General features: G+C 66.5%; 34 protein-coding genes. 13 read left to right on the top strand and 21 right to left on the bottom strand.

Annotated elements, in window-relative coordinates; translation table 11 throughout:
* Positions 1 to 476 precede the first annotated feature (476 nt).
* Positions 477 to 860, bottom strand: coding sequence for a tautomerase family protein (locus tag M3I54_RS34760; RefSeq protein ID WP_254343991.1), 384 nt, complete (start codon positions 858 to 860; stop codon positions 477 to 479).
* Between the two features lie 101 nt (positions 861 to 961).
* Here M3I54_RS34760 and M3I54_RS34755 point away from each other — a divergent pair, with 101 nt between their 5' ends.
* On the top strand, positions 962 to 1,813 hold the full coding sequence (locus M3I54_RS34755; RefSeq protein WP_254343989.1) for a LysR substrate-binding domain-containing protein: 852 nt from the start codon (positions 962 to 964) through the stop codon (positions 1,811 to 1,813).
* 7 nt (positions 1,814 to 1,820) lie between these two features.
* Here the strand turns inward: M3I54_RS34755 and M3I54_RS34750 are convergent, their stop codons facing one another.
* Positions 1,821 to 2,291 (bottom strand): hypothetical protein, encoded by a 471-nt coding sequence (locus M3I54_RS34750; protein WP_254343987.1) that lies wholly within the window; start codon positions 2,289 to 2,291, stop codon positions 1,821 to 1,823.
* 115 nt (positions 2,292 to 2,406) lie between these two features.
* On the opposite strand from M3I54_RS34750, the gene M3I54_RS34745 reads away from it, so the two are divergent.
* Complete coding sequence (locus tag M3I54_RS34745; RefSeq protein WP_254343986.1) at positions 2,407 to 2,835, top strand: MbcA/ParS/Xre antitoxin family protein; 429 nt, start codon at positions 2,407 to 2,409, stop codon at positions 2,833 to 2,835.
* Complete coding sequence (locus M3I54_RS34740) at positions 2,832 to 3,533, top strand: RES family NAD+ phosphorylase (RefSeq protein WP_254343984.1); 702 nt, start codon at positions 2,832 to 2,834, stop codon at positions 3,531 to 3,533. Before M3I54_RS34745 ends, M3I54_RS34740 begins: the two co-directional genes overlap by 4 nt.
* A 37-nt stretch (positions 3,534 to 3,570) precedes the next feature.
* Here M3I54_RS34740 and M3I54_RS34735 read toward each other — a convergent pair whose 3' ends face one another.
* From M3I54_RS34735 to M3I54_RS34720, 4 genes are all read right to left on the bottom strand, one after another.
* Positions 3,571 to 4,311 carry a metallophosphoesterase gene (locus tag M3I54_RS34735; RefSeq protein ID WP_254343982.1) on the bottom strand — a complete coding sequence of 247 codons (741 nt, stop codon included), beginning with the start codon at positions 4,309 to 4,311 and terminating at the stop codon, positions 3,571 to 3,573.
* Between the two features lie 172 nt (positions 4,312 to 4,483).
* A complete protein-coding gene (locus tag M3I54_RS34730) occupies positions 4,484 to 5,887 on the bottom strand; it encodes a cytochrome c (RefSeq protein WP_254343980.1) in 1,404 nt (467 codons plus the stop codon).
* A gap of 13 nt (positions 5,888 to 5,900) precedes the next feature.
* A complete protein-coding gene (locus M3I54_RS34725; protein WP_254343978.1) occupies positions 5,901 to 7,502 on the bottom strand; it encodes a GMC family oxidoreductase in 1,602 nt (533 codons plus the stop codon).
* 70 nt (positions 7,503 to 7,572) lie between these two features.
* The gene (locus M3I54_RS34720; protein WP_254343997.1) at positions 7,573 to 8,148 is read right to left on the bottom strand and encodes a sorbitol dehydrogenase family protein; all 576 of its coding nucleotides are present in this window, start codon (positions 8,146 to 8,148) and stop codon (positions 7,573 to 7,575) included.
* Positions 8,149 to 8,510: 362 nt separating this feature from the next.
* On the opposite strand from M3I54_RS34720, the gene M3I54_RS34715 reads away from it, so the two are divergent.
* The 8 genes from M3I54_RS34715 (at position 8,511) to treY (ending at position 28,008) form a co-directional block, all read left to right on the top strand.
* A complete protein-coding gene (locus tag M3I54_RS34715) occupies positions 8,511 to 9,167 on the top strand; it encodes a DUF1345 domain-containing protein (protein WP_254343976.1) in 657 nt (218 codons plus the stop codon).
* Positions 9,168 to 9,502: 335 nt separating this feature from the next.
* Complete coding sequence (locus M3I54_RS34710; protein ID WP_254343975.1) at positions 9,503 to 13,006, top strand: maltotransferase domain-containing protein; 3,504 nt, start codon at positions 9,503 to 9,505, stop codon at positions 13,004 to 13,006.
* A complete protein-coding gene (gene treS / locus M3I54_RS34705; RefSeq protein ID WP_375542264.1) occupies positions 13,003 to 16,452 on the top strand; it encodes a maltose alpha-D-glucosyltransferase in 3,450 nt (1,149 codons plus the stop codon). The genes M3I54_RS34710 and treS overlap by 4 nt, the downstream gene beginning before the upstream one ends.
* Complete coding sequence (glgB, locus tag M3I54_RS34700) at positions 16,445 to 18,661, top strand: 1,4-alpha-glucan branching protein GlgB (protein ID WP_254343973.1); 2,217 nt, start codon at positions 16,445 to 16,447, stop codon at positions 18,659 to 18,661. Before treS ends, glgB begins: the two co-directional genes overlap by 8 nt.
* A gap of 68 nt (positions 18,662 to 18,729) precedes the next feature.
* Positions 18,730 to 20,949 (top strand): glycogen debranching protein GlgX, encoded by a 2,220-nt coding sequence (gene glgX, locus M3I54_RS34695; RefSeq protein ID WP_254343971.1) that lies wholly within the window; start codon positions 18,730 to 18,732, stop codon positions 20,947 to 20,949.
* A 38-nt stretch (positions 20,950 to 20,987) separates the two neighbouring features.
* Entirely contained in the window at positions 20,988 to 22,889 is a 1,902-nt protein-coding gene (gene treZ, locus M3I54_RS34690; RefSeq protein ID WP_254343969.1) for a malto-oligosyltrehalose trehalohydrolase, read from the top strand.
* Positions 22,886 to 25,129: a 4-alpha-glucanotransferase gene (malQ, locus tag M3I54_RS34685; RefSeq protein ID WP_254343967.1), complete on the top strand. Its 2,244-nt coding sequence runs from the start codon at positions 22,886 to 22,888 to the stop codon at positions 25,127 to 25,129. Before treZ ends, malQ begins: the two co-directional genes overlap by 4 nt.
* A complete protein-coding gene (gene treY / locus M3I54_RS34680; RefSeq protein ID WP_254343966.1) occupies positions 25,126 to 28,008 on the top strand; it encodes a malto-oligosyltrehalose synthase in 2,883 nt (960 codons plus the stop codon). Before malQ ends, treY begins: the two co-directional genes overlap by 4 nt.
* Before the next feature lie 18 nt (positions 28,009 to 28,026).
* Here treY and M3I54_RS34675 read toward each other — a convergent pair whose 3' ends face one another.
* Together M3I54_RS34675 and M3I54_RS34670 are read right to left on the bottom strand one after the other, a co-directional pair.
* A complete protein-coding gene (locus M3I54_RS34675; protein ID WP_254343964.1) occupies positions 28,027 to 29,433 on the bottom strand; it encodes a hemolysin family protein in 1,407 nt (468 codons plus the stop codon).
* A 127-nt stretch (positions 29,434 to 29,560) separates the two neighbouring features.
* Positions 29,561 to 30,325 carry a sensor histidine kinase KdpD gene (locus tag M3I54_RS34670; protein ID WP_254343962.1) on the bottom strand — a complete coding sequence of 255 codons (765 nt, stop codon included), beginning with the start codon at positions 30,323 to 30,325 and terminating at the stop codon, positions 29,561 to 29,563.
* 154 nt (positions 30,326 to 30,479) lie between these two features.
* On the opposite strand from M3I54_RS34670, the gene M3I54_RS34665 reads away from it, so the two are divergent.
* On the top strand, positions 30,480 to 30,821 hold the full coding sequence (locus M3I54_RS34665) for an FKBP-type peptidyl-prolyl cis-trans isomerase (protein ID WP_028202932.1): 342 nt from the start codon (positions 30,480 to 30,482) through the stop codon (positions 30,819 to 30,821).
* 54 nt (positions 30,822 to 30,875) lie between these two features.
* Positions 30,876 to 31,679: an AraC family transcriptional regulator gene (locus M3I54_RS34660; protein WP_254343959.1), complete on the top strand. Its 804-nt coding sequence runs from the start codon at positions 30,876 to 30,878 to the stop codon at positions 31,677 to 31,679.
* A 15-nt stretch (positions 31,680 to 31,694) separates the two neighbouring features.
* Here the strand turns inward: M3I54_RS34660 and M3I54_RS34655 are convergent, their stop codons facing one another.
* The 13 genes from M3I54_RS34655 to M3I54_RS34595 form a co-directional block, all read right to left on the bottom strand.
* Positions 31,695 to 32,570 carry an MOSC domain-containing protein gene (locus tag M3I54_RS34655; protein ID WP_254343957.1) on the bottom strand — a complete coding sequence of 292 codons (876 nt, stop codon included), beginning with the start codon at positions 32,568 to 32,570 and terminating at the stop codon, positions 31,695 to 31,697.
* A gap of 79 nt (positions 32,571 to 32,649) precedes the next feature.
* Positions 32,650 to 33,846: an O-succinylhomoserine sulfhydrylase gene (locus tag M3I54_RS34650; protein ID WP_254343993.1), complete on the bottom strand. Its 1,197-nt coding sequence runs from the start codon at positions 33,844 to 33,846 to the stop codon at positions 32,650 to 32,652.
* 149 nt (positions 33,847 to 33,995) lie between these two features.
* On the bottom strand, positions 33,996 to 35,540 hold the full coding sequence (gene purF, locus M3I54_RS34645; RefSeq protein ID WP_254343956.1) for an amidophosphoribosyltransferase: 1,545 nt from the start codon (positions 35,538 to 35,540) through the stop codon (positions 33,996 to 33,998).
* Between the two features lie 125 nt (positions 35,541 to 35,665).
* Positions 35,666 to 36,160: a CvpA family protein gene (locus tag M3I54_RS34640; RefSeq protein WP_254343954.1), complete on the bottom strand. Its 495-nt coding sequence runs from the start codon at positions 36,158 to 36,160 to the stop codon at positions 35,666 to 35,668.
* Between the two features lie 7 nt (positions 36,161 to 36,167).
* Positions 36,168 to 37,091: an SPOR domain-containing protein gene (locus tag M3I54_RS34635; RefSeq protein WP_254343952.1), complete on the bottom strand. Its 924-nt coding sequence runs from the start codon at positions 37,089 to 37,091 to the stop codon at positions 36,168 to 36,170.
* 62 nt (positions 37,092 to 37,153) lie between these two features.
* Complete coding sequence (gene folC, locus M3I54_RS34630) at positions 37,154 to 38,464, bottom strand: bifunctional tetrahydrofolate synthase/dihydrofolate synthase (RefSeq protein ID WP_254343950.1); 1,311 nt, start codon at positions 38,462 to 38,464, stop codon at positions 37,154 to 37,156.
* Between the two features lie 190 nt (positions 38,465 to 38,654).
* On the bottom strand, positions 38,655 to 39,527 hold the full coding sequence (accD, locus tag M3I54_RS34625; protein WP_254343948.1) for an acetyl-CoA carboxylase, carboxyltransferase subunit beta: 873 nt from the start codon (positions 39,525 to 39,527) through the stop codon (positions 38,655 to 38,657).
* A 156-nt stretch (positions 39,528 to 39,683) separates the two neighbouring features.
* Entirely contained in the window at positions 39,684 to 40,493 is an 810-nt protein-coding gene (gene trpA, locus M3I54_RS34620) for a tryptophan synthase subunit alpha (protein ID WP_254343946.1), read from the bottom strand.
* A gap of 53 nt (positions 40,494 to 40,546) precedes the next feature.
* Positions 40,547 to 41,449 carry a site-specific DNA-methyltransferase gene (locus tag M3I54_RS34615; RefSeq protein ID WP_254343944.1) on the bottom strand — a complete coding sequence of 301 codons (903 nt, stop codon included), beginning with the start codon at positions 41,447 to 41,449 and terminating at the stop codon, positions 40,547 to 40,549.
* A gap of 21 nt (positions 41,450 to 41,470) precedes the next feature.
* A complete protein-coding gene (trpB, locus tag M3I54_RS34610; RefSeq protein ID WP_254343942.1) occupies positions 41,471 to 42,664 on the bottom strand; it encodes a tryptophan synthase subunit beta in 1,194 nt (397 codons plus the stop codon).
* Between the two features lie 76 nt (positions 42,665 to 42,740).
* On the bottom strand, positions 42,741 to 43,421 hold the full coding sequence (locus M3I54_RS34605; protein WP_254343940.1) for a phosphoribosylanthranilate isomerase: 681 nt from the start codon (positions 43,419 to 43,421) through the stop codon (positions 42,741 to 42,743).
* A 97-nt stretch (positions 43,422 to 43,518) separates the two neighbouring features.
* Complete coding sequence (gene truA / locus M3I54_RS34600; RefSeq protein ID WP_254343938.1) at positions 43,519 to 44,334, bottom strand: tRNA pseudouridine(38-40) synthase TruA; 816 nt, start codon at positions 44,332 to 44,334, stop codon at positions 43,519 to 43,521.
* A 16-nt stretch (positions 44,335 to 44,350) separates the two neighbouring features.
* Positions 44,351 to 46,181: FimV/HubP family polar landmark protein (locus M3I54_RS34595; protein WP_254343936.1), on the bottom strand; the 1,831-nt coding region annotated here is incomplete at its 5' end.

Raw genomic sequence — 46,181 nt, 5'->3', positions numbered from 1 at the left:
CCAAGCCGCCCGCAGACCATCATGCCTGGACGTGCCTGCCCAATCGCGTATCCCGATTGTTTCTTGCCCTCGCTTCGCTTCCCGCACTCGACACGCACAACCGGCGCCGCACCGATTCAATCCCCATAGCCACCGACAGCGGAGCGGCTTAGCTCAACGAATTTTTAGCGGAGCGGAAACGGCTTGTTCGCCGTGTCCCTAGTCAATTCATTGCGCCGCTTCCGCTCCGCTAAAAATCCTCTGGATTATGCGAGCCGGGATGGTGAGGCGATTGGAGTGGTCGATCCATTACTGGTGAGCCGGGCGCTGTAGGCGACCTTGCTGATTCATGGATCTGCGCACTTCCCCCAGATCAATGCCTCAGGGTGGCGTTCGAGATAATCGGCCAGGGCGTTCAGGCTGGCCAGCGTACGCCGCAACTCGGCCAACGCCTGATGAGCGTCGCTCTGCATCGGAGGCGGCGTCAAGCTCCGCGCTCAAGTCGCGTACTGCGCCACCCCATTCCCAAACGACCAGTTCTCCCGCGCGACGTCCACGAGATTCACAAACACATCCTCGCGCCTCACCCCCGGATCTCGCGCGAGGTTTTCGGCAATCTGCGCGAACAGCGCCTTCTTCTGATCCTGCCCGCGCGTGTTGCTCACGGCGATCTGAATCATGACCAGATCGTCGCTGCGCTCGATCCCGAGGTAATGCCGGCCGAACACGAAGTTATCGGCATCGTACTCGGTGATGAGCATGAAGATGTCGTCTTCCGGCGCCTTGAACACGTCCATCAGCGCTTGATGAATGCCCTGCGTGAGCGCCTTGCGATACGTGGCGGGCTTGCCTGCGCGAACAGCGATACGAGTGAATGGCATGTCGATCTCCTTCTTCGGTGGGGTTTGACATGACATCAGCTTAGGCGCGATATATCATAACTAACAGGCATAGATAAATATTTCATCCATTTTCATCTGAAATGAAACCACTGGATCTCGACGCCGTGCGCGCCTTCGTGCTCGTCGCCGAACTGCGCAGCTTCACGCGCGCCGCCGACGCCCTCGACACCACGCAATCGGCCGTGAGCCTCAAGCTCAAGCGCCTCGAAGCGCATCTGGGCAAGCAATTGCTCGAACGCACGCCGCGCGTCGTGCGGCTTTCGGCGGACGGCCTCACGTTCCTCGCCGCAGCGCGCGACCTCCTCGGCGCACATGAACGCGCGCTCGGGGCGCTTTCAGGCGACGAGCGGCGGCTCGCGCTCGGCCTGAGCGAGCATGTTGCGGACGCAAACCTGGCCCGTCAGCTCGCCCAGCTTCGCGTTCACGATCCGGGGCTCGTGATCGAGCTGCATCTGGGGCTCTCGGCGCATCTGCTCGCGCAGTTCGACGAGCGGCGGCTCGATGCCGTCATCGTGCGTCAGGAGGCAGAGGAGGCGCCACGCGGCGATGCTCGCCGGCTCTTCGCGGAGCCGCTCGTCTGGCTCGCCGCGCCGCAATGGCAGTGGCAGCCCGGCACGGCGCTGCCGCTCGCGCTGCTCGCCGCGCCATGCGCGGTGCGGGCAGCGGCGGTTCGCGCGCTCGACGCCGCAGGCGTGGCGTGGACCGAAGTGTTCGTGGGCGGCGGTGTCGCCGCGGTGGGTGCGGCGCTAGCCGCAGGTCTCGCGGTCTCGCCGCTGGCGCGCCGGGTCGCGCCGCGCGAACTTATCGACGTCGGCGCGCGGCTCGGTTTGCCCGCGCTGCCGGTTTCGCAGGTCCTGCTTCACTCGCGGGTACGCGAGCCTCGAACCGCGGCAACACTGCAATTGCTCGCGTCGGGGCTCGGCACAGGCTAGATGGCGCTCAACTCAGGATAGGCGGCAGCGCGTGAGGCGCGGGAATCGCGCGCTCGATGTGCGGCGGCGGCGCGTCCACCACGAGCTTGTGGCGTGGCGCGGGCCGCACTGCGGCGGGCTTCGGCGCGGGACGCTTTTGCGTGACGGCTTTGGGCACGGGAGCCGAATGATGTGCGCGTGCCGCCGCGTGGACCTCGCCGGGCGTGTGCCGTCGCGCCGCGGCGTGGCCCTTTGCGTGCGACGGCTTGCCGGCCTTCGCAACATGGCGCGGGGCGCTCGCATGAGTGGAACCCGTCGCGTGCGTATGGCGTGCGGTCGTGTGCGACGCCGTACCGCCGTACCCGCCACGCGCGTTGGACGCCTGCCCGCCGTGCGATTGTTGCGCGGCAGCCGCTCCCTGCCCCGTCTTCCCCTGGCCGAATGCCCACACCGGCGCGGTAAAAATCATTGCCGTGACCATCAATACGCGTGCCCGCACCCCGTCTCCCCCAAATGCCGTCAAATGTCCGGCGAGGATTATACCGAGTCAAAACTTGCAATAATCCATATATGGACTAATATCTACTAAAAGTTCAATTCAGGACTCGACCACCATGCCATCTGCCACTGCTGCCGTCACTCCGTCGCGACGTCCCCGCGCCGAGCCATCGCTCACTGAAATGTCGGCGGCGGGGCTCAGGGCGTTCTTCAACATTGCGCGCGACTGGGACCTGAGCGCCGAAGAGCAGATTATTCTGCTCGGCTCGCCGGGCCGATCCACGTTCTTCAAGTGGAAGCAGTCCCCGCAAACCGCCCGGCTCGGCCGCGACACACTTGAACGCCTTTCGCTGCTGCTCGGCATCTACAAGGCGCTGCAGATTCTCCTGCCCCAACCCACCTCCGCCGACACCTGGATCAAGCGCCCCAACAGCGCGCCGCCCTTTGGCGGACGGCGCGCGCTCGACCGCATGCTGGCCGGCAACGTCAGCGACCTCGTGGCGGTGCGCCAGTATCTCGACGCCATGCGAGGCGGCTGGGCGTGACGCAAACGAACTGGCAAGACCGCTGGCGCAGCGCGCAGCTCACCTGGTCACCCGCGTTCAGGGTGATTCCCACCCGGTTTCCCGCCGTGAACCTGTTCGACCGCGTGGCTTCCGCGGACGACTTCGAGGCGCTCTACGCGCTCGAAGCGCTCACCAACGACCGCCTGCGCACCGAAACCGGCGACCTCGACCTCGTGCCGCGCGAGGAGCGCCGCTTCGGCCCCGGCTACGGGCCGATCATGGCGGCCTTCACGCACCTGAATCCGCAGGGCAGCCGTTTTTCCGACGGCACCTACGGCGTGTTCTACTGCGCGCGCTCGCGCGCCACCGCCGTGGCGGAAACGCGCTATCACTCGGGGCTTTTTCTCGCCGCCACGAACGAGCCGCCCATCCGCCAGCAAATGCGGCTCTATACGGTGATCGCGCATGGCGAGGTGATCGATCTGCGCGACGACCCCGCGCTCGACCCGGGCGTGCTCTCGCCCGACGACTACACGCCCGGCCAGGCGCTAGGCCGCGCCGCCCGCGAAGCGCGTGCGCCAGGCATTGCGTATCCGTCGGTGCGCGACGAGGACGGCGAATGTCTCGCCGCCCTCAGCACGACGCTACTGCGCGCGTGCCATCACGCGGCGTATCTGGAATACAACTGGAATGGGCACACCGTCGACATGGTGTTCGAGTTGAACCGCATCGTATAGCCCGAGCGGCCAGCGAGAGACCGGCAGGCGCCAGGCCTCAGGGCAGCACGATCGCGGCCGCGCCATGCGCGAGCGCTTCGACCTGCGAGACCGACCAGATGCGCGACGTGAGCGCCTCGACCATGGTGAGGCGTCCTTCGGTGATGAACGCTCCGGTGTCGATGAACACCTGCGAGCCAATCTGCCGCACTTCACGCACCGGCGTGTGCCCGCAGAACGTGAGCGAGAGTGCACGGCGCGCCGGGTCGCCCGTGCCGAGCACGAGATCGCGGCCCCAAAGCATGCGTTCGCGCACGTCGGAATTGAACTGGCCGCTGTCGAGTGCGGCGTCGTCGCCGAAAAATTCCGCGTGGATGATGTTGAAGCGCTTTTCGCCCTCGCCCACCACGCGCGCCAGCGGCAATTGGCGCAGCCGTTGCGCGTATTGCACGAGTTCGGCGTCGGGCACGCTCTGCGCCCAGCCGCCGCCGATGCCATACCAGCGATTGCGCGGCATCCGCCCTTCGGCCACGGCGCACAGCGCGTCTTCGTGATTGCCGAGCACGGCGTAGAACCATGGTTTGTCGAGCAGCGCGAGCGCTTGTTCGCACTGCTCGCGTTCGCCCCGGTCAACGAGATCGCCCACCGAAAACAGCCGGTCACGCGCGGTGTCGAACTCGACTTCGCGCAAAAGATAGCGCAACGCCTCCACACAACCATGCAAATCGCCTACTACGAAGTCGCGACCTGCAAGATTGGCGGCATGGTGCTGCACGAGAGCGTCGGGTGTATGCGTCATCACTTCATCATAGCGCTGTGTGAGTGGGCCATATGAGCGCCAAATATCGTACCGAATGCGATTGCGACAGGCGCGTCACCAAGCAGGCTACATGCAAGCGGCGTGCCTGCGCCCACAGCATACGCGTTTGCGGTTGCCAGCGCCGCCGTGAGCGCGGCGCAAAGTCCCGGCGTTACTGGGGCTGGGCACGCAGCGCCGCCACCTCGCCGGCCGTGAGGGTGGCCTGCGGATCGCCGAACTGCGTCGTCAAGTAGTTGGAAATGGCCGCCACCTGTTCGTTGCTCAATTCATCGCCGAATGCCGGCATCAGCACGTCACTGTCCTTCGTTTGACGCCTCACACCGTGCAGGATCACCATCGCGAGGTTGTTCGGGCTCGGCGCGCCCGCGACGCTGTTATGAATGAGCGACGGATACGCGCCCGGCGCGCTTGCCCCCACGCCCTCACCGGTCCAGTGGTGACAGCTCGCGCAGTTCGCCACGAAAAGCTGCAGGCCGTTCACGGTCGAGATCGTCGTGCCGCGCAGCGCGGTGATGTCGTCCACAGCGGGCTTGCCCCAGGCATCGCGCGGCCGCGTCACGCCGCCCGAAACCGGCGGCAGCGCACGCAGGTACGCGACGATCGAGCGCAGGTCCTCATGCGTCAGGTATTGCGTCGAGTGCTGGACCACGTCGGCCATCGGGCCTGCTGCGCTGGCGTGGCCCGCGGCAATGCCGGTGGAAAGGTAGGCGATCAGCGCGTCGTCGCTCCAGTTGCCAATGCCGCTCGTGCGGTCGGGCGTGATGTTGTAGGCCTGCCAGCCCGCTTGCGTCGCGCCTGAGAAGCGCCCGGTCGTCTTGAGGCCCTGCATGAAGTTGCGCGGCGTGTGGCATTCCTCGCAATGCGCGAGGCCTTCGACGAGATAGGCGCCGCGGTTGTGTTCGGCGCTTTGCTTCGGGTCCGGCACGAAGCGGCCTTCGTTGAAGTTGAAGAGATTCCACAAGATCATCAGCCAGCGCTGGTTGAACGGAAAGTGCAACGCGTTCGCGGGCGGCGTGTAATGCACCGGCGCAACCGTATTCAGATACGCGCGGATCGCGAGCATGTCCTGCTCGGTCATGCGCGTGAATTCGACGTAAGGAAATGCGGGATACAGCCGCTCGCCGCCTCGGCCGATGCCTTCGTGCAGCGCGCGCACGAAGTCGGTATCGGTCCATTGGCCGATGCCGGTATCGGGGTCCGGCGTGATGTTCGGCGTGTAGATTTTTCCAAACGGTGTGCTGATGGGCAGGCCGCCCGCAAATGGTCTGCCTGGGTCGGCGGTATGGCACGCGGCGCAGTCGCCTACGCGCGTGAGATAGGCACCGCGCTTGATGAGGTCCGGCTTGTCCGCATCCGCATTGGGCGTCGACGTGTCGTCGCCGCGCGCCGTAGACATCGGCAGTTCGTCGACGGGACGCGTTTGCGATTCGTGCGAGGCGTGCCACGCGATACCGAGCGCGAAGGCGCAGAAAAGCGCGGCCGCGATGGCGGCGCGCGCGCGTCTCTCTCGCTCGTGATTTGCGGTGGCCGCGGGGGAGGACTTCGCTGTTTTCATCGTCTGGCTCTTATCAAAGCTCGTGGCGCAGCTTGTCGGCCAGCTTCAGCGACAGCGCGGCGATCGTCAGCGTACAGTTCACCGAGGCGGCCGAGGGCATCACCGCGCTGCTGGCGACGAACAAATTTGCATGATCGTGCGTGCGGCAATCGGCATCGACGACCGAATCGGCGGCGTTCGCGCCCATGATCGTCGTGCCCATGATGTGATTGTTCGGCGCGAAGGTGTCGTCGAACTCGATGTCCGTGCCGCCAAAAAGCTGCGCGATCTGCGCATAGAGTTCATGCGTGTTCGCCGCGCTCTTCTTCACGTAGTCGTTGATCGAGTAATAGATCTCGGGCTGGGGAATGCCGAGTCCGTCCTTGTGCTCGCCCGAGGGCAGCACGCGGTTCTGCGGCTCGGGCAAGTGCTCGTGAAAGCTGTTGATGTTGAGCGTACGCGACGTGCGCTCGCGGATCTCCCGGTCCAGCTCCGCGCCGGTCAAGCCGTTCTTGATGAGTGCTGCCGCGACGGCCATGGTGGGCACCGCGTTCGAGAGATGCAGTTTCTTCGACGCATACCCGGAGCGGAACGCGCCGTCGCGGAAGTTTACGACCGAGGTCATTTCCATGGGCCCGCGCCCCGGCCATAGCGGTTCGTTGGCCATGAACGTGACGCCCGTGCCCGGATGATCCATGAGGTTGCGACCCACCTGGTCGGAGCTGTTGCCAATGCCGTGGGCAAACGCATCGCTCTTCGACATCAGCATGAGCTTGGGCGTCTCGATGCCGTTCGCGGCGAGCACGAAGAGCTTGCCGGTCACGCGCGTGCTTCTGCCGCTCGGGTCCTTGTAGTGGACCGCGGTAATGAGTCCCTTGTTGTCGGCCTCGATGCGATAGACCACGGCCTGGGGCACGAGCTTCGCGCCCGCGCGCTCGGCCTTGTCCGCGTGAACCACGCCGTTGTACATCGCACCGATCGGGCAGATCGGCATGCAGTTGTTGTTGCCGCAGCAGGTGGGACGCGCATCGAACGGGCGGCTATTGCGCGCGACCGGCTCGGGCACCACGTGAAAGCCATTCGCATTCAGCACTTGTGAGAAGCGCTGATCCATCCAGGAAAGCGGCAGCATGCTCATTGGATACGGCTTGGAGCGCGGCGAGCCGAGATCGAACGTAGCGTCCGGTCCAGACACGCCCAGCTCCAATTCCGCGAGCTGATACCACGGCTCCAGCGTCTCGTAGGGAAAGGGCCAGTCGCGTCCCACGCCGTACTGCGTTTTCAAACGAAAGTCCGCAGGCAGCAAACGCCACGCGGCGGCGGCCCAGTGCCACGTGGTTCCGCCCACGAGACGCAAATATTGTGAGTTGTACGGATAATCGCCCTTCTGCACGAGATACTCATTGGGCGGGGCGTATTCGGGATGCGGCGCGTAAGTCACGGACGGATACGGCGTGGCGAAATCGGCCTTGGCGGGCGAGTTGCGGAAGTTCTCCACGATCTGCCAGCGCGCGAGGCGCGGCCCCGCTTCGAGCAGCACCACGGAAGCGCCGGCCTGGGCGAGCTGGTGCGCCACCAGACCGCCCGCCACGCCGGAACCGACGACGACCACGTCGGCGGAATGTCCTGTCGCCATTGTCGACCTCATCCTTTGGCTTTCGTTGTGGGGCCTGGCGCTGCCCGTGATGTGGGTGCTTGTTGTTCCGCTATTCGCCCGCGGGTTTCTGCTTCCAGTAGAACGGCACGTCGCGGCAATACGAGGGAATCGTGAGCACGTCGTTGACGGGGTCGAACATCAACGCCTTTTCGAAGGCCACCACCTGCACCTTCGGCATCTCGCCCACGAGACCGAGATACCACGCGCGCATGACGTCGCCCACCATCGAGGCGAGTTCCGGCTGATCGGTCTTGAGCGCAGCGGTCACGGTATCGGAGGGCACGCCGCCATGACCTTGAATCCAGGTGTTGAGCGTCGCGACGTACGCGTCGAACTGGCTGCTCGCGTGGTCGAGCGCGGCATAAACGCGCTTGCCGAGCGCGGCGTCAAAGCTCGTGCGGCCAGTGAGGCGCTGCGATAGCTCGATGAAGGCTTCATAGCCGCTACCGGATGCGCTCGCCGGTGTAGCCGCAAAAGCGCGGCCCATGCCGAACGGCGCGCGAGAGCGCCCGGCAGCCGCAAAAGCGAGCAGCGCCGCTGCGCACGCTCCCGAAACGAAACGCCTGCGGCCAGGGCGGCCGAAGCGGTCGAATGCGGCGGGAAGATCGTGCGGCGCCTGAGACATCCCGTGTTGTGTCACATCTGTCATGAGCACTCCAGATGAGGTCGATCCCGCCAGGTTCCCCTGGCATGGGGCGAAACACGCTTGCCGCCGGCGCGGGCGGCGCTTGAAACCAGGACTGATACAAGGACGTTTGCTATCGTCGGCCCACGCGGATCTCTGCATATGCACCTTCGTTGCGCTGACTTCGAAAGCGCGTTGCCGAGTTGCGCAAGCAATATAGCCCCTTATGGCCCGATAAGACAAACCGAAAGCTTGCATGCCCGGCATAACAGCGAACAGCGCGTCACCCCGGCGGACCACGCACGGTAGAATCGCCGCAATTGATTGCTAACCCGCGCCACCCGCGCCACCCGCGCCACTTCATGAACCTCATTCCGCTGGTACTGCGCAACCGACCGCACTTAATGATCGCCATCGCCGTGGGCGTCGTGCTCGGCTTGCTCGCGCCCGCCTCGATCCATGCTTCCGCGCGCGTCCTGCTCGGCTGGGACGCCACGGTATGGACCTACCTCGTGCTGATCTGGCTGCACATGGTGTTAGCAAACGAAGAAAGCGTGCGCGCGAACGCCCGCCGTGAAGACGAAAATGCGGGCACCGTGCTGTTTCTCATCTGCATCGCAACGGTGGCGAGCATCGTCGCCATCGTCATCGAACTCGGCACGACGAAGGATCTCGACACAGCCTCGAAAGTGCTGCATTCTCTGCTCACGGGGCTCACGCTTATCGGGGCGTGGTTTCTCATTCCCACCATCTTCACATTGCACTACGCACGCATCTACTACGGCTCCGATCCCAACGAGCCCGCCCTCGCGTTTCCCGACAAAAAGCTCACGCCGAATTACTGGGACTTTCTGTACTTCTCGTTCACCATCGCCTGCGCATCGCAAACCGCCGATATCGGCCTGCGCGGGCGCAGCGCGCGGCGCGGCGTGCTCGCGCAATCGATTTTGTCGTTCTATTTCAACGTTTCTGTGCTAGGGCTGTGCGTGAATATCGCCGCGAGCATGGTCGGTAGCTGAGCACGTTTCCCTTTTTCACCGCTGCAACGGATACCGGCAATCGCCGCCGGTTTCGCCTCTCGATTCGCCCGCCTTTGAGCCCAGCCTTTGCGAACATGCGCCTGTGCGCGCGCCGCGCGCCTGCATCGCACATGGGCATGTGCCTTGCTCCCCTCCCCCGCAAGTCGCCACGCGGCGCAAGTGGTTTGGTTCCGGGCTGCTCTTGCACTACTCTGAACAAGTGCCTGTCCACCACGCGCAGCGCGGCACGCTCCGGCAGCCCCCGGGCGGCGCGATCGCATTTCGGCTAACCCCGTCTTGCATCCCCTTCGCCTGACGTACCTGGAATACGACCGATGGAACCTCCCCACGCCTATGCGCCGCGGATCTACTTCGTCCATTCCGTCCTTGCAGGACCACTCGACGCGTGGCCGGCGCACATCGCCCGCGCGGCGTCGCTTGGCTTCGATCACGTCCTGATCGGCGCGCTGTTCGCCTCGGGCGCGTCGGGCGACGACCGCATCGTCGCCGACCACGCGCGCCTGAACGCGGCCTTCGGCAGCAAGCTTTCCGCCGACGACGCCATGCGCGAACTCGCGCTCGCGGCGCAATCGCGCGGCGTCACGCTGCTCGCCGATCTCGTGCTAGATCGCAGCGCCGCCGACGGCGCGCTCTACGCCGCGCATCCCGAATGGTTCCACCCCTTCGAGCCCGAAGACGCGCGCCTCGACCCACGCCACGGTCATCGCGAAGCCAACGTCGCCTACGCCGATTTCGAGCGCGCGAGCGCCCCGCTCATCGCATGGTGGACGGGGCGCGCCATCGCGCTCGTCGAAGCGGGCATCGGCGGCTTTCGCGTGGACTCGCCGCACCGCACGCCGCCCCATGTGCTGCGCGCGATCTTCGACGCCGTACGCGCGCGCTTTCCACAAACGCGCTGGCTCGCCGCTACGCCCGGCCTGCCGCGCGAGGCGATCGCGCACCTCGAAGGTGCAGGCTTCGACGCGGCCTTCTCCTCGCTGCGCTGGTGGGACTTCTCGTCGAGCTGGATGGTCGAGGAACACGCCGCATTGCGCCGTGTGGGCTCACCGATAACGTTTCCAGAAGCGCCCTATGGCGCGCGCTACGCGCACGACCAGGAAGGCGCCGCCGATGCGCGCGCGCTCGAGCGCGCCTATCGCCGCATGCTGCGCGCGGCAGCCGCGCTGGGCACCGGCTGGCTCATGCCGATGGGTTTCGAATATGGCGTGGACGAAGCGACCTCGCACAGCGGCAACAGCGTGCAGGCGTGGGAAGCCGCGAAGGCGCGCGCGCCATTCGATCTGAGCGCCGATGTCGCGCACGCCAACGCGCTGCAACGCGAAACGTGGACGCTGCAGACCAACGGTGAACTGCGCGCGCTCAATGGTCCTGGTGCGAGCGTCGCAGCGCTCTTGCGCGGCGACCACGCGGATCTGCGCGACGCGGGCGACGCCATTCTTACACTCATCAATCCCGCGCTCGCCGCGCCTGTGCGCGTGGATCTCTCGCGCCTGCTCGACGGTGCGCCTGGCGGTTTCACGCGCTTCGCACCGCTCGACGCCGAAACGCTGCGCGGCGCGCGCTTGCCCGCGCCGCGCGACGCGAGCGCGATCCCCGACACGTTCACGCTGCCCGCGGGCGCATGCTGGATGTTCCGCGCGCTCGCGAGCCCGCTCGTGGTGCTCGCGCCGCCCGAAGATCGCGGCAAGACGGACACGAGTGGACACAAGAGCGTGCTTGAGGCGATCGCCGCTCCCCGCATTGCCATCGAGAGCGCGCAACCCTCGGTCGATCACGGTCGTTTCGCCGCGAAGCGCACCGTGGGCGAACGCTGCGAAGTGCGCGCGGCCATCTTCGCCGAGGGCCACGACCGCATCGACGCCGCCGTGCTCTGGCGCGCCGCCGACGAAACCGCCTGGCACGAATCGCCGATGGCGCCCGTGCCGCCCGCTGGCACCGACCTGTGGGCGGCCCACATTCCGCTCGATCGCGTCGGACGCTACGAGTACGTCGTGATTGCGTGGCGCGACGATTTCGCCTCGCTCGCGGAACATCTGCACAAGAAGCGCGCGGCGAACCAGCCCGTCGATCTGGAGCTGGAGGAAGCGAGCCGTCTGTTCGCGCTCGTGCTCGCCACCGCAGAAACATCAGGCACGGGCGACGACGACCAGAAGCGCACCAACGAAACGCTCGACGCCATCGTCAAACGCTTCATCGGTGCCGACACCGAAACACGCTGCGCGATCATCGCCGCGCCTTCGACGGCTGCGGCCGTGCGCGCCGCGAGCCACCGTCCGTTCCTTTCGCGCGACACGATCGTCAATCGCGTGGATGCGGAGCGCAGCGCGGCGCGCTTCGCGAGCTGGTACGAGATCTTCCCGCGCTCGATGAGCGACGACGAATCGCGCCACGGCACCTTCGACGACGTGATCGCGAAGATGCCGCGCATTCGCGAAATGGGCTTCGACGTGCTGTACTTCCCGCCGATCCACCCCATTGGCCTCGCGAACCGCAAGGGGCGCAACAACACGCTCAATGCGCAGCCCGGCGACGTGGGCAGCCCCTACGCAATCGGCGGAGCCGAAGGCGGCCACACCGCGGTGCATCCGCAACTGGGCACGCTCGAGGACTTCTGCCGCATGCTTGCCGCGGCGCGCGAACAAGGCCTCGAAATCGCGCTCGATTTTGCGATTCAATGCTCGCCTGACCACCCGTGGTTGAAAGCGCATCCCACCTGGTTCGCGTGGCGGCCCGACGGCACGCTGCGCTACGCCGAAAACCCGCCGAAGAAATACCAGGACATCGTGAACCCCGAGTTCTACGCGCACGACTCGAAGCCGGATTTGTGGCTCGCACTGCGAGACGCGATCCTGTTCTGGGTGGACACGGGCGTGCGCATTTTCCGCGTGGACAACCCGCATACGAAGCCGCTGCCGTTCTGGGAATGGATGATCGCCGACGTGCGCGCGCGCCACCCCGACGTGATCTTCCTCTCCGAAGCCTTCACGCGGCCGCGCCTCATGTATCGGCTCGCCAAGCTCGGCTTCTCGCAGTCGTACACGTACTTCACGTGGCGCGAATCGAAGCGCGATTTCACCGACTACCTCACGGAACTCACGCAGACCGAGGTGCGCGACTTCTATCGGCCGAACTTCTTCGTCAACACGCCCGACATCAATCCGCGCCATTTGCAGACCGGCGCGCGCTCGAGCTTCCTGATCCGCGCAGCGCTGGCCGCGACGCTTTCCGGGCTGTGGGGCGTGTATTGCGGCTTCGAACTTTGCGAAGGACGCGCCATGCCCAATTCGGAAGAATATCTGGATTCCGAAAAATATCAGCTGCGCGCATGGGACTGGCATCGTCCCGGCAACATCGTCACGGAGATCAGCACGCTCAACCGCATTCGGCGCGCCAACCCGGCGCTGCACACGCATCTCGGCATCACGTTCCTCGACGCGCACAACGACTCGCTGCTGTGCTTCGAGAAGGCCACGCCTGCGCGCGACAACGTGCTCGTCGTGGCCATCAATCTCGATGCCTTCAACGAGCAGGGCGCCGACTTCGAACTTCCTTGGGCGACGTTCCAGCGCTGGCACCTCGACGACCACGCCCCCCTCAATGTGATCGACGAAATGACGGGCGAGCGCTTCGAGTGGCATGGGCGCTGGCAGCACGTGCGACTCGACCCGCATGCGCGCCCATTTGCGATCTGGCGCATCGAGCCCGCGACGGGCCTGCCGCGCGAAGAACCGCTGCCTGAACACGCCGATGAGCACGATGAGCACATCGAGGGCCATCCCGAACTCGACGCGGACTTCCCGCCCGTAGGAGCGACATGAAACGCGACCCCGCTACGCACGAGCCTGTGGCGACGAACGTGCAGACCGTCACGCGAGACTCGACCGCACACGATCCACACCAGGAGGAACGCGCCACGCAACGGCGCGGCAAGCCGTCGATGCTTTCCGACGACCCGCTCTGGTACAAGGACGCGATCATTTACCAGGTGCACTTGAAATCGTTCTTCGATTCGAACAACGATGGCGTGGGCGATTTCCCTGGCCTGCTCGCGAAGCTCGACTACATTGCCAGCCTTGGGGTCACGGCGGTCTGGCTGCTGCCGTTCTACCCCTCGCCACGCCGCGACGACGGCTACGACATTGCCGACTATCGCAATGTGCACCCCGACTACGGCCAACTTGCCGACGTGCGTCGCTTCATTCAGGAAGCGCACGCGCGCGGCATACGCGTGATCACCGAACTGGTCATCAACCATACCTCGGACCAGCACCCGTGGTTCCAGCGCGCGCGCCGTGCCAAGCCCGGCTCGAATCATCGCAACTACTACGTGTGGTCCGACACCGACCAGAAGTACCAGGGTACGCGCATCATCTTCATCGACACGGAGCCGTCCAACTGGACGCACGACCCCGTGGCGGGCGCGTACTACTGGCACCGCTTCTATTCGCACCAGCCCGACCTGAACTTCGACAATCCCGCCGTGCTGCGCGAAGTGCTGCAGGTCATGCGCTTCTGGCTCGACATGGGCATCGACGGGTTGCGTCTGGACGCCGTGCCTTACCTCGTGGAGCGTGAAGGCACGAACAACGAGAACCTGCCCGAAACGCACGGCATTCTCAAACGGATACGTGCGGCCATCGACGAGCACTATCCGAACCGCATGCTGCTGGCCGAAGCGAACCAGTGGCCGGAAGATGTGCAGGAGTACTTCGGCAACGAAGACGAATGCCACATGGCGTTCCACTTCCCTCTCATGCCGCGCCTCTACATGGCGATTGCGAGCGAGGACCGCTTCCCGATTCTCGACATCATGAAGCAGACGCCTGACTTGCTGCCGAGCTGCCAGTGGGCGATCTTCCTGCGCAATCACGACGAACTCACGCTCGAAATGGTGACCGACTCCGAACGCGATTACCTCTGGAACACCTATGCGAGCGACCGACGCGCACGCCTGAACCTCGGCATTCGCCGGCGTCTAGCGCCGCTCATGGAGCGCGACCGCCGCCGGATCGAACTCATCAATTCGCTGCTGCTCTCCATGCCCGGCACGCCCGTGATCTATTACGGCGATGAACTCGGCATGGGCGACAACATTCACCTGGGCGACCGCGACGGCGTGCGCACGCCGATGCAGTGGTCGTCGGACCGCAACGGCGGCTTCTCGCGCGCCGACCCCGAACAGCTCGTGTTGCCGCCGCTCATGGGCTCGCTCTACGGCTACGATGCCATCAACGTCGAAGCGCAAAGCCGCGACCCGCATTCGCTGCTCAACTGGACGCGCCGCATGCTCGCCACGCGCCGGGCAAAGCAGGCGTTCGGGCGCGGCACGATCCGCTTCCTGCGTCCCGCGAACCGCAAGATCCTCGCGTATCTGCGCGAAATGCCGGGCGAAGCGCCGATCCTGTGTGTGGCGAATCTGTCGCGCGCGCCGCAGGCGGTGGAACTCGATCTTTCCGAATTCGCGGGCACGGCCCCTGTCGAAATGACGGCCGACTCTGTGTTTCCAGCCGTCGGGCAGTTGCCTTATCTGCTGACTTTCCCGCCCTACGGCTTCCTGTGGTTCCTGCTGAGCCCCGGCGATCAGCGGCCTTCCTGGAGCCAGCCGACCTCGGAGCAATTGCCCGAGTTCGTGACTGTAGTGCTCCGCGAAGGTCAGGCGGGCGCGACGCCCGAAAACGTGCGGCTGCTCGAATCGGAAGTGCTGCCTTCGTGGCTCTCGCGTCGCCGCTGGTTCGCCTCCAAGGACAAGCCGCTGCGCGCCGTGCGCCTCGCGGCGCTGACGACGATTTACGGCGCGGGCTTCGCGTTCACGGAGATCGAGGCCGAGCTTGCGGATGGCACGAGCGAGCGCTACGTACTCCCAATCGCCATTACGTGGGGCACCGAAATCACCACGCCGCTGCATATCCAGCTCGCGCTCTCGCGCGTGCGGCGCGGCCGCACGGTGGGCTATCTCACCGACGCGTTCTCGCTGCCATGGTTCGCCTATGGCGTGCTGCGCAAGCTGCGCGAGCACGCCACGGTGCCCACCGTCCAGCAGAGCACGATCCGCTTCGAGCCGACGGAGCGCCTCGACGAACTCGACCTTGGCGACACGCCGGAGGTGCGCTGGCTCGCCGCGGAGCAGAGCAACAGTTCGCTCGTGATCGCGGAAACCCTCGTGCTCAAGATCGTGCGCCGGCTCATGGCTGGCGTGCACCCCGAAGCGGAAATGAGCCGCTACCTCACGAAGCTCGGCTACGCGAACACTGCGCCGCTCTATGGCGAAGTGGTGCGCGTGGATCCCGCGGGCGTGCCGCACACGCTCATCATCGTGCAGGGTTTCATCGACAACCAGGGCAATGCGTGGGACTGGGCGCTAGATTATCTGCGCCGCACGATCGACGAACTCGCGCTCGCCATGGACGACGACACGAGCGTCGACCAGGCGCACGAGGAAGAAGCCGTGCAGGGATACTGCGCGGTGATCGGCGCCATCGGCAAGCGCCTGGGCGAGTTGCACGCGATGCTATCCAGACCCAGCGACGACGACGCATTCGCGCCCGTCGCCGCCACACCCGACGACGTGCGCGCCTGGGTCGACGACACGAAGACCATGGTCAATGAAGCGCTCGACATCGTCGCGCGGCATACGGGTGAAGACGACCAAACGCTCGACGAAGACGCACGCGATCTCGCACGCAGCTTGATCGATCGCCGCAAGGCGCTCGTCGCGAAGATCGACGAACTCGTGCAGGACGACACGAAGGCCGCGCGCATCCGCATACACGGCGATTTCCACCTGGGCCAGGTCCTGCTTTCCCAGGGCGACGCGTATTTGATCGACTTCGAAGGCGAGCCCGCGCGAGCGCTCGAATACCGGCGCGCAAAGACGTCGCCGCTGCGCGACGTGGCGGGCCTGTTGCGCTCGCTCTCGTATGCGGGAGCCGCCGCGCAATCGACGCTGGAAAACGCGCCGCAGCAACTCGTCGATCGCAAGCGTGCGCTCTTCGAACGCTTCCGCGGCTATGCTGGCGAAGCGTTCCTGAGCCAGTATCGCGCAGCCGTGGCCGAAGGACCGCTCACGCTCGTAAGCGCTTCGCAGGAGCAGGCGCTGCTCGACCTGTTCCTGATCGAGAAGGCGGCCTACGAGATCCGCTACGAGGCGGCCAACCGCCCCACCTGGCTCGCGCTGCCGGTACGCGGTCTCGCGGCGCTAGCGGCGCGCGTGCTCGGGCTCACGCAGTCAACTCAATCGCGTTCCGGCGGAGGTGGCCATGGTTGAACGCGCGCCCCAAGCCGGCCTGAATCCCCACGACGCCGACGCACTCGCCGGCGCGTACCACTCCGATCCTTTCTCTGTGCTCGGGCTGCACTGGGTGGACGGCGCCCCCTACGTGCGCGCATGGCTGCCGAACGCTTCGGGCGCGAGCGTGGTGGCGCGCGACCGCGCCCACACGCTCGGCGAACTCTCGCTCGTGCATCCCGCAGGACTCTACGCAGGACCACTCGCGGAAGCGGTGCCCTACCGGCTCGCGGTCGACTGGCATGGCGTGAGCCAGGAAATCGAGGATACCTATTCATTCGGCCCGCAGCTTTCGCATGAAGCGCTCGTGCGTCTCGCAGACGGCGACCCCTACGCGGTGCTCGAATGCCTCGGCGCGCGGCCCTTGACCTGCGATGGCGTGCCCGGCGTGCGCTTTGCTGTCTGGGCGCCAAATGCGAAGCGCGTCTCCGTAGTGGGCGACTTCAACGCGTGGGACGGGCGGCGTCACCCCATGCGGCTGCGCCACGAAGCAGGCGTATGGGAGCTTTTCATTCCGCGTGTAGCGTCCGGCGCGCGCTACAAGTACGAGATACTCGGCGCGCGCGGCGTGGTCCTGCCGCTCAAGGCCGATCCCTGCGCGCTCCAGACGGAACGCCCGCCGGGCACGGCTTCGATCGTCGCACCCGTCGAAGCGATCGACCACTACGCGTGGCGCGATCAGGAGTGGCTGCAAACGCGCGCCGAACGGCAGAACGCGCGCGCGGCGATGTCGGTCTACGAGGTGCATGCGCCTTCGTGGCTGCCCACGCAAGGCGCCGACGCCCCGGCGCCCGACTGGGGTGCACTCGCCGAACGCCTGATCCCCTACGCGCAGGGCATGGGCTTCACGCACATCGAATTGCTGCCCGTGGCGGAACATCCGTTTGGCGGCTCGTGGGGCTATCAGCCGCTATCGCAGTTCGCCCCCACCGCGCGTCTTGGCGCGCCGGTGGACTTCGCGGCGTTCGTCGACCGCGCGCACGAAGCGGGACTTGGCGTGATTCTCGACTGGGTGCCCGCGCACTTCCCGAACGACGCGCACGGTCTCATCGATTTCGACGGCACGGCGCTCTACGAACATGCCGACCCGCGCGAGGGCTATCACCCCGACTGGAACACGATGATCTACAACCTGGGACGCCGCGAGGTGAGCGCGTTCCTGGTCGCGTCGGGCCTTGCGTGGCTCATGCGCTATCACGTGGACGGGCTACGCGTGGACGCGGTCGCCTCGATGCTCTACCGCGACTATTCGCGCGCGCAAGGCGAGTGGGTGCCCAACATCTATGGCGGCCGCGAGAATCTCGAATCGATTGCGTTTCTCAAGCGTCTCAATCACGAAACGCAATACGTTCCGCAACGCCCCGGCGTCATCACCATTGCCGAGGAATCCACAGCTTGGCCAGGCGTCACGGCGCGCCCCGAGGATGGCGGCCTCGGCTTCCAGTTCAAGTGGAACATGGGCTGGATGCACGACACGCTGCACTACATGCACGAAGACTCCGTTTATCGCCGCTATCACCATCACCTGATGACGTTTGCGATGGTCTACGCCTGGTCCGAACGCTTCGTGCTGCCGCTGTCGCACGACGAAGTAGTGCACGGCAAAGGGTCGCTGCTAGGCAAAATGCCAGGCGACCGCTGGCAAAAGTTCGCGAACCTGCGCGCGTATTTCGGCTTCATGTGGGCGCACCCCGGCAAGAAGCTGCTGTTCATGGGCGGCGAGTTCGGGCAGATGGCCGAATTCGATCACGACGGTACGCCGCACTGGAACCTGCTCGACGACCCGCTGCACCGCGGCGTGCAAACGCTCGTGCGCGACCTCAACCGCCTCTACGCGAGCGAGCCCGCGCTCTACACGCTCGACTCGGAACCCGGCGGCTTCGAATGGCTTGTTTCGGACGACAACGAAAACAGCGTGCTCGCATGGCGCCGCGTGGACGGCTCGGGCCGCGAGATCGTGGTGATCTGCAACTTCACGCCGGTGCCGCGCCACGGCTACCGTATCGGCATGCCGCAGCCGGGACAGTGGGAAGAAGCGCTCAACACCGACGCCGAGGTGTACGGCGGCTCGAACACAGGCAACGGAGGCCTCGTTGCCACGGAGAGCGTGGTGAGCCACGGCAAGCCGCAGTCGGCCGCATTCGTCCTGCCGCCACTCGGCACGCTGATCCTGCGCCTGCGCCGATAAGCCGGCGCCGCGGCGGGATTTGATCAGGAAGCCGATGCAAAACGAAAAACAACACATGGAGCATCGTCATGGCAAACGGTCCGCCTGAGCGCCTGCTGCCCGGCTCCCCCTGGCCGCTCGGGGCGACGTGGGACGGCCTCGGCACCAACTTTGCCGTGTTCTCGGCCCATGCATGGCGCATCGAGCTGTGCCTCTTCGACCCCACCGGCCGCAAGGAACGTATTCGCTACACCTTGCCCGAATGCACGGATGAGGTGTGGCACGGCTATCTGCCGGGCGCGCATCCCGGCACCGTCTACGGCCTGCGCGCGCATGGGCCCTATCAGCCGCATCTGGGGCACCGCTTCAATCCGCACAAGCTGCTGGTGGACCCTTACGCGAAGCAGCTCATCGGCCAGTTTCGCTGGTCGGACACGCTCTATGGCTACCGCGCGCATTCGAACCGCGTGGACCTCTCGATCGACCGGCGCGATTCCGCGCCGGCCATGCCCAAGTGCATGGTCGTCAACGACAAATTCGACTGGTCGCGCGATCGGCGGCCCAATACGCCGTGGGGCGACACCGTCATCTACGAGGCGCATCTGCGCGGTCTTTCGATGCAGCGTCACGATTTGCGCACGCACATGCGGGGCACCTTCGCCGGGCTGGCGGCGCCACGTTTCATCGAGCACCTGCACAAGCTCGGCGTGACGGCCATCGAGATCTTGCCGGTGCACGCGTTTCTCTCCGAGCGCTTTCTGGTCGATCGTGGACTGCGCAACTACTGGGGCTACAACGCGGCCGCGTTCTTCGCACCCGAGCCAGGCTACCTCGTGGGCTACGACACCGACGAAATGCGCATTGCCGTGCGGCAGCTTCATGCGGCGGGTCTCGAAGTCTTTCTCGACGTGGTCTACAACCATACCTGCGAAGGCGGCGAAATGGGCCCCACCGTCTCGTGGCGCGGCCTCGACAACGCCAGCTATTACCGCTGCGTGCCTGGCGACGAGCGCCACTTCATCAACGACACGGGCTGCGGCAACACGCTCGACCTTTCGCATCCGCGCGTGCTGCAGATGGTCGCCGACTCGCTGCGCCACTGGGCCACGTCATATGGCATCGACGGCTTTCGCTTCGACCTTGGCGTCACGCTCGGGCGCGAGCCCGCGGGCTTCGACCCGAACGGCGGCTTCTTCGACGTGCTGCGCCAGGACCCCGTGCTTTCCCAATGCAAGCTGATTTCCGAGCCGTGGGACGTGGGCCCCGGCGGCTATCAGCTTGGCAACCACCCGCCCGGCTTTTCCGAATGGAACGATCGCTTTCGCGACAGCGTGCGGCGCTACTGGCGCGGCGCGCCGGGCCAGCGCGCCGACCTCGCGGCACGCCTGACCGGCAGTGCGGACCTGTTCGACAAACGCAAGCGCCGGCCCTGGGCGTCGATCAATTTCGTCACCTCGCACGACGGCTTCACGCTCGCCGACCTCGTTTCGTACGAGCGCAAGCATAACGAAGCCAACGGCGAAGAAAACCGCGACGGCCACAATGAAAACTGGAGCGCGAACTGGGGCGTGGAAGGCACGACCGACGACCCCGCCATCCTCGCCACGCGCGCGCGCGTGGCCCGCTCCATGATGGCCACGCTCTTCATCGCGCTCGGCACACCCATGCTGCTCGCGGGCGACGAGGCCTGCCGCACGCAACGCGGCAACAACAACGCGTACTGCCAGGACAACGATATCTCGTGGTTCGACTGGGCGCTCGCCGATACGCCGCAGGGCAAGGCCATGACCCGTTTCGCCGCGCGTGTGATCGCGCTGCGCCGCGAACATCCGCTGCTGCACGAAACGCGCTTTCTGTTCGGCGAGCGCGAACTGATGCCCGGCGTGCACGACATCGACTGGTTCGACGAACGCGGCGAGCCGCTCTCGCCCGAGGCCTGGCACGACCCGGAAGCGAGCGCGTTCACCATGCGGCGCGCGGGAGCGGGACTCCACGGCCAAATGGAAGTATTGTTGATGATGCTGAACGCCTCGCAGGGCGCGGTGACCTTCGTCGCGCCCGCGCCGCGCATGGCATGGGAGGTGCTGCTCGATACCGCGCGGCCCGACGCGGCGCCCTACGCGCTGCCCGACACGACGTACGAACTGGCTGCGCGCGCGCTCGCCGTGCTCCGCGCCCGTCCGGCGCGCGCCGACACGCACCGGCCACGGGGCACGCGCGGCGACGCGCCAACGCCGGACCCGCGCCGCACGCCGGGTGCGCCCGAATCGGGCGCACCTGCGGGCCCGAACGAAGCCGCCGCTGGATGAGTCAAGGAAGCAATGAGGAAGCAAACCAGGAATCCACCATGTCCCCGCTTTCGCACGATCCGCACACCCGCCAGTACATGCATTGCCTGCCGTTCGGCGCGCAGTTGATCGGCGCGGCGCACGCGCAGCCGCATACGCGCTTTCGCTTTTGGGCGCCGTCGTGTCAAACGGTGCAGGTCGTGTTCGAGAACGTGAGGGACACGCCGCCGCTCGACATGACGCCGAGCGGCAACGGCTGGTTCGAAGCGCAGGCGCCGTGCGGACCGGGCACGCTGTATCGCTACTGCATCGACGGCCAGCAACGCGTACCCGACCCCGCATCGCGGTTCCAGCCGCAGGGCGTGCACGGGCCGAGCGAAGTGCTCGACCCGCGCGCGTACGCCTGGCAGCATGCACACTGGCAAGGACGCCCCTGGGAAGAAACCGTGATCTACGAACTGCACGTGGGCGCGCTGGGCGGATATCAGGGAGTCATGAAACGTCTGCCTGCGCTCGCAGCGCTTGGCGTGACGGCCGTCGAGCTCATGCCGCTCAACGACTATCCGGGCGAGCGCGGGTGGGGCTACGACGTCGTGCTGCCTTACGCGCCGCACGCGGCCTATGGCAGTCCTGACGAACTGAAAGCGCTTGTCGATGCCGCGCATGGGCTGGGGCTGCAGATGTTCATCGACGTCGTGTACAACCACTTTGGCCCCGACGGGAACTGGCTTGGCCACTACGCCAAGCCGTTTTTCCGCGAGGATGTGAAGACGCCGTGGGGCGAAGCGCTCGACTTCGACCGCTTCGAAGTGCGCGACTTCTACTGCGACAACGCGCTCTACTGGCTCACGGAATATCGCTTCGACGGTCTGCGCATCGACGCTGCGCACGCGATCGGCAACACCGACTGGCTGCGCGAGCTGGCCGACCACGTGAAGGCGCGCGTCGAGCCCGGCCGGCATGTGCACCTTGTGCTCGAAAACGAGCACAACGAAGCCAATCTGCTCGAATCGCACTTCAGCGCGCAATGGAACGACGACGCGCATCACTGCTTTCACGTGCTGCTGACCGGCGAATCGGAAGGCTACTATCGCGCCTTCAAGGATTCCCCCATCGGCAAACTCGCGCGCGTGCTCGGCGAAGGCTTCGTGTACCAGGGCGACCCGTCGCCCGTACACGCGGGCAAGCCGCGCGGCGAACCGAGCGCGCACCTGCCGCCCACCGCGTTCGTCATGTTTTTGCAGAACCACGACCAGATCGGCAACCGCGCGCTCGGCGACCGGCTGCGCACGCTGGCCGACGATGACGCCCTGCGCGCGGCCACGGCAATGCTGCTGCTTTCGCCGCAAATTCCGCTGCTCTTCATGGAAGAGGAATACGGCTCGACGCAGCCGTTCCAGTTCTTCACAGCATTCACCGGCCAGCTCGCCGATGCGGTACGCGAAGGCCGCCGCCGCGAATTCAAGGCATTCAGCGCGTTCGACGACGAAGCAAGCCGTGCGCGCATCCCCGATCCGAACGATCTGCAGACCTTCGTGAATTCGTCGCCGCCGGCTGACGCGCCGCTCGACGGCGAACGGCGCGAATGGATGCACTTCTATCAATCGGCGCTGTGCGTGCGCGCGCATTTGCTCATGCCGCGCCTGCGCCACGCACGGGCGCTCGGCGCGACCGTGCTCGCCGACGACGCCGCGAACGGCCTCGCCGCGCTCGTCGCGCGCTGGCGCCTCGACGACGGCGAAACGCTCACGGTCGCGCTGAACCTGGGCCGCGACGGCGCGACGCTCAGTCCACGGCCCGAGGGTATGGTGATCTTCGAAACGCCGCCGCGCGCGCGCGACCATGCCGACAATGGCGTGCTGCCCGAGAGCGCCTGCATTGCGTGGCTCACCGGCGACGTGCCCGAGTATTCGAGCGAACACGACGCGCGCGTCATGCACCGCGAGGAGCCCTACGCATGAGCACGGCGCGCCGCAGCGAAACGCTCGCGACCCTCGCCGCACGCGCGGGCTTCGAGGTCGAATGGACCGACGCGCACGGCGCCGTGCAGCGCGTGCCCAACAGCACGCTCGCCGCTCTGCTGGAATGCGCGGGCCTGCCTTGCGCCAACGCCACGCAAATCCGCCAGAGCACCTCCACGCTCAACGCGGAACAGTCGGCACGGCGACTGCCGCCGCTCATCACCGCCGAATACGACAGCGCGATCGAGTTGCCGCATTCGGCCGTACGCGCGGGCAGCCACTATCGTATCGACCTCGAAAGCGGCGAGCATATCGAGGGCCGCTTCACCTCGCCGCGCGGCGAGAGCGCGCTGCTCGCGCCGCTTGCCGAGCCGGGCTACCACACGCTGACAGTCAACGACCATCGCTTGACGATCGCGGTCGCGCCGCCGCACTGCCATACCGTCGCCGACGCCTGGCACGCACGTCACGGCGAAAGCGGCACGGTGCCGCCGCTGTGGGGGCTCGCCGCACAATTGTATGGACTACGACGCAATGGCGACGGCGGGATCGGCGACTACACCGCGCTTGCCTTGCTGGCGAGCGAAAGCGCGCGGCGCGGCGCGCAGGCGCTCGCGGTGAGCCCGACCCATGCGATGTTCAGCGCCGAGCCGGGACACTTCAGCCCTTATTCGCCTTCGTCGCGCCTGTGGGTCAACGTCGCGCATATCGACCCGAATGCGGCATTCGGCGCCAAGGCCGCGCACGACGCGAGCGTGGCCGCGAACGCGGGCGACGCCTGGCGCGAACTCGAAGCCGCGCCGCTCGTGGACTGGCAACGTGCGTTGCCACTCAAGCTCAAGGTGCTGCGCGCGCTGTTCGAGCGCTTCGACACGGAAGAGCGCGCGAGCGGCTCGCCGCGTGCCGCCGCCTTCGACGCCTTCCGCGCGCAGGGCGGCGAGGCGCTCGAAGATCACGCGCGTTTCGAGGCGCTGCAGGAAGCCATGCTGCGCGGCCCCGGCGGCGAGCGCCACTGGCGCGACTGGCCCGAGCCGCTGCGCGACCCGCGCAGCGCCGACGTGGCGACGTTTGCGCAAGAGCACCGTCGCGAAGTCGACTTTCACTGCTTCCTGCAATGGCTCGCGGCGCAAGGGCTCTCGGGCGCGCAGCGCAGCGCGCGCGAGGCCGGCATGGCGATCGGCCTCGTCGCCGACCTCGCCGTGGGCTGCGACGGCGCCGGCTCGCACGCGTGGTCGCTGCCGCAGGACATGCTGCAACGCGTTTCGGTCGGCGCACCGCCCGACATCTTCAACCAAGCCGGGCAAAGCTGGGGCCTCACGACGTTCTCGCCGCGCGCCATGCACAACAACGGCTTTCGCGCGTTCATCGACATGCTGCGCGCGGCCTTCGCCCATGCCGGCGGCGTGCGCATAGACCATATCCTCGGGCTGCGCAGGCTCTGGCTCGTGCCCGAAGGCGAAAGCGCGCGCCACGGCGCGTATCTGCGCTACCCGTTCGACGACCTCGTGCGGCTCATCGCGCTCGAATCGTGGCGGCATCGCGCGATCGTGATTGGCGAAGACCTCGGCACCGTGCCGCCAGGGCTGCGCGAGCGGCTCGCCGCGCACGGCCTCTATGGCATTCGCGTGCTGTGGTTCGAGCACGACGGCAAGGGCTTTCTCGCGCCCGCGCGCTGGGACCCGCACGGCGTCGCGACGACCACCACCCATGATCTGCCGACCGTCGCGGGCTGGTGGAGCGGCGCGGACATCGACTGGCGCAACCGCATCGGCCAGACGCTCCCGCGTGCCGACGGACTCGACCCCGTCGCGCTCGACCACGCGCGGCGCGCGACAGATCGCGTCGCGCTCTGGCATGCGCTGCAGCACAGCGGGCTCGCGCCGCGCGACACCGATCCGCCGCCGGCCGACGAACCGCCCGTGAATGCCGCGCTCGCCTATGTCGCGGCAACGAGGAGCCCGCTCGTCACCTGCCCGCTCGAAGACCTGCTAGCGTTGTCCGACCAGCCGAATCTGCCCGGCTCGATCGACGAGCATCCGAACTGGCGCCGCCGCCTGCCGCTGCCCGTCGAGTCGCTGTTCGCCGATCCGGCCGTCGCCGCGCGCCTCGAAGCCGTCATACGCGCACGCGAGGCCGTCGCGCGCTCGCAGGCCGACCCGAGCGCCGGTGCAGGCGCGATCGACGCCAACTCAACCGCCAGCGCGGCGCCAAGCGCGCCCGAAAAGAAGCCGACGCCATGACACACCCTCGCGCGACGCTGCGCCTGCAGCTCCATCACGGCTTCACGTTCGTCGACGCGCTCGCGCAGCTCGACTACTTCGCCGCGCTCGGCGTGAGCCATCTCTATCTTTCTCCCGTCACGACCGCGCAGCCCGGATCGATGCACGGCTACGACACCGTCGACTACGGAACGGTGAGCGCCGAACTGGGCGGCGAAGGGGCACTGCGCCGCTTCGCCGCGAAAGTGCACGAGCGCGGCATGGGCATCATCGCCGACTTCGTGCCGAATCACATGGGCGTGGGCGGCGGCCACAACGCCTGGTGGCTGGACATCCTCGAATGGGGACGTCACAGCGCGTACGCGCGCCACTTCGACGTGGACTGGCACTCGCCCGACCCAGCCCTGCGCGGCAAGGTGCTGATGCCCTTTCTCGGCGCACAGTACGGCGAAGAACTCGCCGCAGGCCGCATCGAGCTGAAGTTCGACCCCGCCGCAGCGCGCTTTTACGTGCAGTACGGGCCGCACGTGTGCCCGATCTGCCCTGCCGACTACGCGGCGCTCCTGCAGTCCGCGAACCGCGCCGATCTCAATACGCTCGCCGGGCCCTTCCAGGGCATCACGACCCAGCCCGACGATCAGGCGCGCGCCGCCGCCGGGCGCGACGCGCTGCGCGCGTTCGTCGAGCGTGCCGGCACGGACCCCATCGACTTCGTTCTGGAATCCTATTCAAGTGGCGACCCGGTGCCGCGCGAGCGGCTGCACCGTCTGCTGGAGCGCCAGCACTTCCGGCTCGCGTGGTGGCGCACCGCCACCGACGAGATCAACTGGCGGCGCTTCTTCGACATCACCGCGCTCGCCGGCGTGCGTGTGGAACGTCACGACGTGTTCGAGGCCGTGCACAAGCTCATGTTTCGCCTCTACGCCGACGGCGTGATCGACGGCCTGCGCATCGACCATATCGACGGGCTCGCGGACCCGCGCGAGTACTGCGAACGCCTGCGGCAACGGCTCGCTTCGCTGCGCGCCACGCCGCCTTTCATCGTGGTCGAGAAGATCCTCGCGCAAGGCGAAGCGCTGCGCGACGACTGGCCCGTGCAAGGCACGACAGGCTACGACTTCATGAACGACGTGGGCGCCTTGCTGCACGATCCCGCGGGCGCAGCGCCGCTCGCCGAAGCGTGGGCCGCCATTTCCGGCGACGACCGTCCGTTCGCGGCCTACGCGCTGGACGCGCGCCGCGAGATGCTGGCCGCCTATCTCCCCGCGGAACTCGACCATGTGACGCGCGCGCTGCACCGCATCGCGCGCGAACTTCCGGGCACGCGCGACACCACCTATGCGTCGGTGCATCGCGTGGCCGCGCATCTGGCCGTGTACTTCCCGATCTACCGGATCTATCCGCTGAACGGCTTGCGCAGCGCGCTCGACAGTCGTTACTTCGACGTTGCGCTCGAAGCCGCGAGACGCGCGCTGCCGCGCGCGAGCCTCGCGGCGCTCGACCTGGTCGATGGTTGGCTCGGCGGACGCGCGCCCGAACCGGCCGCGAACAACATCAGCAGCGGCAGCGGCAACAGTGGCGGCGGCGGTGCCAGGACGCCACGCGCCGCGCCGGCCGGCGCGAACGCGAGTGCGGGCAACAATCAGGCGAATACGCCGCTCAGCCACGCGCTCATCGCGCAACGCACGGCGCTCGCGCTGTTCTCGCAGCTCACCGCGCCGCTCGCGGCGAAGGCCACGGAGGACACCGCGCTCTATCGCTACGGCCGCTTGCTCTCGCGTAACGAAGTGGGCGCGGACCCCGACGATTTCGCGCGCACGCCACACGACTTTCATGCGGCGAACCGGTTGCGCCAGCGGCGTCCTTATGGGCTGCTCGCCACGGCCACGCACGACCACAAGCGCGGCGAGGACGTGCGCGCGCGGCTCGCCGTACTGAGCGAGATCGCAGGCGACTGGAGCGCCACGCTGCGCGCCTGGTCGACGCTGAACCAGACGCATCGCCGCAACGACGGGGCGGCCGGCGCGGCCTGGTCGCCGGGACCGTCCGCCGAGGCGATGCTGTATCAAACGCTGGTGGGCTGCTGGCCGCCCGAACTGGACCCAGGCGACGAAGCGGGCGTGCACGCGCTAGCGGAACGCGTCTCGAAGTGGCTGCTCAAAGCGTTGCGCGAAGCAAAGCTGCGCACGAACTGGCTCTCGCCCGACGAAACCTATGAATCGGAGTGCCAGGCATTTCTCTTCGATATCCTCGCACCGCAACGGCGCGACGGCTTCCTGCAGGCGCTTGCCGAATTCGTCGCTCGTGTGGCGCCCGTGGGGGCGCTCAATACGCTGCTGCAAACGGTGCTGCGGCTCACGTCGCCGGGCGTGCCCGATCTCTATCAGGGCACCGAACTGTGGGATTTCAGCCTCGTCGATCCGGATAACCGGCGGCCTGTCGATTATGCCGCCCGCGCGGCCGCGCTCGACGAGCAAGCGCCCGCCTCGAAGCTGAAGGACTGGCGCAACGCACAGGTGAAACTGGCCACCGTGCGCCGCCTGCTTGCGCTGCGAGCGAGCGCGCCCGAGCTGCTGCGCGAAGGCGACTATCTACCGCTCACAGTCAGCGGCGCGCAGGCCTCGCATGTGATCGCGTTCGCGCGCCATCACGGCAATGCGTGGGCCGTTGTGATCGGCACACGCCTCGCGGCGGGGTTGCTGGCAGGCGACACGCCCCTCGTCGCGCCCGAACGCTGGGAAGATACGACGGTCGAATTGCCTAAGGGATGTGCGCAAGCCACGCTGCACGACTGGCTCAGCGACGCAACGCACACGGTGCGCGAAGGCGGTACGCTCGCACTGCGCGACATCCTGAGCGCAATGCCCGTTGCCGTGCTCGCCACACTCGCGCGCAGCTAGGCTGCACGCGAGGCGCGCTCAGCCGCCCTCGTCCTCGAGATCTTTCGGATACACGCGCACGAGCACGATGCGCGGTCCCTTCATCTTCTTCACGACGATGTCGAAGCGGTCGAACTCCACGCGCTGTCCTTCGGTGGGCAGGTCGTTGAGCGCATGGATCACGAGGCCGCCCACCGACTCCGCGCGCCCTTCGTCGATGTCGATGCCGAGCGCCTGCTCCAACGACACCACAGGCAGGCTGCCGCGGCCCATCAGCGTGCCGTCGTCCATGCGGGTCCAGTCGGTGTCGGCCTGGTGAAACTCGTCGTGAATCTGGCCCACGAGCGCGCCGAGCAGATTGTCGAGCGTGAGAAAGCCGACCGGGCGGGCGCCCTTGTGCCCCACCAGCGCGAAATGCGGCGCGCCCTTGCGAAAGCGGCGAAACAGCGCGAGTGCGGGCGTGTCGGGCCGCACGTATTGCACGGGGCGAACGAACTTGCCGAGATCGCTGAGTGCGTTGCCCGCCTCGCGCGCGAGCAGCAGGTCCTTCAGGTGGATAAGGCCCGCCACGCGTTCGCCCGCGGCGTCTTCGAACAGCGGGTAGCGGCTGAAACGATGGCGCGCCACGATCTGCATGTTCTCGCGCAGCGACAGGTCGCGGCGCAGGCCCACCATTTCGTGGGTAGGCCGCATGAGGTCGGAAATGGTGAGGCGCGAGAAGTCGAGCGAATGGGCGAGCGTGTTCCATTCGTCGGCGTTATAGGCGTTCGCGGCCGGCGCGGGGAGCAGCGGCACCGCGCTGTTTGCGCCTTTTGCGCCACGCGGCTCGTGCATCGCGTCATGCGCCTCGGCCTGGGCGGCGGCGCGGCGGCTGCGCAGGATCAGCTTGAGTTCGTCGGTCGAATAGTGCGTGTCGTGGCCATGCTCCGACGCAAGGCCCGCGAGACGCAGCACCGCGTTCGCGCTCGAATTGAGCACCCAGATCGCGGGATACATGGTCCAGTAGAAGCCGTAGAGCGGCATGGCCGTCCACAGCGAGATCTTCTCGGCCTGGCGGATGGCGAGCGACTTCGGCGCAAGCTCGCCCACCACGATGTGCAGGAACGAAATGACCGTGAACGCGAACACCAGCGAGATGGCGTGCACGAGTTGCGCTGATTGCACGCCGAGCAGTTCGAATACCGGCGCGAGCAATTGCGCGAAAGCCGGCTCACCGATCCAGCCGAGGCCGAGCGAAGCGAGCGTGATGCCGAGCTGGCACGCGGAAAGATAGGCATCGAGCTGGCCATGAACCTTGGCGAGCAGGCGGCCGCGCAGGCCGTGCTGCTGCGTGAGGCTCTGCACGCGCGTGGCGCGCAGCTTGACGAGGCCGAACTCGGCCGCGACGAAGAAACCGTTGAGGGCAACGAGCAGGAACGCCCCGATGAGGGCGAGAAGCTGGATCAAGACACATGGCTCCGAAGGACGAAGCGCTCAGTATAAGGGTGCAAGGCGAATGAAAGGTACGAGCGGGCTCAATACCGCCCGCGGCTCACGCGGCGGTCGTTCGCGTGCGGCCCGGCTCGATCGCCGCTCACGCGCCATGCAGCGGCACATTCAACACAAGCGCCATCTCCTCGCCCTCGCCCACGAGAGCCGGCGCCTCGAAGCGCCCGCCATGCGCCTCGGCCACACGATGGCACAGCGCCAGCACCCAGGCGTAGCGCCCCGCTTCCTGCTGCTCGCTCGCCTGGGCGCGCGCGAACGGTTCCAGCACATGCGCCAGTGCGTCGTCGGTGAGCGCCGCACGCGTGGCGTGCCATTGCACTTCCAGTTGGGCGGCAGTGGCGCTCGCGCTCGCCGCGAGCGTCACGCTTGCTCCCTGAGCACTCGTTTCCGCCGCGAACACCAGCATCAGCCACAGCGCCTGCGCAATGCGTTCGCGGTCGCCGTCGAGCGTCGCCGCGCCTGTCGTGTCCTGCACCGCGAACGTCACGCCGCGCGCATTGCCGAGCGCGGCGCGGGCGTCATCCACGGCCTCGCCGATCAGCGCCGCGACGGCGAACGGCGCGCGCTCGATACGCAGCTTGCGCGTTTCGGCGCGCGTGGTATCGACGAGCGTTTCGAGCAGCCGAACCTGCTGCTCCACGCCCGTGCGAATGCCGCCCAGCGCCCGTTGCGCGGCGGCGTCGGCGTTGTCGATCTTGCGTTCGAGCACGTAAGCCCAGCTATGGATTGCGTTGAGCGGGCTGCGCAGATCATGCGAGACGCGCGAGAGAACGTGGTCGCGCATGAAAAGCGCTGCCTCGGCGCACAGGCGCGCCGTGCGCTCGGTACGGTTTTGCGAAGTCGACACCATCTGATTCCTCGTATTTCGCCACAAGCCGGGCGAGCGGTCCCCATTATAGGCAGCGGGTAGCGAGCATCCCGCGTGCCCGACAAGCCGCAGGCCGCCCGGCCCTGCAAAGCGCCTACAATAACGGGCTCAACCTATCCGAATCAGGAGTTTTTCCATGTCTATCGTGACCACCGAATCCGGCCTCAAGTACGAGGACCTGACCGAAGGCACCGGCGCCGAAGCCAAGGCCGGCCAGACCGTCAGCGTGCACTACACCGGCTGGCTGACGGACGGCCAGAAGTTCGATTCGAGCAAGGACCGCAACGACCCGTTCGCCTTCGTGCTGGGCGGCGGCATGGTCATCAAGGGCTGGGACGAAGGCGTGCAGGGCATGAAGGTGGGCGGCGTGCGCAAGCTGACGATTCCGCCGCAACTGGGCTACGGCGTGCGTGGCGCGGGCGGCGTGATTCCGCCGAACGCGACGCTCGTGTTCGAAGTCGAGCTGCTCGACGTCTGATGTTCGCTTGACGCTTCACGGCGCTCGCCTTATTTGCAACCGCAACCGGTCATCATGAATCCGCATCACCACGCTCCCGTCACCGCGCCCGGCGTCGAACTGCGCCGCTACGGCGCGATCGAGGAAACCGATCTGCACAATTTTCACCAGATCGTGCTCGGTCTCGACGGCGAGATGGAGATGACCGTGAACGGCCAGGGCGAGCGCATCGACAGTTGTTCCGCATGGCTCATTCCAGCGGGCGCGCGGCACGACTACATGGGTATTGGCGATAACCGCCAGCTCGTGCTCGACCTGCCCGCGGCAACGCTCGCGGTGCCCGAACGGCTTTTCGACACCGCGCGCGCCGTGCGCCTCGACCCCGCGCTCACGCAGCTCGTGAGCCAGATCGCGCAGCGCGCCGCCGCGGCCGCGCCGCCTCGCGACAGCGCCGACCTGCGCGCGCGCCGCTTTCACTGGGACGCCTCGGCGCGCCTGTGCGCGGCATTCATCGCACAAACCGGCGTGGCGGCAAGCGCCCAATTCGGTGCGGCTGCCGGGTTGGACTTCGCCCGCATCGACCGGTGGCTGCGCGCGCATCTCGCTCAGCCGCTGCGTATTGCCGATCTCGCCGCGCATTGCGGCTTCGGCATGCGGCGCTTTCATCAGCTTTTTATCGAAGCGTTCGGCGAGACGCCGCATCGCTATTTACAGCGGCTGCGGCTCGACACTGCGCTCACGCTGCTCGCCGACCCGCGCGAGTCGCTCACCGACATCGCCCTCGAAGTGGGCTTCGGCGACCAGAGCGCGTTCACGCACGCGTTCACGCGCCGCTTTGGGCTCGCGCCCGGCCAGTGGCGCGCGCTGCCGTCGCACTGAGCGCGCAGGCGCGGCTCATTCGTCGAAGCGGTATTCCCACGCGGCGCGTGCGCCCACCGCCACGCGCTTGCCCGCGCCCGTCACGACCATCGCGTTCTGGCCGAACGTGAGGCCGCCGTCTACGCGCGGATCGGCGCGAAACACGGCAAGCGTGTCGAGCGGTTCGGTGGGCCATTGCGCGTCGCGCTCGCCCGTCTGCTGATCGATCGTCGTGATCGGGCAGCGCGCGCAGGGCTTCACGAAGCGCAGCACGATCTCTTCGCCGCCCGTTGCGGATTCGATGGCGAGCGTGTCGATGAAGTCTTCCTCGAATGCATCGCCGACGTCGCCGACGACGATGTTCGGACGAAAACGCGCCATCGGCACGGGCGGCGCGCCCTTCGCCGCGAGGCGCTCGTTGAGTTCCGCGAGCGACGCCTCGCTGGTCACGAGAATCGGAAAGCCGTCGGCGAATTGCGTGGGCGCATCTTCGCCGCTTGTCCACTTCTTGCTCGCGAGACGCGTCACGTCGTGCGCGAAGCGCAGCAGGCGCACCGGCACGCCAATTGCCTGCGTGAACCACTGCGCCGCGTGATCGCCTTCGTCGAGCGCTTCGAAATCGTCGTCCCAGACCGAGGCCGGCACGCGCGCCTCGCCGCCGCGCGGCGCGAACGGCAGATGGAGCGCGTCGCTCATCCCTTCCATAGTGAGGCGCACGCCATCTTCGACGAATGTGGGCACGATGAGCGCCATGGCGGCGTATTGGCGCTGCGTGACGAGCCGGCCGTTCTCGTCGGCGACCATCCAGTGGCGGTCCCACTCGATCCCCTTCAGGCCGAGCTGAGCATCGTCAAGCGCGATCGCGCCGCATGACTTCACGGGATAGACGAACAACGCACGAACAATGGGCATGGCGAACTCACGGGATAGTCATAAGGAATTGGGCCGAGCAGCGCTCGACCCATGATCATACAACCGCTGCTAAAACAGCTTACTGCGCCGCATCGAGCCCGCGCGCGAGATCGTTACGCACGTCCTGCACGTTTTCGAGGCCAACGGCCAGGCGGATCAGCCCTTCGGTGATGCCGGCCGCCGCGCGCGCTTCAGGTGCGATACGGCCGTGCGTCGTCGTGGCCGGGTGCGTGATGGTCGTGCGCGTATCGCCGAGATTGCCGGTGATCGAACAGATCTTCGTGCCGTCGATCACGCGCCAGGCATTCGCGCGCTGCTGCTCCGGCGTGTCGCCCTTCACTTCGAACGAGACGATCGCGCCGCCCAGCTTCTGCTGCCGCATGGCGAGCGCATGCTGCGGATGCGACTCGAGGCCCGGATAGAAAACGCGCTTGATAGCCGGATGCGTCTCCAGCCAGCGTGCGATTTCGAGCGCATTGCCGGACTGCTTCTCCACACGCAGCGAGAGCGTTTCCATGCCCTTGAGCAGCACCCACGCGTTGAACGCGGAAAGCGTCGGGCCCGCAGTGCGCACGAACGGAAACACCTTCTCCATGATGAACGCCTTCGAGCCCACGAGCGCACCGCCCAGCACACGGCCCTGGCCGTCGAGGAACTTGGTGGCCGAATGCATCACCACGTCCGCGCCGAACTTGAGCGGTTGCTGGAGCGCTGGGCTGCAGAAGCAGTTGTCGACCACGAAGAGCGCGCCCGCCGCCCGGGCGATCTTGCCCACGGCTTCGATGTCGGCAACTTCGGTGAGCGGGTTCGACGGCGTTTCGAGGAAAAACATCTTCGTTTCGGAGCGCACGGCGTGCTTCCACGCGTCGAGATCGGTCGGATCGACGAAGGTGGTCGCAATGCCGAACTTGCTGAAGATCTGCGAGAACATGGCGAGTGTCGAGCCGAAAATGCTCTGCGAACTGACGATGTGGTCGCCCGCCTGGAGCGCAGCCATCACCACCGACATGATCGCGGCCATGCCCGAAGCCGTAGCCATGCACGCCTCGCCGCCTTCGAGCGTGGCCAGGCGCTCCTGGAACATGGTGACGGTCGGATTCGAGAAACGCGCGTACGTATAGGCGGTTTCGGCGTTCTTGAAGCGCTCGGCGGCTTCGGCGGCGCTGCCGAAACAGAAGCTCGACGTGAGGTAGAGCGCTTCCGAATGTTCGTTGAACGCGCTGCGCAGCGTGCCCGAGCGAACGGCCAGCGTGTCGAAGTTGAAGGTGTCGTCCATGTTCGTGTTCTCCGTGCTCTCCGTGTTCTGAACAATCATGCTTCAATCCTTCACGTACAGGCGCAAAAAAGCCCGCTTTTGCGTTAGCAGAAAGCGGGCTTTCGGATTCGGCGAGAACGCGAGCCTCACGCTCGCGTTTGCCGAAGGGATCACTCCACCGAGAGTTGCAGGTGCAACTGCGAGCGGGAGCCGCCGTCCATCGCGTCGCTTGCGGCGTCGCGGTCCGACTGCGCCAGGGGCGCGAGACGCGCCGTCTCGATGTTGTCGAGGTACGTGCTCGTGATGTCGCCGGTGACGTAGTCGCCGTCGAAGCACGAAGCCTCGAAGCCCTTCAACTCCGGATTGATGTCGCGCACTGCCTGCTTGAGCGATTCCACGTCCTGATACACGAGGTAATCTGCGCCGATGATGCGCGCCACCTCGTCATCGGTGCGGCCGTGCGCGACGAGCTCGCCGCGCGTGGGCATGTCGATGCCGTAGACGTTCGGGTACTTCACGGGGGGCGCAGCCGAAGCGAAGATCACCTTGGTCGCGCCGGCGTCCCGCGCCATCTGCACGATTTCCTGCGAGGTGGTGCCGCGCACGATCGAGTCGTCGATGATCAGCACGTTCTTGCCCTTGAACTCGATGCCCATGGCGTTGAGCTTCTGGCGCACCGACTTCTTGCGCATGGCCTGGCCCGGCATGATGAAGGTGCGGCCCACGTAGCGGTTCTTGAAGAAGCCTTCGCGATACTCCACGCCGAGCTTGTTCGCAACCTGCATGGCCGCGGGGCGCGACGAATCGGGAATCGGCATGACCACGTCGATTTTCACGTCGGGCAGCTCGCGCTTGATCTTCTCGGCGAGATAGTCGCCCATGCGCAGACGAGCGTTGTACACGGGCACGCCGTCGAGCACCGAGTCCGGACGCGCGAGATACACGAGTTCGAAGATGCAGGGGTTGAGCGTCGGCGCCGTGGCGCATTGCTGCGAGTGGAAGTTGCCCTCGAAGTCGATGAACACCGCCTCGCCCGGGTTCACGTCGCGCACGAATTCGAAACCGATGCCTTCGATCGCCACCGATTCCGATGCGAGCATCCACTCGGTGCCTTCCGGCGTTTCCATCTTGCCGATGCACAGCGGGCGGATGCCGAACGGGTCGCGGAACGCGAGCAGGCCGTGGCCAGCGATCAGCGAGACGATCGCGTACGAGCCGCGCAGGCGGCGGTGCACGCCCGAAACCGCCTTGAAGAGCGTCGCCGGATCGAGTTCGAGACCCGAAGTGGCGAGCTGCACTTCGTGCGCGAGCACGTTGAGCAGCACTTCGGTGTCGGAATTGGTGTTCACGTGGCGGCGGTCCACGCGGAACATCTCTTCCTTGAGCTGTTGCCAGTTCGTGAGATTGCCGTTGTGAGCGAGCACGATGCCGAACGGCGCGTTCACGTAGAACGGCTGGGCTTCTTCTTCGCTCGACGCCGAGCCGGCCGTCGGGTAGCGCACCTGGCCGATGCCGCTGGTGCCGGGGAGGCTGCGCATGTTGCGCGTGCGGAACACGTCGCGCACCATGCCGTTGGCCTTGTGCATATGGAACGTGCTGCCGTCCGCGGTGGCAATGCCGGCCGCGTCCTGACCGCGGTGCTGGAGGAGCAGCAGCGCGTCATAGAGGAGCTGGTTGACGGGAGAGCGGGAAACTACGCCTACGATGCCGCACATGGCAGGTCCTTCAAAAAAGCGAAATCGGTAGCGGGTCGCCCGGGTTCATCAACACCGGTCGAGCGCCGCAAATGGGCAGTGTTGCCGGGAAGCTTCGCCTCGCATCGCGCCCGATCAACTTCTGATCAGACGCGTACGTAGGCCGCGAGCGCCTCGGGCAACAGCGGTTTCAGTTCGAGCACGCCCTGCACGGCATACGGCCGCAGCAGCGCGTGGCGCCAGAAGTCCTGCTGGGGCAGCTCGGTCAGCCCGCCGAGGACGACGAGGATCAACACCAGCACGACGCCTCGCACGAGGCCGAACATCATCCCGAGCGAACGGTCAACGCCGGACAATCCGCTCACCTGCACCAGACGGCCAATCAGTGCGTTGCCCACGCCGGCGACGAGCACCACGGCAATGACGATCAGCGCGAAGGCGATCAGCCACTGGGTGAGCGCCCCGCCCGGCCAGTTCGCCGGAATCCAGGGCACTACGTGGTCCACGTAGCGGCAGGCCACGAGCAACGCCGCGATCCAGCCGATCAATCCAAAAATCTCGCCGATCAAGCCCCGCCACGCGCCGCGCAGCGCCGACAGGCCTATCACCGCCATTACAGCGTAGTCGAATGCGGTCAACATCGACGGCTTATTCCGCGTTGGCGTTCGAGCCCGCCATCAGGCCTGCGCCGCGCACCTTGGCGATCGCCGCCGTGGCCGAGGCACGGTCCGGGAACGGGCCCGCACGCAGCAGCGTGCGCGTCGTGCCGTCCGCTTCCTTACGCTGTTCCGTATATGCGGGCACACCCGCCGCTTTCAACTTCGTCACCCAATTGTTCGCTGTCGTGCCGTTCGAGAACGCGCCGAGCTGCACCGCGAAACGCGCGCCCGGAGGCGCCGCCAGCGTGCCGGATTCGGCTTTCGCGCCGTTTCCATCTCTGGTATCGGCGTTGTCGGTTGCTGCAGTCGTCTGCTTGCTGTTCGCGGCGACGCTCGTGCTCGCCGACGCCGCAGGCTTGGCGGCAGGCTTTTGTGTCTGGGCGGTTTGTGTCGATTGGGGCGCAGCGGCTGCCGCCTGTGCGGGCTTTTTGGCAGGCGTTGCCGGCGTTGTGTCCGTGCTTTGGGCGCTCTGCGTGGCCGCGGCGCCCGAAGCGGCCGCAAGACCCGACGCGCCAGGCGTCGCTTCAGCGGCTGCGGGATTGTCGGGGGCGACGCCGGCTTGCGTGTCTTCGGCGTCGTGTTGGCGCGCGGCGGCCTTGTCGGCCGGGCGGCTAGGAATGTCGATGGCGATGTCGTCGGTGACGGGCTTCGGGTGCGAATCGAGCACCATCGGCAGGATCACGATGGCCGCGAGCACCAGCGCGATCGCGCCGACGAGACGGCGGCGCGCGCGTTGCTTTTCAGGGAGCGTGGGGTCGAGCAGCATTGCCTCGGCGTCGCCCGACCGGTCCGGCCGGCGGCTGCGCCGCTCCACGCGCGTGCTCTGATTGCTGCGCCGGCTGGAGCCGGACTCAGTGCCGCGCCGGCGGGGCGCGTCAGCGTCATCTTTCTTGCCGAACGAGAAAATTCCCATGTATGGCTTGCTGTTGGCCTACCTGGCCTGTCTTACGTGGGCGGCGTGCGGGTGCCGGGCGGTCAATGTTGCTGTGACTTTCGCCAGGCCATGACCCCGGCAACCGTCAGAAAACTTCCGAAAACAATAATTCTATCATTTTCGGTTGCACGTTTTAGCGCATCTTGGAAGGCGGCAGCGGGATTTTCATAGCGTGTCACACTGCTATCGGCGCCGTCCGTTACGCCCGCATCGCGCAGCACTTCTTCGAGCTGTTCGGCCGTGGCCGCGCGCGGCAGCGGCAGATCGGTCACGCACCAGTGGTCGATCTCGCCCTTCAGATGCTCGATCACGCCCGCGATGTCCTTGTCGCGCATCGCGCCGAACACCGCGTAGGTGTACGGAAAATAGCCCATGCTGCCGAGGTTTTGCGCGAGCACGGCTGCCGCGTGCGGGTTGTGGCCGACGTCGAGAATGATCGAAGGCTTGCCCGGCAGCACCTGAAAGCGCCCGGGCAGTTCGACGTTGGCGAGGCCGAGGCGAATGTCCTGCGCGGAAACCGGCACGCGGTCGCGCAGCGACTCGAGGCCCGCGAGCGCAGCCGAGGTGTTGATCAGCTGGTTCGCACCGCGCAGCGCCGGATAGGCGAGCGCCGAGCGCCGCATCGTCGGGCCCACGTAGCTCCATTGCTGGCGGTCGTTGCCAGGCTGCCCTTCGTAACGAAAATCGCGGCCGAAGAGCCACAGTTCGGCGCCGATCGCCTCAGCATGGTCGATGAGCGACTGCGGCGCCATCGGGTCGGCGCAAATCGCAGGCTTGCCCGCACGGAAGATGCCGGCCTTCTCGAACGCGATCTTCTCGCGCGTGTCGCCGAGGTATTCCGTGTGATCGAGGTCGATGCTCGTGATGATCGCGCAGTCGGTGTCGAGCACGTTGACGGCATCGAGGCGCCCGCCCAGACCCACCTCGAAGATCACGGCGTCGAGCCCACGCGAGGCGAACAGATGCATGATCGCGAGCGTCGTGAACTCGAAGTACGTGAGCGTCACTGGCTTGGCGAGCGAATTGCGCGCGGCTTCCACGGCCTCGAAGTGCGGCAGCAGCTCGGCGTCGCTGGCCTGCTGGCCGTCAACGCGCGCGCGCTCGTTGAACTCGAGCAGATGCGGCGAGGTGTGGCACCCCACGTGATAGCCCGCCTTGAGCAGGATCGTTTCGAGAATCGCGCAGGTCGAGCCCTTCCCGTTCGTGCCGCCAACCGTGATGATCGGGCATTCGAACTTGAGGTCCAGCGCGTCCTTCACCTGACGGATGCGGTCCAGCCCCATGTCGATGCCGACCGGATGCGCAGTTTCGAGATGCGTGAGCCACGCGTCGAGGGTGGGAAAGGTACTCATCGGGATAGAAATTGCCAGGTGCTGCGCGTGAGACGCCGCCAACGGCGGAGGGTTCACACGAATGATCCGCTTCGAAAGAACGGCATTATCGCGGAAATGACAACGCGCCGCTTGCTTTCGCTCGCGGCGCGTTGGGCAAAGCATTGCGGCTTGCGGCACGTGCAGCGCCGCAGATCGCTCAAAGCAGGGGTCAAACCACCGCGTCGGCGGGCTGGCGCTGCAGCAGCGCCAGCATTTGCGCGATTTCGTCGCGCAGCTTGCGGCGGTCCAGGATCATGTCGATCGCGCCCTTCTGCAGCAGGAATTCGGCGCGCTGGAAGCCTTCCGGCAGCTTTTCGCGCACGGTCTGCTCGATCACGCGCGGGCCGGCAAAGCCGATCAGCGCCTTCGGCTCGGCGATCACCACGTCGCCGAGGAACGCGAAGCTCGCCGAAACGCCGCCCATCGTCGGATCGGTCAGCACGGAGATGAACGGCAGTTTGGCTTCGGCCAGCTTGGTCAGCATGGCCGTGGTCTTGGCCATCTGCATGAGCGAAAGCAGGCTTTCCTGCATGCGCGCGCCGCCCGAAGCCGTGAAGCAGATGAACGGCACTTGCTGCTCGAGCGCGTTTTGCGCGCCGCGCGCGAAGCGCTCGCCCACCACCGAACCCATCGAGCCGCCCATGAACGAGAACTCGAAGCAGGCCACCACCACGGGCAGCGTGCGGATCGCGCCGCCCATCACCACCATCGCGTCGGTTTCGCCGGTTTCGTCCATCGCCTCTTTCAGGCGGTCCGGGTACTTGCGGCTGTCCTTGAACTTGAGCGCGTCGACCGGAACGATCTCCTGGCCGATCTCGTAGCGGCCTTCCGGATCGAGCAGGCCGTCAAGACGCTCGCGCGCATTGATGCGCATGTGGTGATCGCACTTCGGGCAAACGTGGAGATTCGCCTCGACGTCGTTGCGATACAGAACCGCTTCGCACGACGGGCACTTGATCCACAACCCTTCCGGAATGCTCTTGCGGCTTTTCGGATCGGTTTGCTTGATCTTGGGCGGCAGCAGTTTATCGAGCCAGCTCATTGATGTTCCTTCCTTGACCTTCGTGATGCGCGGGCGCGGCGGATCGATCCAGTCGCCCGATCGGTAAAACCGACCGGGTTCCGACCCCGACCGCGCATGGCGAAAAGTGGATTTTACAGCAGTCTCGAATCTAGCCAACTGCGTTCGCCCGCGGCACTACCCGGCGGAGACTTCGTCCAGCGCCGACCGGATGCCCATGATGAACTGCGTGAGCGTGTCGGCGGCCGTCTCCGGCGCTGCCTGTTCGAGCAACTGAACGATGCGGCTGCCAATCACCACGGCGTCCGAAACCTGCGCGACGGCAGCGGCCGTTTGCGCGTCGCGAATGCCGAAGCCCACACCCACGGGCAGCGAGACATGCTTCTTGATCGCCGGGATTTTATCCGCGATGCTCGAAACGTCCAGATTCGCGGCGCCCGTCACGCCCTTGAGCGAGACGTAATAGACATAGCCGCTCGCGGCGCGCCCCACTTCGGCGATGCGCTCATCGGTTGAAGTCGGCGCGAGCAGGAAGATCGGATCGATGCTCGCGGCCTTCATCGTCGCCGCGAACTCGACCGACTCCTCGGGCGGATAGTCCACCACGAGCACACCGTCCACGCCCGCTTGCTGCGCGGCCTGCGCGAACGCGTCGGCGCCCATGCGCTCGATGGGGTTCGCGTAGCCCATCAGCACGACGGGCGTCTTGTCGTCGGTTTCGCGAAAACGCTTCACGTCGGCGAGCACGCTCTTGAGCGTCACGCCCTTTTCGAGCGCGCGCTCGGACGACTGCTGGATCACGGGGCCGTCGGCCATCGGGTCGGAAAACGGCACGCCCAGTTCGATGACATCGGCGCCGCCTGCGGCCAACGCGTGCATGAACTCGACGGTGCGCGCGGGATCGGGGTCGCCTGCCGTCATGAACGGGATCAGGCCTTTGCGGCCTCGGGCGGCAAGCGCCTCGAACGTAGTCTTGATACGGGACATTTCAGGGTCCTCAGCTTTTAGGGGTTACTGCGCGCAGGTCCGGCGGCGGCGCATCAGGCGCCGGCCGCAACGGCGCTTGCGGCGGCCGCGCTTACGCGTTCGCGCGCGATCGCGCAGTAACTTTCGTTGATTTCATAGCCGACGAATTCGCGCTGCTGCCGTGCGCAAGCCACTGCCGTGGTGCCGCTGCCCATGAACGGGTCCAGCACGCGGCCGCCCGGCGGGCAGCTCGCGAGCACCATACGCTCGACGATTTCCAGGGGCTTCTGGGTGGGATGATCCACGCGCTCCGCGTGCTGGCGATGCAGCCGCGAGACGGACCAGACGTCCTTGGGGTTGTAGCCGAGCTCCAGCCACTTGCTGCCTTCGAACAACTTGCGCGAACGCGCCTTCTTCGTGACGGCATCGTACGGGATGCGGACGGGATCGAGATCGAAGTAATAATCCTTCGAAACCGCGAAGAAACCGATGTTGTCGTGCACCGAGGTAAAGCGGCGCGTCGTGCCACCCATGCTGGGTACGCGACGATCCCAGACGATCTCGTTGATCATCGTGAGTTTCGACTTGAGATAGACGAAGATCTCGGGCGCGTACTGCCACGTGCAGAACACGTAGAGCGAGCCCGTGGGCTTGAGCTTCGGAATCGCCAGGTCGAGCCATTCATACGTCCAGGTGAGGAAATCCTCGCCCGAGCGCATGTCGGAGTCGTTGCCGTAGTCCTTGCCGAGCCCGTAGGGCGGGTCGGCGACGATCAGGTCGATCGAGGCGTCGGGCAGGTTGGCTGCATCGGTCAGAAAATCGCGGTTCAGGAGCCGGATGGTTTCCGGCACCGTGGCGAGTGTGGGTAACTCGGCGGCTGCGTTGGCTACCGCCTCGGCGGCTTCCAGAGCAGCCGCTTCGGCGTTCACCTCGCCCACGGGCGCCGGTATCTCCGGCTCGTCGAACTCGTCACGCATCGCTTACGTCGCTCCGGGCGCTCAGAACTGGATGCCCGATCGCTCAGCGACCGTGTGCATGTCCTTGTCGCCGCGGCCCGACAAGTTCACCAGCAGGATTTTCTCCTTCGGCAACGTGGGCGCGAGCTTCGCCGCATACGCGAGCGCGTGGCTCGATTCGAGTGCGGGAATGATGCCTTCGATGCGGCAGCAGTCGTGGAAGCCCTTGAGCGCTTCCTCGTCGTCGATTGTGACGTACTGCGCGCGGCCGATGTCCTTGAGCCAAGCGTGCTCGGGACCGACGCCCGGATAGTCGAGGCCCGCCGAAACCGAATGCGTCTCGATGATCTGCCCGTTCTCGTCCTGCAGCAGGTACGTGCGGTTGCCGTGCAGCACGCCCACGGTGCCCGCCGCGAGCGAGGCGGCGTGACGGCCCGTGTCCATGCCGTCGCCGGCAGGCTCGACGCCGATCAACTGCACGGAAGTGTCTTCGATATACGGATAAAAGATGCCCATCGCGTTCGACCCGCCGCCCACGCAGGCGATCACGGAGTCAGGCTGGCGGCCGGTCATTTCGGGCATCTGCACGCGGCATTCGTCGCCGATCACGCGCTGGAAGTCGCGCACCATCATCGGGTACGGGTGCGGGCCCGCCACGGTGCCGATGATGTAGAAGGTGTTTTCGACGTTGGTGACCCAGTCGCGCATGGCTTCGTTGAGCGCGTCCTTGAGCGTACGCGAGCCCGACTCGACCGGAACCACGGTCGCGCCCAGCAGCTTCATGCGGTAGACGTTGGCGGCCTGGCGGCGCACGTCCTCAGCGCCCATGTAAACCACGCATTCCATGCCGAAACGCGCCGCGATCGTCGCGGTAGCCACGCCGTGCTGACCTGCACCGGTTTCGGCGATCACGCGCGGCTTGCCCATGCGCTTGGCGAGCAGCGCCTGGCCGATCACGTTGTTCACCTTGTGCGCGCCGGTGTGATTCAGGTCTTCGCGCTTGAGATAGATCTGCGCGCCGCCCAGCAGCTCGCTCCACCGTTGTGCGTGATAAATCGGCGACGGACGGCCGACAAAATGCTTCAACTCGCGCTCATATTCGGCGCGGAAGTCGGGATCGTCCTTGAATTTCGCGTAGGCGTCGCGCAGTTCGTCGATCGCCTGCATGAGGGTTTCGGCAGCGAATACGCCGCCATAAGGGCCAAAATGGCCGCGTTCATCTGGCAAATTGTACATAAGTCACTCACTCGGCCGGGCTTGGGAGGACCGCGTTGCGCGGGCCGTGCCGGCCAAAGGGGCATCCACCCCGGATTTATCCCGCGTCCGCTTCGCGCACTGCGCGCACGAACGCCGCCATGCGGGCGTGATCCTTCACGCCCTTTGCGCCCGGGACCTCGATGCCACTGGAGACATCGACAGCGAACGGACGCACCTGGCGAATCGCATCACCGACGTTTTGCGCGTTCAAGCCACCACTCAAAACGGCCCGACGCGCGAGCCCTGCGGGAATAAGTGACCAATCGAAGACCTTTCCGCCGCCGCCGTAACCTTCGACATGGGTGTCGAACAACAGGCCGCTGGCTGATGAATAACGATTAGCCGATTCTATCAAATCGGCCTGCTGAGTATCGGCCGCCACCCGCAGCGCGCGCAACCAGGGCAAACCGGCAACGGAGGCAAGCGACTCGCACTGCTCGGGCGTTTCGTCGCCGTGGAACTGCAGCATCGTGAGCGAGACATTGCTCGCCACTTCGCTCATCCACTGCGGCGTGGCGTTCGCGAAGAGGCCCACGACTGAAACGAACGGCGGCAGGTCATGCGTGAGCTCGACCGCCTGCGCCACGCTCACCGAACGCGGGCTGGGCGGATAGAACACGATACCGACGGCGTCGGCGCCGAGGTCGATGGCGTGCGCAACCGCCTCGGGCGTCGAAAGTCCGCACAGCTTGATGCGGGTGCGGTGCGCGGGGGCGGGTTGCTCGGCTGACGTCATGGTTCTCGATGCGTTGTTGGTCTCGATGATTCAATCCCGATGCTTCAATCGCGACGTGATTCGTGGTGCGATTCGCGGTGCAATACGCCGGGCTGCCTCAGGCATGGCCTTCGGGCGCGTCGCTCCAGATCGAGCTCCACGGCACGCTGGCGGTATCCGGCGCGGGTACCGCGAACACATCAGGATAGCCTACCTGGGCGAGATAGAGGCCGTCGGGCATGAAGGTCGGCGCGGCCACAGTACGGTCGCGGCCTGCCAGCACCTCGGCCATCCACGCTGCCGGATAGCGCCCTCGCCCCACGGCCACGAGGCAACCCATGAGGTTGCGCACCATATGATGCAGGAACGCGTTGGCGCGAAAGCGGAAGTGGATGAAGTCGCCCTGCGGCCGGATGTCGATCTGGTACAGATGCTTCACCGGCGTCTTCGCCTGGCACTCCGACGAGCGAAACGACGAAAAATCGTGCTCGCCGATGAGGTGCGCCGCCGCCTCGCGCATGGCATCGACGTCGAGCGGCGTGTGGATCCAGCCCGCGCGGGCCGCCAGCATCGGCGAGCGCACGGGGTTCACGTAGAGCACGTAGTAGTAGGTGCGCTCGAACGCCGCGAAGCGCGCGTGGAACGCCTCGGGCATCGGCTTGGCCCACCGCACGGCCACCGTGGAGGGCAGGAACGCGTTGGTGCCGCGCACCCACGAGAACGGCGTGCGGTCGAGGTCAGTGTCGAAGTGCACCACCTGGCCGAGTCCGTGCACGCCCGTGTCGGTGCGGCCCGCGACGATGGTGGACAGCGGCACGGTGGCGAACTCGCGCAGCGCGCGTTCGAGCGCGTCCTGCACTGTCTTGCCATGCGGCTGCGACTGCCAGCCGCAGAACGCGGCGCCGTCGTACTGGATTCCTAGCGCGATACGCATACGGCTTGCAGCAGCGTCACGAAAGCGGAGCGAGCGTCGACAACAGCGCCTGCGCGTCGCTGCGCGTGGCGGGGTCGTTCGACTCGATCACTTCGTTGATGAGCGAGCGGGCGCCAGACACGTCGCCAAGCGCGATGTATTCGTGCGCGAGGTCGAGCTTGTTGCGCGCGATGCGCGCGAGCTGCTCGGGCGTGAAGACCGGCAGCGGCTCGGCCGAATCGGCTGGGAGGTTCAGGTCGAAGTCGAGCGTGAGCGCGCCAAAGCGCGGCGCGCCGAGGCCCGCGAGCGCGCCTGCGCCTGCCGTACCGGCCTCGATGGCCTCGCCCGCCAGCGGCGCAGGCGGCTCGAAGAACGGCGACGCAAGACGCGCCGACGCCTCGGGCGTGGCAGCCGGCTCAGTCGAGAGCGGCTCCGTGGGCATGACCGGCTCCCCGATGCGCGGCGGCAGGGGCAGGTCGAGGCCGCCCAGCGCTTCAACTGCATCATGCGGGAACGCGATCGGTACTTCGGCGTAGCTCATGTCTTCTGCGGTGACTACCGGTACTGACGGAATTACAGGTGCGGAAAGCGGCGCCGGCGGGCGCTCGAAGGCTTCGGTGATGGGCGGCGTTTGCACGATGGGCGCTTCGGCCTGCGGCGCTTGCGCGGCTTGCGGTGCGCCGCCGCCGAAATCGAGCGCGATATCAGGCGTAGCAGGCTTTTGGGCGTCCGCCGGTTCTTCCAGCGTGCGCGCCAGCGCTTCGGCGTCTTCGGCTGCGCGCGGCGCGCCGAGATTTTCGGGCGGCAGCGCATCCGCGCCCAGCTCCGCCGCGGCGGCGAGGCCGGCGGCTTCGGCCGCGTCGGCAAGCGTCTGCGGTTCACCCGGTTCGACGCCGTGCGGCAATTCGTGTGTTGCGTGAGCTTCCTGCGCAACCGAAGGCGCTTGAGGGGTGGCCGGGTGCAGCGTCTCGGTTAGCGTAGGCGGCAGCGCTTCTTCGTGTTCGAGCGGCGCGGAAGAGACGGCTGGCGTGGGCACTGGCGTGATCGCGACTTCGTCCGCTTCGGGTTCAGCCGGCGCAACCGGCGGCACAAATTCGGCTTCCTCCACAGGCGCGGCTTCGTTCACGCCCGGTTCATCCCCGGCGCGTGAAATCGGCTCGTGCAGTACCGGCGGCTCCTCGGTCACAGGCGCGGCGGCAACGGCGGCAGCCGATGCAGACGGCGTCGGCTCGTGCGCTTCGGGCGAGACCTCAGCCGCCTGCTCAGCGGGTTTCTTGCGCTTGCGCATGAGCAGACGCACGAACAGCGCCAGCAGCGCCACGACGATCGCCGCCACGGCCCCCATGGCGATCGGCGAGACTTCCGGTTGACCGCCAGCCGGGCCGGCGTTCGCCGCGCCGTTCTGCACAGGCGCACCGCCTTGCGCAGCAGGCGCACCCGCGGACGCGCTGCGCGCCGTCTGCGCCGGCTTGCCGATACCGTGCTGCTGCAACGCCATCAGCACGCGGTTCTTCAATGCGAGGAGCTGCTGCAGGCTGGAGACCGTCACGGGCGCGCCCTTCGCGCCTTGGGCCGACGCGCCTGCGGCGCCGCTGGCCGGGGCGGCCTGGATCGAACCACTCCACACGTGCGAGTCGCTGGCCGCTGACGCCGGCGTTGCAGCGCTAGCGCCCAGCGCAGCGGCGCCAGAAGCGCCTTGCGCGGCCGCTTCGGGGCCGCTCGCTGCGGCTGCCGAGGCAGTTGCCGCAGTCGTCGCGGCAGCGCTGGCCGAACTCGCGCCAGCCGTTGTGGCGGCAGCCGACGATGCAGCCGCTACAGCCTCGGCAGCGGCGCTCGAAGCAGCGGCAGGTGTGCTGGCGGGTGTAGCA

The organism is Paraburkholderia sp. CNPSo 3274, assembly GCF_024206475.1.
GTDB lineage: Bacteria > Pseudomonadota > Gammaproteobacteria > Burkholderiales > Burkholderiaceae > Paraburkholderia.
Note: the sequence above shows the minus strand (reverse complement) of the source record. Positions and strands in the feature narration are given on the sequence as shown.

Bases quoted from the DNA above. Each gene is read 5' to 3' on its own strand.
- M3I54_RS34725 (WP_254343978.1), bottom strand. From the start codon at position 7,502: ATGGCGACAGGACATTCCGCCGACGTGGTCGTCGTCGGTTCCGGCGTG.
- M3I54_RS34710 (WP_254343975.1), top strand. From the start codon at position 9,503: ATGGAACCTCCCCACGCCTATGCGCCGCGGATCTACTTCGTCCATTCC.
- treY (WP_254343966.1), top strand. From the start codon at position 25,126: ATGACACACCCTCGCGCGACGCTGCGCCTGCAGCTCCATCACGGCTTC.
- M3I54_RS34635 (WP_254343952.1), bottom strand. From the start codon at position 37,091: ATGGGAATTTTCTCGTTCGGCAAGAAAGATGACGCTGACGCGCCCCGC.
- M3I54_RS34605 (WP_254343940.1), bottom strand. From the start codon at position 43,421: ATGACGTCAGCCGAGCAACCCGCCCCCGCGCACCGCACCCGCATCAAG.
- M3I54_RS34655 (WP_254343957.1), bottom strand. From the start codon at position 32,570: ATGCCCATTGTTCGTGCGTTGTTCGTCTATCCCGTGAAGTCATGCGGC.
- M3I54_RS34650 (WP_254343993.1), bottom strand. From the start codon at position 33,846: ATGGACGACACCTTCAACTTCGACACGCTGGCCGTTCGCTCGGGCACG.
- trpA (WP_254343946.1), bottom strand. From the start codon at position 40,493: ATGTCCCGTATCAAGACTACGTTCGAGGCGCTTGCCGCCCGAGGCCGC.
- M3I54_RS34615 (WP_254343944.1), bottom strand. From the start codon at position 41,449: ATGCGTGACGAGTTCGACGAGCCGGAGATACCGGCGCCCGTGGGCGAG.
- truA (WP_254343938.1), bottom strand. From the start codon at position 44,334: ATGCGTATCGCGCTAGGAATCCAGTACGACGGCGCCGCGTTCTGCGGC.
- M3I54_RS34715 (WP_254343976.1), top strand. From the start codon at position 8,511: ATGAACCTCATTCCGCTGGTACTGCGCAACCGACCGCACTTAATGATC.
- M3I54_RS34755 (WP_254343989.1), top strand. From the start codon at position 962: ATGAAACCACTGGATCTCGACGCCGTGCGCGCCTTCGTGCTCGTCGCC.
- trpB (WP_254343942.1), bottom strand. From the start codon at position 42,664: ATGTACAATTTGCCAGATGAACGCGGCCATTTTGGCCCTTATGGCGGC.
- M3I54_RS34760 (WP_254343991.1), bottom strand. From the start codon at position 860: ATGCCATTCACTCGTATCGCTGTTCGCGCAGGCAAGCCCGCCACGTAT.
- folC (WP_254343950.1), bottom strand. From the start codon at position 38,464: ATGAGTACCTTTCCCACCCTCGACGCGTGGCTCACGCATCTCGAAACT.
- purF (WP_254343956.1), bottom strand. From the start codon at position 35,540: ATGTGCGGCATCGTAGGCGTAGTTTCCCGCTCTCCCGTCAACCAGCTC.
- glgB (WP_254343973.1), top strand. From the start codon at position 16,445: ATGGTTGAACGCGCGCCCCAAGCCGGCCTGAATCCCCACGACGCCGAC.
- accD (WP_254343948.1), bottom strand. From the start codon at position 39,527: ATGAGCTGGCTCGATAAACTGCTGCCGCCCAAGATCAAGCAAACCGAT.
- malQ (WP_254343967.1), top strand. From the start codon at position 22,886: ATGAGCACGGCGCGCCGCAGCGAAACGCTCGCGACCCTCGCCGCACGC.
- M3I54_RS34745 (WP_254343986.1), top strand. From the start codon at position 2,407: ATGCCATCTGCCACTGCTGCCGTCACTCCGTCGCGACGTCCCCGCGCC.
- M3I54_RS34670 (WP_254343962.1), bottom strand. From the start codon at position 30,325: ATGGTGTCGACTTCGCAAAACCGTACCGAGCGCACGGCGCGCCTGTGC.
- treZ (WP_254343969.1), top strand. From the start codon at position 20,988: ATGTCCCCGCTTTCGCACGATCCGCACACCCGCCAGTACATGCATTGC.
- M3I54_RS34735 (WP_254343982.1), bottom strand. From the start codon at position 4,311: ATGACGCATACACCCGACGCTCTCGTGCAGCACCATGCCGCCAATCTT.
- M3I54_RS34730 (WP_254343980.1), bottom strand. From the start codon at position 5,887: ATGAAAACAGCGAAGTCCTCCCCCGCGGCCACCGCAAATCACGAGCGA.
- M3I54_RS34665 (WP_028202932.1), top strand. From the start codon at position 30,480: ATGTCTATCGTGACCACCGAATCCGGCCTCAAGTACGAGGACCTGACC.
- M3I54_RS34720 (WP_254343997.1), bottom strand. From the start codon at position 8,148: ATGTCTCAGGCGCCGCACGATCTTCCCGCCGCATTCGACCGCTTCGGC.
- M3I54_RS34640 (WP_254343954.1), bottom strand. From the start codon at position 36,160: ATGTTGACCGCATTCGACTACGCTGTAATGGCGGTGATAGGCCTGTCG.
- glgX (WP_254343971.1), top strand. From the start codon at position 18,730: ATGGCAAACGGTCCGCCTGAGCGCCTGCTGCCCGGCTCCCCCTGGCCG.
- treS (WP_375542264.1), top strand. From the start codon at position 13,003: ATGAAACGCGACCCCGCTACGCACGAGCCTGTGGCGACGAACGTGCAG.
- M3I54_RS34660 (WP_254343959.1), top strand. From the start codon at position 30,876: ATGAATCCGCATCACCACGCTCCCGTCACCGCGCCCGGCGTCGAACTG.